This is a genomic window from Flavobacterium sinopsychrotolerans, assembly GCF_900110375.1.
Lineage (GTDB): Bacteria > Bacteroidota > Bacteroidia > Flavobacteriales > Flavobacteriaceae > Flavobacterium > Flavobacterium sinopsychrotolerans.
The window spans coordinates 115,344-173,014 of record NZ_FODN01000007.1 but is presented as its reverse complement, the minus strand read 5'-3'; the positions used below and the strand labels follow the sequence as shown (position 1 = coordinate 173,014).

The following is a 57,671-nucleotide window of genomic DNA, read 5'->3' as shown; positions in this document are numbered from 1 at the left end:
CCCAACCTCTGGAAATTCCATCAGCATAGCCAATAGGGATAGTGGCAATTTTTGTTGGTTTTTCGGCTACAAATCGACGGCCATACCCTACGCTTTCTCCAGCTGCAATCGTTCTTATTTGCGAAATCACTGATTTCAGCGTACCCACATTTTCGAGTTGTTTTTGTTCTTCGGCATCATTTGAAACACCGTACAATCCAATTCCCAATCGCACCATATCGTATTGCGAATCTGGGAAATTACTGATTCCCGATGTGTTTAAGATGTGTCGCAACGGTTTTATTTGCAGCTCAGACATCAATTTAGACGATAACTTTTCGAATAAAGCAATTTGAGCATGAGCAAAATCCATGTGTTCGAGATCATCACTGGTGGCCATGTGTGACAAAATACTCTTTATTTGAACAGTTGTATTTCCTTTCAGGGCGTCTATCAGTTCATCAATAGTATTTCCCTCAAAACCAAGTCGGTGCATTCCCGTATCAAATTTAATATGAATCGGAAAGTGCTCTAAATTTTTCTGTTTCGCTATTTTCAAAAACGCATAAAGTCCTTTCAAGCAGTAAATTTCCGGCTCTAATTGATGTTGGATGATGGCCGAAAAACTCGTATTCTCCGGATTCAGCACCATAATAGGCACCTGAATCCCTCCGTTTTTCAATGAAATACCTTCATCGGCAAAAGCCACTCCTAAATAATCAACCTTATGATACTCCAGTAATTTGGCTATTTCGAGTCCACCATTTCCATAACCAAATGCTTTTACCATCACCATAATTTTCACCTTTGGCTTAAGCTTGGATTTAAAAAAATTTAAGTTGTAACTAATCGCATTCAGGTTGATTTCCAAGACCGTTTCATGTGTTTTCTCTTCTAACAAATATACAATTTCTTCAAACTGGAACGATCTCGCCCCTTTTATCAAAATGGTTTCATTACCAAAATCCAGATTTTCAAAATCAGTGACAAAGGCAGCAGTATTTTCGAAAGTAATACAATTGGTAAATTTATTTTTGAAAGCCGAAATGGTTTGTCCAATGCCAATAACACGGTCAATTTTATTGGAAATAATCAACTCGGAAACTTTAGCGTAAAGCGCCTCCGTAGCCAAACCACTTTGGAAAATATCAGACAAAATCACCGTTTTTTTCTTGTATTGTTTTTGACTTTCGAGAAAATCCAATGCAATTTTCAACGACTGAAAATCCGAGCTGTAACTATCATCAATAATACTGCAATTATTGATTCCGTTTTTGACTTTCAAGCGCATTTCTACCGGATACAACAATTCCATACGGTTTTGAATGGTGATTGCATCGTATTCAAAATACAGCAAAACCATCAAACAGGAGATGGCATTTTCGACCGAAGCCTCGTCTTGAAACGGAATTTTTATCTCAAAATGGTCCTGCCCGAATTGAATATTCAAAATGGTCTTATCTAAAATACTTTTTTTGGAAACAAAAACAGACGCACTTTTATCATTCAAACTCCAAGAAAATGCTTTGATTTCCGGATTAATAAAAGTATCGATACTTTCATTTTTATTGTAAATTAAAACTTGAGCGTGCTCAAAAAGCTTTAATTTTTCGGTAATTTTTTCTGCTATACTTGCAAACCCTTCATCGTGTGCGGTTCCAATGTTGGTGAGAATTCCAATAGTTGGCTTGATAATTTCCTCTAATTTATCCATTTCAGAACGAGTGGAAATACCCGCTTCAAAAATCCCTAAATTGTGTTTTTCATTAATCGCAATCACAGACAGCGGAACACCTATTTGGGAATTATAACTCTTTGGACTTCGAATAACGTTATAATCAGGACTCAATAAAAAGTTGAGCCATTCCTTGACAATCGTTTTACCGTTACTTCCGGTCAGTCCGATAATAGGGAAATCAAAAAGACTGCGGTAGTTGGCGGCGAATTGTTGTAAGGCGGTAAGTGTATTTTCAACAACATAAAAATTAGCGTTCTCCTTACAATCATCCGGAATATGGGTCACAACAAAGTTTTGAACGCCATTATCAATTAAATCTTTGATATAAAAATGTGCATCACTATGAACGCCAATTAATGCAAAGAACACCGTATGAGGGCCGTTTTGCAACGAACGACTGTCTATAGAAACACTGTCTAAGGTTACATTTTCTTGATTACCAATACATTTTGCAGGGATTCTTTGAAGGCTATTTAGGATTTTTTGACTCATGGACTTAAAAGAGATTGAGGTGAATTTCTTTTCTAGAAAATATATTTCTTGCTGTTCTTTTTGTTCTAAAAACTTCTCCAAAAATACCACTTCTTTTCAAAACGATGACTTAGATATACTATAATTATACCCAATTCCATTTATTTAAGAAAAAGAAACAATAACAATAGCTTTACCAATTTTGACAGATTACTTACATTTGTTCTTAGATAAAATTAGCAGTTTTGAAAAAAATTCTTCCATTGTTTTCCTATCTTTTCCATCCGATATTCATCCCAGCAATGGCCACCTTATTTTATCTTTTTTTGAATGGATCTGATTTTGTGAGTCAAGAAAAACTACTTGTTTTTTTTCAAGTTGTGATTGTAACAGTATTTATTCCTGTGTTGGCCTTCTTACTTTTGCGCGCAACAGGAATTATAGATTCTATAATGGTTTCCCAAACATCCCAGCGCAAAATTCCATTAATTCTGCATTGTTTTTTGATTATCTTATTAGTGCGAAATAATATAACCATAGATCGCTATCCAGAGTTGCACTTTTTCTTTTTGGGAACACTATTAAGCACTTTATTGGCGCTCATTCTAGTGTTTACCAATGTAAAAGCGAGCCTTCACATGATTGCGATAAGTTCAATAACAGTATTTATTATTGGATTGAGCATGCATCTTCAAATTAAGATTACATTTACCATTGCAGTACTGATGCTTTTAAATGGTTTTGTGGCTTCTTCCCGCTTGGAGATGAAAGCACACACCTATCCAGAGCTGATTATAGGGTTTGCCTTGGGAGCAATTTCACAGTTACTGTTGTTAATTTTATGGCTATAAAATATAAAATATAACCCCAATATTCAATGCTTTCATGTTAATAGATTCATCATTAATTTTTGCAGATTTAAACAATGAATTCAACCCATAATAAACATACACATTCACCGTATTATAGCCTGATGATATATAAGCCCCATACTGTAATTTATTAAAATCTTTATTCCCAGAAACAATGACTTTGTCCTGACCGTTATTGTAAATAGATCTGTCATAAATTAAATAACTGAACTTCATTCCTCCATAAATTCTCCAGAATTTATGACTTTCATATGTGGATGTTCTCCATCTAAATTCAATAGGAACATCAACTAATAATTGAGAAAACTTATTTTTATCATACTCCGTTTCGGAATCAATGAAAGTATAAACAGGATTTTCAGCCGATGATGAAATAGCAAGATTCTGATTATAATTATTATAGGTTAAACCGATACCGGATGCTATTGCGATAGTTCTATTTTTATTGATGGGCATATCTCTTAAAAAGCCCAATGATAAACCAGAAGAAAATTTACTTTGGGACAACCCCGACGGCTTATGCATCAATGTATTATAGGTTATTGAAAAATAAAACTGATCTTCTCGATACAAGGAGTCAACTTTCATAACGAGAGTATCTTGAGTTGTTGTATTTTCTTGGGAAAAAACAGTAGCAACCATTAGAAACAGAAAACAACTAAGAAAAATTCGCATATTTTTTTGGATTTAAATTGTTTAATGGTCATTCAAAACACATTTCAGGTTTCAATTTTCATTATAAAGCTACAAATATACCATTTTGATACTTTTTTGATAAGTAATAACAACAAATAATACGTTTTGAAACTACAGCATTGAAACCCGTTACAGATTGCAATTAGTAAACTTTTTTACTTAACGATTCGTATTGGGTTACTACTATTTATTTACAAAAAGTAAATGCATTATTCCGCCACAGATTTACTGATTTTTTAATAGCCAAAACTCAGGATTAACTCCGTTAATCCCAAAAAAGGCGTTTCATAAAGAAAGTAATACTCGGCATTTCATTCCTGATCCTTTTTGTTCTAGCCGCTTAGACAAACCAAAAAGTTTGCCATGCTATAAAACAAAAAATGCCCCCTTTTCAGGAAGCATTAATTTTTTGCAGAGAGGATGGGATTCGAACCCACGATGCAGTTACCCACATACTAGCTTTCCAGGCTAGCTCCTTCAACCACTCGGACACCTCTCTATTTTATTTGAGGTTGCAAATAACAATAAAAAAAATGAGTTAGAAAAGTAAAATCCAACTATTATGCTATTTCACCGCGCAAAGAAGTTTCAAAAACCTCTTTAAAGTCCTTTAGAGCTATTTTTCGACCTAACAAATACATCAATTTTGTTATTGCGGCCTCGGTTGTGATATCCTTTCCGGAAATAACCCCAATTTTTTTCATGCCTGTGCTGGTTTCATATTGCCCCATACTCACACTTCCACCGGAGCATTGGGTAACATTGATAATGTGTAAACCTGCGGTAATTGCTTTTCTTAATAGGTTTAAAAACCAATCCTCAGTAGGTGCATTTCCTGCTCCGTACGTTTCTAAAACAATTCCTGTGAGATTTGGAATATTTAAAATAGCGGCTAAAACTGCTTCACTGATACCTGGAAACATTTTTATAATCGCTACGTTGTTATCCAAGTTTTTATGAACCTTGAATTCTTTATTTTCATTTTTAGACAGGAATAATTCGAAATTTAATTTTAAATGTACGCCAGACTCCACCAATTCAGGATAATTGGGGGATGTAAATGCTTTAAAATGTTCCGCATTAATCTTTGTAGTTCTATTCCCTCTATATAATTTATATTCAAAATAAAGACATACTTCGCTGATAACTGGTTCATCATTGTTTCGCAAAGATGCTATTTGAATAGCAGTAATTAAGTTTTCTTTGGCGTCCGTACGTAAATCTCCAATGGGTAATTGAGATCCGGTAAAAATCACGGGTTTCGATAAATTCTCAAGCATAAAACTCAAAGCCGATGCCGAATAGGACATTGTATCCGAACCGTGAAGCACCACAAATCCGTCGAATGAAGTGTAATTATCCTCAATAATGGTTGCAATTTTAACCCATTTTTCAGGATTCATATTCGAGGAATCAATTGGATTTTCGAAAGAAATAGTTTCGATTTCACAATCTAATTGTTTCAATTCTGGAATGCGTTGCAACAATTTACTAAAATTGAAAGCTTTGAGCGCTCCCGTCTCAAAATCTTTTCTCATACCGATGGTTCCTCCGGTATAGATTAAAAGTATTTTGGCTTTATACAACATCGTGGTATTTTAATTTATTCACAACCGGGTTGGCATACATGGCCAGAAAACCATCTAAAGCTACCGGATTATCATGATCAATTCGCATTTCTAGTCTGCGTTCGAATAATGATTTTTCATTTTCGGTGTATAAATGAGCAAAGCGATTAGTTTTGTTTACAATATCATACGCAATAAAATTAGTTGGCCACAATTTATAATTGCTCAATATGGCATCATCAATTACTTGTGCCAAAGCTACTATTTGCTTATTTGAACTGTCATTTTCAGTTTTGATGGCTTCAATTTCTGTATCTAAAACTTTGCCTACATGAATATGAATTCTTTTCTTTTGTCCCAATGCACCACTAAGAATTGTCATGAAATCTTCATTTTTTTCTTTAATATACACTTCATTATTGGCTTCAGCCATCAATTGCGGCATTTTTAAAGCATCAGTAGGATCGTATTCGTAGGAAATAGAAACCGGTACAATTTTTACTTTCTTGAAATAATCCATCAAATTCTTTTCATCAGAACCCATTCCAAGCATTTTCAGAACACCCGGATTGGTCTCATCATTGCCGTCTTTTGTTCTTCCTTCACGTTGTGCAATCCAAACCGAGCGGTTTTCATGCAGCAATAAATTTCCAATATACTCGGACAATAACTTTGAACTTTGCAGCATTTCCCTTGGCGTTAAGCCACGTTGTACCAGAAAGTTTCGGTTCAGTTTTGCTAACGTATTCAAAAATGCTTTTTTGACTAAATTATCTCCAATCGCTGAAGCAGTCATCACTAAACCATGCTCAAACAAAGCCGTGTTCAGCAACGTCGTGTCTAAAAGAATATCGCGATGATTGGATATAAATAAGTAAGAAGTATTGGGTTGTAAATTCTCGAAACCCGAAGTCGTCAATCCTTCAGAGCTTTTTTCCAACACTTTTTGGACCGATTGGTATATAAAATTACACTGAAAATCACGAATAGAATGCGTTTTGTGAAGTTGTTCTTTCCAAACTTCATCCGCAACATCCGGGAAAGTAAAATTCATCAATGCTTTCATCATGGGATGATTAACAACATTCTGAAGTGCTTCGTTTATTTCGGAATCATAAAATGGCCGAATAGCGTCAAATCTCTGCATTTTGGTTCTCAATTTTTGTGTGGGCAAATGAACAAAAAAAATATCAAAATAAGGTAAATTCTACTTTAAATCCCAAAAATAGCTTTAGAATTCTCCGTAGTTATCGCCGCAATTTCATTTGCCGAAAGGCTATAAATTTGCGCTAACTTATCTACTACATTAACAATATAACTACTTTCATTCCTTTTACCTCGAAAAGGAACTGGAGCTAAATAGGGAGAATCTGTTTCCAGAACTATATGTTTTAAATCAATTTGGTTCAGGAACTGGTCGATTTTTCCATTTTTAAAAGTCACCACACCGCCTATTCCCAACTTCATGTTATATGAAATCACTTGTAAAGCCTGTTCATAAGTTCCTGTGAAACAATGGAAAATACCAAATAATTCCGGTGATTTTTCCTCCTCCAAAATTTCAAAAATTTCATCAAAAGCTTCTCGACAATGAATCACAATTGGTAATTTGTACTGCTTTGCTAATTGTATTTGCCTTTTGAAAGCGATTTGTTGCTGTGGCAAATGGGTTTTGTCCCAATACAAATCGATTCCTATCTCACCAACCGCATAGAATTTCCTTTTGGCAAGCTCGTTTTCTACATGTTGTAATTCCTCCAGAAAATTGTCTTTTACATACGTTGGGTGCAAACCCATCATCAAAAAAACATTTTCAGGATGATTTTTCTCCAATTCATACATCGATTCTGTACAGGTAGAATCGATTGCGGGAATAAAAAAACGAGAAACACCGGCATCAATGGCACGCTGGATCATTTCGTTTCTATCTTGATCAAATTCCTCTGAATATAAATGAGTATGCGTATCGGTAATTGTACTATTTGTCTCCAAGTGTAAAGTTTAAGGGTACAAAATTACAAGAATAAAAGTTGTCGAAAAAATGGTTTTAAAAAGATTCGTAGGATTCCTTCAATAACTCCATGTATCTTTGTAAACAGAAATAAATTACTGAAATAAATTCAGCATAAATGAAAAACCTCCACGATATTCTCAAAAAAGAAAACTACAAAAAAGTAAAATTTAAAATTACTAAAACACAACATCTTTTGATAAAAGCAAAAATCAATGGTGTTTCAGGGAATTTTATTTTGGATACAGGCGCTTCAAATAGTTGTGTAGGATTTGAAAGCGTCGATTTGTTTTTATTGGAAGCAAAAAAATCAAAGACAAAAGCAGCTGGTGCAGGAGCCACCGGAATGTTTACCCAGCTGGCTTTAAAAAATCAATTGCAGCTTGGTTCTTGGAAAGATTATGATTTCGAACTCGTTATTTTTGATTTATCACATGTAAATGAAGCGCTAACACAGCATAAAGCAAAACCGGTTCATGGCATTATAGGCGCTGATATTTTAATGAAAGGAAAGGCGATTGTGGATTATTACAACCATTATCTGTATTTGCTGAAATAAAAAATCCTGTTTAGAAAACTAAACAGGACTCTTATATATTTCCAAAACCTTAAAACTATAGTTCTAACGCTTTTTTAGGATTGTTATCCATCAATAATTCCATTGGGTTTTCTAATGCTTCTTTTACAGCTACCAAGAATCCAACAGACTCACGACCATCAATAATTCTATGGTCATAAGAAAGTGCTACATACATCATTGGGTGAATTTCCACTTTTCCGTTTACAGCAATTGGACGCTCGATAATGTTGTGCATTCCAAGAATTCCTGATTGTGGAGGATTGATAATTGGTGTACTCAACATACTTCCAAAAACACCACCATTAGTAATCGTGAACGTTCCACCAGTCATATCGTCAACTGTGATTTGACCATCACGCGCTTTGATTGCTAATCTTTTAATATCAGCTTCAACTCCACGGAAAGTCAAGTTCTCCGCATTACGAACTACAGGAACCATTAATCCTTTTGGTCCTGAAACCGCAATTGAAATATCACAAAAATCGAAAGCAATCTTATGATCACCATCCATCATTGAGTTTACATCTGGGAATAATTTTAATGCTCTGGTTACTGCTTTAGTAAAGAAAGACATGTATCCTAAACCAATTCCGCCATGTTTTGCTTTAAAGGCATCTTTGTACTCATTACGCAAGGTGTTGATTGGCGTCATGTTTACTTCGTTGAAAGTAGTCAACATCGCTGTTTCGTTTTTAGCAGCAACTAATCTCTCAGCCACCTTACGACGCAACATCGATAATTTAGTACGCTCCGATCCACGAGAACCACCTGTAGGCGTTCCCATTGAAGGCACTGCATTTACGGCATCATCTTTAGTAATTCTTCCGTCTTTTCCAGTTCCTGTTATAGAAGCTGGCGCTATATTTTTTTCATCTAATATTTTTCTTGCTGCTGGAGATGGAGTTCCTGAAGCATAAGTCGCTGCTGGAGCTGCCGCTACCGGTGCCGCTTTTGGTCCCGAAGTTTCGGGATCTGCTTTAACTTCCGCTTTTGGTGCTTCAACTGTTTTTACAGCTTCAGCAACTGGTGCATCACCTGATGGTTTTACTCCGTCAGTATCAATGTGACAAACTACTGCTCCTACTGCAACTGCATCGCCTTCTTCTGCTTTTAAAGTAATGATTCCGCTAGCTTCTGCTGGCAATTCTAAGGTTGCTTTATCAGAATCAACTTCAGCAATTGCTTGGTCTTTTTCTACATAATCTCCGTCTTTTACCAACCAAGTTGCAATTTCAACTTCCTTTATAGATTCCCCTGGTGATGGGACTTTCATTTCTAAAATCATCTTTTTTTTGTTTAAGGTTTGAATTGTTTAAAGTTCAAAGTCACCTAAGAGCAACTTTAAACCTTAAACTTTAAACTATTTTTTTATCTGTATAAATTTTTATCAAAAACCATTCTTAAAGCATCAGCCTGACGACGTTTTGCTCTTGTATAACTTCCAGCCGCTGGAGCTGCATATGCTTTTAGTGAAGCCAATCTCCATTTTACTAAATCGAAATTCATCAACATAAAGCTGTACGCTCCCATGTTTTTTGGCTCTTCTTGTGCCCAAACATAATCATCAGCGTTTGGATATTTAGCAATAATTTCTTTTAATTGTTCCACTGGCAATGGGAATAATTGTTCTATTCTAACAACCGCAACATCATTTCTACCCAGATTTTCTCTTTCGGCAGTGATGTCATAATAGAATTTTCCGGTACAGAAAACTAGTGTTTTCACCTCATCCTTATTCACTGTTTCATCATCGAATGTTTCCTGGAAACTACCTGTTGCAAATTCTTCAACAGAAGAAACCACTCTTGGATCACGCAACAAACTCTTTGGCGTAAAAACAATAAGCGGTTTACGGAAGGTTGTTTTCATTTGTCTTCTCAACAAGTGAAAGAAGTTAGCTGGCGTTGTACAATCCGCAACATACATATTATGTCTGGCGCAAAGTTGTAAATAACGTTCCATTCTGGCTGATGAATGTTCAGCTCCTTGTCCTTCATATCCGTGAGGTAATAACAAAACAATTCCGTTCTGGTTATTCCATTTATCTTCTCCACAAGAGATGTATTGGTCAATCATAATTTGGGCTCCATTACTGAAATCTCCAAACTGTGCTTCCCAAATGGTTAGTGTATTTGGGTTTGCCAAAGCATATCCGTAATCAAATCCTAAAACTCCATATTCAGACAAAAGTGAATTGTAAATATTGAATTTTCCGGTTGCTCCTTCTAAATTACTCAATAAAGTAACTTCTTCTTCTGAATCTTCCACTTTTACAACGGCGTGACGGTGAGAGAATGTCCCACGCTCCACATCTTGTCCGGAAATACGAACATCGTATCCTTCTTTTAAAAGTGAACCATAAGCCAAATGTTCGGCCATAGCCCAATCCAGCTTATTCGTTTCGAAAAACATTGTTTTTCTATCGTTTATCAGTTTTTGAATTTTACTGATAAACTTTTTATCTGTTGGTAAGTTACAAATTATATTTGCTACCTCAGTAAGTCCTTCTTTTGGGAAAGTAGTGTCTACTTTTTTAAGCATTTCAACATCAGAAACCTGCTCAAAACCTTTCCACTCATTTTTCATGAACGGCGTAATAATAGTCAAATCTTTTTTACGGGATTCTTCTAAGTTTATTTCCAGATTTGATTTGTATTCTTGCTCCAAGCCTTTTACAAAAGTGTTGTCAATTACTCCGTCAGCAAGTAATTTCTCCATGTAAATATCTCTTGGATTTTTGTGCTTAGCAATAATTTTATACAATACGGGCTGTGTAAAACGAGGCTCATCACCTTCGTTATGTCCGTATTTTCTATATCCTAATAAATCAATAAATACATCTTTACCAAATTGCATTCTGAAATCCAAAGCAAATGACATTGCGTGAACGACAGCTTCAGCATCATCCGCATTAACGTGCAATACTGGCGAAAGCGTAACTTTAGCAACATCCGTACAATAAGTTGATGAACGTGCATCAAGGTAATTAGTTGTAAATCCTACTTGATTATTGATTACAATATGGATTGTTCCTCCGGTTTTATAACCGTCCAATTGCGCCATTTGCACAATTTCATACAAAATTCCCTGACCAGCAATTGCGGCATCCCCGTGAACGGCGATTGGCAATACTTTTGAGAAATCGTTAGGAAAATACTTGTCTTGTTTTGCTCTTGTAATTCCTTCGATTACTGCACCTACAGTTTCAAGGTGCGAAGGATTTGGCGCTAAATTGATATTGATTTTTTTACCAGTGCTAGTCACTTTATCAGCGGTAAGTCCCAAATGGTATTTTACGTCACCGTCAAAATATTCCTGGTCGTAATCCTTACCATCAAACTCTCCAAAAATGTCTTGGGTTGATTTGCCAAAAATATTTGCCAAAACATTCAAACGGCCACGGTGTGCCATTCCCATTACAAATTGTTCCACTCCTTTTTCGGCTGCTTTTTCAATTAAAGCATCCAAAGCTGGTATGATTGATTCTCCACCTTCAAGAGAAAAACGTTTTTGACCTACATATTTAGTATGCAAAAAGTTTTCAAAAGAAACAGCTTGATTTAATTTATTCAGAATTGATTTTTTTTCTTCTAAAGAAAATTTAGGTTGGTTATCATTATAACCCAATTTTTTCTGAATCCACTCTACCACTTCCGGTTTACGGATATACATATACTCCACCCCAATGTGCTGGCAATATATAGTATCTAGGTGTTTGATGATTTCCTGAAGCGTACAAGGCTGAATATTAATCACCTTAGCGGCATCAAAAACAGTATTTAAATCTGCGGAAGAAAGTCCGAAATTTGTGATTTCAAGTGTTGGCGATGTTGTACGTCTTTCTCGAACCGGATTTGTTTTAGTGAACAAATGACCGCGAGAACGATATCCATCTATTAGTTTTAATACGTTGAATTCTTTTTGAAGCTTTTCAGAGACCAAACTTACATCCGTATTATTAGAAGCAAAATTTGCTATTTGCTCCACCTTGTTCTCCTCATTGTAAGACGTCATTCCAAAGTCGAAACCTTGAAAAAAACTTCTCCAACTTGGCTCAACGCTATCTGGATTTTCTAAGTATTGATCGTATAATTGTGCAAAAAATTCTGTGTGTGCTGCGTTTAAAAATGAAAACCTATCCATAATATTTAGTGAATATACCTTTTTTGTTAAAATAGTTTGGCAAAAGTACGATAATACAATAAATTTATAATTTATTTTAAGATACTTTTACATTGAAAATTGTTAAAAATCTAGAAACTTATGATAAAGAATGGCTTTTTTAATATTCCCGAATCATTTTTGGTACTACTAACCGTATTTATTTCAAGTTGTCTGTTTGCGCAACAAAATGATTTGGAGCCAAAAATGCAAAATCAGTTTTGGAAGAACGTGCAATTTGGAGGTGGAATCGGATTAGGTTTTGGTTCCGGCTATACGGACATTTCTTTGGCACCAAGTGCTATTTATAATTTCAATGAATATGTAGCTTTGGGTGTTGGCGCGCAATATAAATATTTAAAACAAAAGGATTATTATGCTTCTCATTTGTATGGCGGTAGCGTTATAGGTCTTTTTAATCCGATACCTGAAATCCAACTTTCGGCTGAACTGGAACAACTAAGAGTCAATGTAAATCTGGATGGATCCAATAGCAATTCACAGGATTACTGGAATACCGGATTGTTTATAGGAGCCGGTTACCGGTCCGGAAACGCCACAATTGGCGGCCGCTACAATGTTATGACCGATAAGAATAACATTTACGGCAGTGCCTTTATGCCATTCATCCGAGTGTATTTTTAAATCCTCTTTCTTAAGGTTTAAGGAATCTAAACTGAAAAAAGATTAACGATATTTATTCCTGAACCAAACTTTCTGCCATTCTCTTTTTAGAATCAGGAAAGCGACTTGTTCGGCGAGAATTACTAAATCAGAACCATCGAGTTTTTTTATTTCTTCTTCGGAAACATCAATTATGTAAAGTAAATTGAGATATTCAGCAAATTTATACTGAATGAGTCGGTAGATTTTTTCATGAAGCTGTAACTTCAATTCATTAGGAGAAATACTCAAAGGAAAATCAATTGCTTCGTTAGCCAAATTGAAATCCTTATTCATTTGTTCGATTAATTTCAAATATAAGTTTTCACCTTCGGCTACAGAAAGTAGTAAATCGGTATTTTTTGGAACTATAAACATATCTTTTAAATTTCAATGGCAATATCAATAGCAATTTTCAATATTGTTGTTATGGTACAATTTACTTCTTGTTAATTTTAAAATCAACTTTCAAAATCATCGTTGTTATTGATTATTGAAATTGTTATTGAAATTGAATTACACTTTCCTTCCCATTAAGTTTTCACCAAAAGCCTTCAACATTTCTTTTTTATCTGTGCTGATATTCATTTTATCCAAGGTTTGAAAAGCCTTGAACGTAAAATCCTGAATTGCATCTTGCGTTGCTTTTGAAGCACCTGAATTGTTAAAAAGCTCTTTTACCGTTTTTATTTTTTCCGTATTGTCTTCTGGCTGAATGGAAAACAATCGTCTCAATTCTTTTGCTTCTGTTTCTTCTGAAAAAGCAACCGCTTTAAGATATAAATACGTTTTTTTATTTTCTATAATGTCTCCACCTACTTGTTTCCCAAAGGTTTCTGGGTCACCAAAAGCATCTAGAAAATCATCCTGTAATTGAAAAGCCAAACCTAAATTCAATCCAAAATCATAAATCAAATTTGCATTTTCTTCTGAAGTTTCCGCAATAATTGCTCCCATTTTCATGGCTGCAGCAACTAAAACAGCTGTCTTATATTGAATCATTTTCAGGTATTCCGGAATGGTTACGTCATTTCTTTCTTCAAAATCGACATCCCATTGCTGACCTTCACAAACTTCAAGAGCGGTTTTGCTAAATAGCTTCGCCAAATCTCGAAAAATAATTGGTTCGTACTGCTCGAAATATTGGTACGCTAAAATCAGCATGGCATCACCGGATAAGATTCCGGTGTTCAGACTCCATTTCTCGTGAACCGTTTCCTTTCCTCTTCGCAAAGGAGCATCATCCATAATATCATCATGTACCAACGAGAAATTATGAAAAACTTCAACAGCCAAAGCCGCCGGTAACGCTTTTATATAATCGGTATCAAAAACCTCAGCACTCATTAATGTAAGTACCGGACGCATTCTTTTACCTCCAAGATCTAATATATAATGTATGGGTTCGTATAGATTTCTCGGTTCTTTGTCTTCATATTGTGATTGCAAATAATCAGAAAGAAACTCTTGATACTGGTAAATAGAATGCATAAAATAAATTTTTCGGCTAATTTACAGTATTCAATTTGCATTACAAACTCCGTTTTACGATCAAATGTTAAATAAATCAAAATACAATGGAAACTATTTTGGTATTCAAAGTTTCCGTCTTACATTTGCACTCGAATTTAACAGTTCGAATACCTAACAATATCTTTTAAATGATTGTGAGATCAATTAAATTCTTAATACAACCGATGAATTATGAAAACAAAGTGGACAGTTGACTCTAGTCAATCAGATGTTCTGATAAAAATGAGACATTCAATAATCGCTTATCTGGCAGGTTCCATAAATAAATTTAACGGACACATAGACATTAAAAATAATGAAATCGAAGACGCTTCAATAGAGTTTTCCTTGGATGTAAACCACAAAGACACCAAACTGGAACAAATAGACACACATTTAAAAATGAATGATTTATTTGATGTAAATGAGTATCCAATTATCAGTTTTAAGTCAACTTCATTCGAAAAAGTAAATAAGAACATTAATTTTTTGAAGGGAAATTTAACCATTAAAAACATTACCAAAGCAGTTGAACTTGATGCGGAATTCATTGGAATCAATGCTTACAATGGGGATCAAAAGGCAGGATTTGAAATCACCGGGAAAATTAACCGTAAAGATTTTGGGCTAACCTTTAATTCCTTCAATCAAACTAGCGGATTAGCTCTGGGTCAAGATATTAAACTGATTGCTAATTTAGAATTTACCGTTTAAGACTTCAATCTTAGTTAAATGTTAAATAATTACAAAATTAATGGAAACTATTTCAGTGTTGATAGTTTCCTTTGTACATTTACACTCCATTTTCAACTTTAATTAGTTGATTTAAAGCATACAAAACTATTTCAGCTTAAAAAAATGAAAGAAAAAATTATAAACAAAGCAAAAGACATGTTTTTGAGACTGGGTTTCAAAAGCATCACTATGGATGATATTGCCGGTGAAATGTGTATTTCTAAAAAAACAATTTATAAATATTTTGCCAATAAAGAATTGTTGATACAGGAAAGCACACAGGTGCTTCATAAGGAAGTTCACGAAATTATTACCGAAATTATCTCTAGAGACTACAACGCTATAGAGGAAAACTTCCAGATTAGAAAAATGTTTGCTGATATGTTCAAATCTACAGACACCTCTCCTATTTATCAACTGAAGAAACATTATCCGGAAGTTTACGAAACGGTTTTAGAATATCAAGTTCAAGAATGTGAAAGTTGTTTTAAACAAAACATAGAAAAAGGAATTGATCAAGGTTTGTATAGGAAAGACATCAATATTGACGCCTATGTTAAACTTTATTACGCTTTAATTTTTACCATTAATGAAAATACCCGTTCCGAAAGAGAAGCTTTTGCATTAGAGATGGAAGCACTGGAATATCACACAAGAGCAATGGCTACAGAAAAAGGCATTGCCGAATTAGAAAAAAACTTACTTAATCCAATTACATAAAAATGAAAAAAACAGTTCTATTAATAATTTTGACATTTGCGCTTAGTGCCAATGCACAAGATGTAAAATCGCTCACGCTGAAAGAAGCCATCAACTACGCTTTAGAGAATAAAGCCGATGCCAAAAAAGCAAAACTGAAAGTGGAGAACAGCGAATACCAAATTCAGGAAGTCCGTTCCAGAGCTTTACCGCAAATTTCTGCCAACGGTAATTTGACTTACAATCCTGTGATTCAAACTACTGTAATTGACGGAGCTGGATTTGGACAACCAGGAACAACTATTCAGGCCGCTTTTGGTCAAAAATGGGTTTCAACAGCTGGTGTTTCTTTGACACAAGCGTTATTTGACCAAACGGTTTTTACCGGTTTGAAAGCGGCAAAATCTACTAGAGAATTTTACCAAATCAATGAACAACTAACCGAAGAACAAGTAATTGAGCGCGTAGCCAATAATTATTATCAGGTGTATGTTCAAAGACAAAAACTGACGGTTATTGATAGTACGTACAAAAATACGAATAAAGTAAAAGACATTATCAAAGGACAATTTGACAACGGATTAGCTAAGAAAATTGATTTGGATCGAATCTTAGTGAAGATTTCAAACATCAATACGCAACGTCAACAAGTGCTGAATGCCGTTCAAATTCAGGAAAATGCGTTGAAATTTTACATGGGAATGCCGATAGAAACTCAAATTGAGATTCCACAAACTGCATTTGAAGTGGGACCACAAGCACTCTCTGAAATTCCAAATACAGCTAACAGAACGGAATATTTGCTTTTGAAGAAACAAGAACAACTTTTATTTTATCAAAAAAAGGCTGTTGAAGCTTCTTATTACCCAACATTATCATTGAACGCCGGATACAATTATATTGGTCAAGGTCCAAAAATGCCTATTGGAGGAAAACCAGCTGACGGAGTTTATTGGTCAGATTTCTCATCAATTGGATTGAATTTGAAAGTGCCAATTTTTACTGGTTTTGGAACTCGTGCCAAAGTAAGACAAGCCGATATTGAAATTAGAACGGTTCAAGAAGATTTAGTTGACACCAAATTAGCGCTTGATCTGGCTTTCGCCAATGCAAAAACGCAAATTGACAACAGCTTAACTACCATCAACAATCAAAAAGAGAATGCACAATTAGCCAAAGAAGTTTTAGACAATACCAGAAATAATTATATTCAAGGATTAGCTTCTTTAACTGACTTATTGGATGCTGAAAATTCATTGACTGAAGCGCAAAACAACTACACATCGGCCGTACTGGAATACAAACTGGCAGAAATACAATTAATCAAATCAAAAGGCGAATTAAAAACACTTATAAATAATTAACAAAATGAAAAAAAGCATACTTACCATAGTACTAATTGTTGCCACTTTAGGGATTATTGCCTACGTTTTAACCAATAATAAAAAAGAAAATGAAGCAAAAACTGCTGTAGTAGCAGAGAAAAATGCTAGCATTTCAGTAAAAGTAGCAACGGTAAAAACCGAAGAAGTTTCCCTTGATTTTGTAGCCAATGGAAATTTTGCACCGCTACAAGAATTAAGCTTTTCAGCAGAAAAACCAGGAAGAGTAGTTCGAGTTTTAGTTGATGAAGGCGACAGAGTACGTATTGGTCAAACACTGGCAATTGTAAGAAGCGAACAAATTACAGCTGATTTACAAACTGCACAAGCATCATATCAAAATGCTTTGACAGACTACAGTCGTTTTGAAAATGCCTTCAAAACTGGCGGTGTGACTAAACAACAATTGGATCAGGCTAAATTGAGTTTAGTGACTTCAAAATCAAGATTGCAACAAGCAAAAGTGAATATTGGCGATACAAATATCAAAGCGACAATCAACGGAATTGTGAACAAAAAATACGTTGAACCAGGATCGGTTCTAGGTGCCGGAACACAATTGTTTGACATTGTTAATGTTTCTAAATTGAAACTAAAGGTCAATGTAAATGAAAATCAGGTTGCAGGTTTAAAAGTAGGAACTACACTATCTGTAAAAGCGAGTGTGTATCCAGATGCAACATTCTCAGGAAAAATCTCATTCATCGCCCCAAAAGCAGATGCAAGTTTGAACTTTCCTGTAGAAATAGAAATTGCTAATAATGCTGCAAATGATTTGAAAGCCGGAATGTACGGAACTGCTGAATTTTCTGCAAATCAAGGAAAACAATCGTTGATGGTTGTTCCTAGAAATGCATTCGTAGGAAGTGTGAGCAGCAATGAAATATTTGTAATCGAAAACGGAACTGCTAAACTGAAAACGGTTACTGCAGGAAGAATTCTTGGTGATAAAGTAGAAGTTTTAAACGGACTTTCAGAGGGTGAAACTGTAATTGTTACCGGTCAAATCAACCTTCAAGACGGATCTAAAGTGGATATTATTAAATAGTCGAAAATCATAAAGCCAAAGGTCGAAAGCAGAAAACTTTATGTCCTTACAACTTTAAGATACAAAAATATAAATATATGAAATTAGCAGAAATATCCATAAAACGTCCTTCCTTAGTCATCGTATTGTTTACGATACTAACTTTAGGAGGATTGTTCAGTTACAGCCAATTAGGCTACGAATTGATTCCAAAATTTGAAACTAACGTAATTTCGATTGCAACTGTATATCCTGGTGCATCACCTAGCGAAGTGGAGAACACCGTTACTAAAAAGATTGAAGACGCGATTTCCTCTTTAGAAAACATCAAGAAGATCGACTCTAAATCCTTTGAAAGTTTATCTTCGGTGTCTATAACGCTGACATCAAATGCTGATGTTAATATTTCGATGAACGATGCGCAGCGAAAGATAAATGCTATTATAAACGACTTACCGGATGATGCGGAAGCCCCTTCCCTAAACAAGTTTTCTTTGAGCGATTTACCAATTATGACCATTGGTGCCAACGGAAAAATGGACGAAGTTGAATTTTATGACTTAGTTGATAAAAAATTAGCGCCCGTATTATCTCGTGTACAAGGAGTCGCGCAAGTAAACATTACCGGTGGACAAGAAAGAGAAATTCAAGTCAATCTTGATGCTGTAAAAATGCAAGCCTACGGACTTTCGGTACCGCAAGTGCAACAGAACATTTTATCCTCCAACTTGGATTTCCCAACCGGAAATATTCAAACCCGTGAGCAAAAAATATTAATCCGTTTAGCCGGAAAATACAAGAATGTTGAAGAGTTAAGAAACTTAATTGTTTCTTCTAAAAACGGAATCCAAGTTCGTTTAGGCGAAATCGCTGATGTTCAAGACACACAAAAAATCACTGAAAAAGTAGCTCGTGTCAATCAGAAAAGTGCTATTATTTTGCAAATCATAAAACAGTCCGATGCTAATGCGGTTGCGGTGAGTGAAGAGTTGGTGAAAACAATTGCTAAACTAGAAGCGGAGTACAAAACGACCGAATTAAAACTAGAAATCGCAAAAGACAGTACTGTATTTACACTTGAAGCTGCTGATGCCGTGGTACATGATTTACTTATTGCAGTACTTTTAGTAGCGTTTGTAATGTTGTTTTTCTTACACAGTATTCGAAACTCATTGATTGTAATGGTTTCTATTCCAGCTTCGTTAATTGCTACTTTCATCGGAATTTATTTAATGGGATACACCTTGAACTTAATGAGTTTATTAGGACTGTCTCTCGTTGTTGGTATTCTTGTGGATGATGCTATTGTGGTTCTGGAAAACATTTACAGGCACATGGAAATGGGCAAAAACAAAGTTCGTGCTGCCTATGATGGTACGGCCGAAATTGGTGGAACTGTAGTATCGATTACGCTTGTAATTGTAGTTGTGTTTTTACCAATTGCATTGAGTTCTGGATTGGTTTCTAATATTATTACGCAGTTTTGCGTAACGGTAATTATATCCACTTTACTATCATTAGTGGCATCATTTACTATTATTCCTTGGTTATCCTCCCGATACGGAAAATTAGAGCATATTGAAGGTAAAAACCTTTTCGGAAGAATCATCCTTGGTTTTGAAAGTTATTTAACGCGTTTCATCAACTGGATTTCTGGATTATTGACATGGAGTTTAGATCATTACAAAACAACACTAGCTATTGTTTTAGTTATCTTTTTCAGCTCAATTGCATTGGTTCCTGCAGGGTTTATTGGAGGTGAATTCTTTGCAGCATCAGACAGTGGTGAGTTTTTAGTTCAAATCGAAATGCCAAAAGATGCCTCGCTAGAACAAACTAACTTCATGACACAAAAAGCTGAAGCTTTTTTAGAGAATGAAGCTTTTGTCGAAAGCCAGTTTACTATTGTGGGTCAAACCAGTGGTGGGCTTGGAGCTTCGCAAGCAACTGCATACAAATCAGAAATTAACGTGAAAATGGTCCAATTAGACCAACGCGATGAACCTGCAAATGTTTACGCTGCAAAAACCAAACGTAAATTAGAAAAATTATTAGTTGGTGCAAAAGTTAAAACCGTTCCGGTAGGTATTTTAGGAACGGCTGAAGATGCTACTTTAGGGCTTATTGTAACGGGTCCAGATGTAGCAAGTGCCATGAAATTTGCCATTGCTGCTGAAAAAGAATTGCGTACTATTCCGGGAGCAACAGAAATCGAATTATCTGTAGAAGATGGAAATCCTGAAGTAAACGTAAAAGTAGACAGAGATAAAATGGCCGCACTTGGTTTGAGTTTACAAACAGTTGGTATTACGATGCAAACGGCTTTTAGCGGGAATACCGACGGACGTTTTAGAGCTGGAGAATACGAATATGACATCAATATTAAATACAATGCATTCGATAGAAAAAGTATTGCTGATGTAAGCAACTTGATTTTCATCAATGATATGGGCCAACAAATCAAGTTAAATCAATTTGCAACCGTTACGGAAGGTTCTGGTCCAAGCCAATTGGAACGTAGGGACAAAACGGCATCGGTGACAGTAAAAGGGCAAAACGTGGGAGTTGCTTCTGGAACAATTGTTGCGCAATGGCAAGAAAAAATAGATCAACTAAAAAAACCTACCGGTGTCAACTACATTTGGGGTGGTGATCAAGAAAACCAGTCAGAAGGTTTTGGAACATTAGGAATTGCTTTATTGGCTGCCATTATCTTGGTCTACCTTGTAATGGTTTCCTTATACGACAGTTTTGTGCATCCATTCGTAGTATTATTTGCTATTCCACTTTCATTCATTGGAGCATTACTAGCATTAGCATTAACGAATAACACCTTGAACATCTTTACGATTCTTGGAGTCATCATGCTTATTGGTCTGGTATGTAAGAATGCGATCATGCTTGTGGATTACACCAACCAACGTAGAGCCGCTGGTGAAACCATTAGAACCGCATTAATTCAAGCGAATCATGCGCGTCTTCGTCCAATTTTAATGACAACAATTGCAATGGTTTTTGGTATGTTCCCAATTGCATTAGCTGCTGGAGCTGGAGCCGAATGGAAAAATGGTTTGGCATGGGTAATTATTGGTGGATTAATAAGTTCCTTATTCCTAACCTTGATTGTCGTTCCAGTAATTTATGAAATTATGGAGAAATTGATTGCTAAATTCAGTAAAGGAGAAAAAGTTGATTACGAAGCGGAAATGGTTGCTGATTATGACCACATCGAGTTAAGTGAAGATGGTTTTAATCCAAAACATACGTTATAAAACATCATTTTCTTTAAAATATAAAACCTGTTCATTAATTTGAACAGGTTTTTTTATTTATGATTAAAAAGATAAATCTTCAGGATAACTTGTTCAAGCAGAAATGCAATAAAAATTAATATCGCAGTTGAGTGTTCATTTAGAAGTATAATTATTTCCCCATTTATGGTTATTTACAAAGTGTTTTTAAAACATTGTATATTTTCGATTAGAAATATTGTTTCTTAATTTTCAATTAAAAACATATTCCATCAAGCCCAACTGAGGAAAATATCGATTACTATTTCAAGTATGTTTTACTAAAGTGTTATATGATTTAAATTCCCCGCCTGTTTACGAATCTTTTCTTATTGAATAATCAACTTTAAATTGCCAATTAACAAGCGCCTTAACCGCATCTGAATACTCTTTAATCCATCTCTAAAACAAAGTAACTAGCATTTCTGGTTCAAGCCAAATCGTATAAAATACCAGCGCTAACATGATTTAATTTTATCATAAAATCAAAGTTGGATTTTGATTAACTTGCTATTTGATGGATTAAGAATCTCTCTTAAATCCAAATAAAATAAGTTTGCACATCCAAAATTTAAGGTATATTGAGAATATTTTAGATTAAAATATAGCATCTTACTCTTAAAAATAAAGGCTTATCATAAAAAAACCATCAAAATTGCTCTTGATGGTTTTTTGTATATTTTTAAAATTTGGTTTATGCCAATAAATCTAACACTAAAGATGGGAACAACCCTAATGCGATATTCAACACAATTGCTATAACAGCAACAGCATAAATAATAACTGGAGTTCCTTTTCGTTCCTCGTTTGGCTCTTTGGTATACATCGCTAAAATTAATTTAAAGTAGTATCCAACGCTAATAATAGAGTTTACCACTGCTACTATTACTAAAGCCAAATAACCCTCTTGAATCGTTTGACTGAACAAAACCAACTTAGCAAAGAATCCCGCAAAAATTGGAATCCCAGCCATAGAAAGCAAAGCTGCTGTAAGAATGGCGGCTAACAATGGATTGGTTTTTCCCAATCCGTGGAAATTTACAATATCTTCGTTGTCTCTATTTTTACAAACGTATAAAATCACACTGAAAGCAGCGATTCCAGACAAAGAATACGCTGAGGCATAATACAACAAACTTCCTGCTGATGTAGACAAAGTCAACAAAGTCATCAACATAAAACCCGCATGAGAAACTCCTGAAAAAGCCAACATACGTTTTACATTCGTTTGTCTCAAGGCCATAATATTACCAACGGTCATCGAAGCCATTGAAATAATAACCACTACCATTTTGAATGACTCAGAAACATCAGCATTCATAACGGATAATAATTTGTACAAAGTTGCCATAGCAACTACTTTCGCCAAAGTACTCATCAGTGCCGTTGTCAATGCCGGAGAACCTTCGTAAACGTCCGGTGCCCAGAAATGAAATGGAACTGCAGCCACTTTAAACAACATTCCGATTGTTACCAATACAATTCCGATTGGAAACCAAACCGGCAACTCAGCTGATTGCGATAATTCACTGATTTCCGTAACATCAAAACTTCCCATGGCTCCGTAAATTAAACAGATACCAAAAAGAATGATTCCTGAGGCAAAAGATCCCATTAAGAAATACTTCATTCCCGCTTCGTTACTTTTTAAATTCATACGATCACTTGCCGCAAGAATATACAGCGCAATAGATAAAACTTCGATTCCCAAAAAGAACATCGCTAAGTTTCCAAAAGAAACCATCGCCACTGCTCCTGCCAATAAAAATATTTTTATGGCAATGTAATCAGAGATTTTAGATTGATGATTTTCGTAAAAGTTATGTCCTAATGCCACCAGAAAAATGGTAAGCACAATAAATAAAGACGAAAAAGTACTAGAAAATTTACTCACAACAATCATGTTGTTGTAGTAACTCTCCGTAGAATTAAATTCAGATATGGTTAAACCCAGCACTCCCAATAATCCAAGTATTGTTATTGGAACAATGGCTTTCCTTAAATTAAAAATTTCAAATAAAAGGCATAAAACACCTAATCCTATTATAGCTATTAATGTATTCATTTTCTTATTTGACTTAGTTAATTCGGTTTATTTGAGTTAAAATTTCTTCCAGACTTGGCGTAATCAAATCGGTAATTGGCTTTGGATACATCCCAAAAAAGAATAAAACACCAATTATAAGTACCAATGTTATTCCTTCATTGACAGTTACATCAGTAAAAGCCTTTGAATTGGTTTCTCCCAACATTGCATGTTGAAACATTTTCAACATATAATACGCTCCTAAAATAATGGTTGTTCCTCCTAAAATAGCAAACCAAATATTGATTTGTGAAAGACTGTATAAAACGGTGAATTCTCCAATAAAGTTAAAAGTAGTAGGCAAGGCAACAGATGCTAAAACCAAAATCATAAACATCGAAGTGAATTTTGGTGATTGCGTACGAATACCGCCCATTTCAGCAATGGCTCTGGTTTCGTATCTTCTGAAAATAATTTCAGCGGCATAAAACAATCCAACAACTACAAAACCATGAGCAATCATTTGTAAAACTGCACCACGCAATCCGTCTAAAGTCAATGTGTACGTTCCAGCTGCTATTAATCCAACGTGTGCCAAAGAAGAATACGCTAATAATTTCTTCAAATCTTTTTGTTTCAATGCAACGATAGATCCATAAATCACACCTGTAATTCCAAGTCCTATGAAAATATACATGTACTCTTTGGCAGCCAATGGCGCCAATGGCAATTGCCAACGAATAACACTGTATAATCCCATTTTTAGCATGATACCAGACAAAAGCATTGTCCCAACAGTTGGTGCTTTTTGGTACACATTTGCTTGCCAAGTATGGAAAGGAATTAATGGAATCTTAATGGCATATGCTAAGAAGAAAGCCAAGAATATCCATAATTGCTCGTTTGCTGTTAGATTCAATTTGTATAAATCTTCTAATAAAAGACTTCCTGCTTTTTGATACATATAAACAAAAGCCACTAACATAAATAAAGAACCTGCTAAGGTGTAGATAAAGAATTTAACTACTGCTTTTTTGCGTTCTTCTACATCTCCGTTACCCCATATTAAAGCGATGAAGTAAATTGGAATCAATGATAATTCCCAAAAAATATAATATAAAAGACCATCAGATGCCAAGAATGTTCCTGCCATTGCAAACGACATAAACAAGAGTAACGCATAAAATGATTTTGAATTTTTATAGTCATTTCCAAAAGAGGAAAATATAATTATTGGAGTCAAAACTGTGGTCAACAAAAGCATCGCCATTGATAATCCGTCTGCTCTTAGAGCAAAAGAAATATTAGGTTGTGTGATCCACTGGTTGATGAAACTGATGTTTTCACCTAAATTATAGTGATTTAATAATACAATAGAAGCGCCTGCAGCAGCTAACCCAAAGAACAAAGCCACTTTTGAAGCCAGTTTATCGCCTGCAAGAAAAGTTGCAAACGCACCAACCAAAAGTATAATTAATATTAGAGATACATTCATGATATATGATTATTGTTGAGCTAAAAATAAATAAGAAACAATGGCGCAAAGCCCTAATACGAAAGCAAAAAGATAAAGACCAATGCTTCCATTTTGTATTTTCTTTCCTTGGTAACTTATTTCGTTGGTAACTTTTCCGAATCCAAAAACTAAAGCTGATAAACCAGTTTCTACAGTGTCTCTGAAAAAACGAGACAAGAAATTAATCGGTTTAACAAAAATAGCATCATAAAATTCATCAACATAATATTTATTGTAAAGCACTTTAGAAAATCCTGTAATAGCAGCATCTTCAGTTGGAACTGTATTTTGTTTGATGTATTTGGCGTAAGCAATACCAATTCCTACTAATCCACCCACAACAGCAATAGCCATCAAGATATATTCAGTAGTTCCTAAATGGTGTTCAGCGGTTGCTAATTTTGGTAAAATTGGAATCAAATAATGATTCAACCAACTGTTTCCAGGCAAACTAATCACACCACCGATGGTAGCCAAAATTGCTAAAACAATTAAAGGAATGGTAATTAAAGAAGGGCTTTCGTGCAAATGGTGTTTTTGTTCTGCGGTTCCTCTGAATTCTTGAAAGAACGTTAAGAACATTAAGCGGAACATATAAAAAGCAGTCATTATAGAGGCAACCGAAGCCACAACCCATAACGGAATATTATGATGGAAAGCAACTAATAAGATTTCGTCTTTCGAGAAAAACCCAGAGAATAATGGAACTCCCGAAATCGCTAAAGAAGCAATAAACATCGTTGCAAAAGTAATTGGCATCGCTTTTTTCAAACCACCCATGTTGCGCATGTCTTGTTCTCCGTGCAAAGCGTGAATTACAGAACCTGAACCCAAGAACAAACAAGCTTTGAAGAAAGCGTGTGTGATTACATGGAAAACAGCCACTTCATAAGCGCCTAATCCTAAAGCCAAAAACATTAATCCCAATTGAGAAACGGTAGAATAAGCCAATACTTTCTTGATATCATTTTGAACCAATCCAATTGTTGCGGCTACCAAAGCAGTAACAGCTCCAACAATTGCAATTATAGATTGTACATCCGGAGTCAAATCAAATAAGAAATTCAATCTGGTAATCATAAAAATTCCTGCAGTTACCATCGTAGCTGCGTGAATTAATGCTGAAACTGGTGTTGGACCTGCCATCGCATCTGGTAACCAAGTGTACAACGGAATTTGTGCTGATTTACCACAAGCTCCAATAAATAAAGCGAAAGCAGCAACAGAAAGCCAATACATATCAAGATTCGTTGCACCAGCAATAGCCGTTTTTAAAGTAGCATAATCTAAAGTCGAGAATAAATTCCCTAGAATAAAAATCCCAACTAACAATCCTAAATCACCAATACGGTTCATGATGAATGCTTTCTTAGCAGCGTCATTGTACTCTTGGTTTTTATGCCAAAATCCAATTAACAGATACGAACAAAGACCTACGCCTTCCCAACCGATGAACAACACTAATAAGTTACTTCCTATTACTAATGTAATCATGAAGAATATAAACAGATTCAAATATGCGAAAAACTTGTGCATATTTTCATCATCGTGCATGTAACTGATCGAATACAAATGAATCAAAGACCCAATTCCAGTTACGAAAAGCAACCATAAAATTGATAATTGGTCCAATTGAAATCCAAAATCAACATTGAAATTACTGATTTGGATCCAATCAAAAAGTGAAATTCGAATTCCTTCCGGTTGCGCTGCAATTCCACCAAAGAAATAAGCAGTTGCAATAAAAGAAACCAAAACTGAAAGCGTTCCTATTATTCCAGAAAGGGATTTTCCAAGACTTTTGCCAAAGAAAACATTGATTAAAAATCCTAAAAAAGGAGCGAGAACTAAAACTAAAGCTATATTGGTATTCATTTCCATTTATCCTTTTAAGTTTTTTAAATTATCGATAGTAATTGAACCTAAATTTCTAAAAATAGAAACTAGAATTGCCAATCCTACCGCAACTTCTGCCGCAGCAACAGCCATCGAAAAGAACACAAAAACTTGTCCTTGCGCATCTTGATGATAGGTCGAAAATGCTACAAACAATAAGTTTACTGCATTCAGCATAATTTCAATTGACATAAATACGATAATGGCATTTCGTCTGTACAACACCCCAAAAACGCCAATACAAAAAAGTATTACGCTTAGGAATATATAATTTTCAATACCAATGTGGTTTAAAATATTGTTCATCTTATTTTTGCAATTTTTCTTTTTTAGACAATAACACAGTTCCAATCATAGCAACCAAAAGTAATATAGAGGCAAATTCAAACGGAACCATATATTCATTCAGCAAGATTTTACCCAATACTTTTATAGACTGATAATCCTCGCCGGTAGTTACGTATTCTCCAACAATAGGTTTTGAGTTGATAAAAATAGCTATCAAAACCAAACAGATTAAACAAAAAGAAACAATAGCTCCTAATCGTGTAATTCTAGGTCGGTGCACTTCTCTTTCCTCATTTAAATTCATCAACATGATGGTGAATAAAAACAAAATCATAATCGCTCCAGAATACACAATAATGTGAACTATCGCCAAGAATTGAGAATTCAATAATAGATAATGACCAGCAATCGAAAAGAAACAAATCACTAAATAAATAGCACTGTGAATCGGATTTTTGCTAAAAATTGTCAAAAATGCGGTTGCTAATGTGATAGCAGCCAATACACAAAAAATTATAAGTATCGTAGACATTAGTTAGCGTTTTTAAGTTGAGCGTTTTTCATTGCCATTTCAAGCGGCATGACCAATTTGTCTTTTCCAAAGATGAAATCTTCTCTTTCATAACTTGAAGGAACCAGAACTTTAGAAGTTGTCAAGTAAATGGCATCTTTCGGACAAGCCTCTTCACACAATCCACAAAAAATACAACGCAACATATTGATTTCATAAATCGATGCATATTTTTCTTCTCTGTACAAATGTTTTTCATCTGCTCTGCGTTCTTCAGCCTTCATCGTAATCGCTTCCGCAGGACAAGACAACGCACATAAACCACAAGCCGTACAATTTTCACGACCTTGCTCATCACGCTTCAACATATGCTGACCGCGATACACCGGACTCATTTCACGTACTTGCTCCGGATATTGAATCGTTACTTTTCTGGTGAACAAATGCTGAATCGTAATTATCAAACCTTTGACAATCGCAACAAGATACATTCTTTCCCAAAAAGTCATCTCTTTGTTAGAGACTTGCTTTTTTCTTCCCGATAAGGATATACTTTCTATTGACATTTTTTATTTTATTTGAAGCTTAATCCTGCTATTCGTTTCAATCTTTATTATTTTCAAAGAAAAAACAATAAAGGATTTTCACTGCTATCAGGGCTAGGGCTTTTTCTATATAAATTATATTTTATCCTAGTTATTCCCCCTTCGGGGGTTAGGGGGCTTAAAATCCTAAATAAGCAGCAATTTCTGCTCTCAAAATTACAATTCCTGTAATTATAATATTAATGATCGACAATGGAATTAATATTCTCCAACCCAAATGCATCAATTGATCGTATCTGAATCTTGGAATAGTCCAACGAACCCACATATAGAAAAATATGAATCCACATAATTTGATAAACAAAGCACCAAATCCTAAAATATTGGCAATATTTACACCCCAATTTTCAACTACCCAACTCATTCCAGGATAATTATATCCTCCAAAGAATAAAACCGCTAAAATCGTAGAAGAAATAAACATATTCGCATATTCAGCAAATAAATAGAATCCCATTTTCATCGATGAATATTCCGTGTGGTATCCTCCAATTAATTCACTTTCGCATTCCGCTAAGTCAAAAGGAGTTCTATTTGCTTCAGCAAAAGCACAAATTAAAAATATAATAAAAGATAACGGTTGGTAAAACACATTCCAGTTCATTCCGGCTTGTTGTGCCGAAATTTCTCTTAAACTCAACGTTCCGGTCATCATCAACAAAGCAATCATCGAAAGTCCCATGGCAACTTCATAAGATACCATTTGCGAAGCAGCACGAACCGCACCCATCAAAGAGAACTTATTATTAGATGCCCAACCACCAATCATGATTCCGTAAACACCCACTGAAACAACTCCGAAAAAGTATAATAATCCAATGTTCAAATCAGTTGCCTGCAATAAAATATCTCTTCCAAACAAATGCAGCTTGTCTCCCCAAGGAATTACGGCACTTGTCATTAATGCGGTACTCATTGCAATTGCCGGACCTACAAAAAACAAAAATCTGTTTGGCGTATTCGGTTCAAATTCTTCTTTCGAGAATAATTTTAAACCATCAGCAAGCGGTTGAAACAATCCAAAAGGACCGGCTCTATTTGGTCCAACACGATCTTGAAGCCAAGCGGCAACTTTTCGTTCAGCCCAAGTGGAATACATTGCCATCAGCATTGTCAGAGCAAAAACTGCAACAATAATGACACTTTTTTCTATGATAATAGTACTATCCATTATTACCCAAGCTTTTTTGATTAATAATGTCTTCTTCAGTCAATGGAATCTCGACCATACTTATTTTCTTACGGTCTTCTTCTCTACCTATAAGGATATGATCTTCGGTAGCGATTTCTACTTTTTGTAATTTTCTGTTGTATTTATTTTGGTTGATAACCGAATCTTTTTCAAATGCTCTTGGTCCCTCAATTGTCCAATCTGCAATGTCTTTGTGATCAAAACGACATCCATTACAAATAAATTCATCTACTTCATGGTACTCATCTTTTCTTCCGGTAACACGTTGGATTTCGTCACCAAACATCCAAACGGTAGTTTTTCCAGAGCAAGTAGGGCAATTTCTGTGTGCGTTATAAGGCTTGCTGAACCAAACTCTAGATTTAAATCTAAATGTTTTATCAGTTAAAGCTCCTACTGGGCAAACATCAATCATATTTCCGGAGAACTCATTATCAACCGCTTTTGAGATACAAGTTGATATATTAGAATGATCTCCTCTATCCATTACTCCGTGTACACGATCATCAGTCAATTGATCTGCAACCATTACGCAACGGTAACATAGAATACAACGATTCATGTGCAATTGAATATTTGGGCCAATATTTTCTGGCTCAAAAGTTCTTTTTTCTTCGATAAAACGAGTTTCTGATTTCCCGTGCTCAAAGCTTAAGTTTTGCAAATCACATTCTCCTGCCTGATCACAAACCGGACAATCTAACGGGTGATTAATCAATAAAAATTCCGTTACTGATTTTCTGGCTTCGGTTACTCTTGGCGAAGATTTACTGTTCACTTCCATTCCGTCCATACAACCGGTTACACAAGATGCCATTAATTTAGGCATTGGTCTTGGGTCGGCTTCACTTCCTTTGGAAACTTCCACTAAACAACAACGACATTTTCCACCGCTACCTTTTAGTTTAGAATAATAGCACATCGCTGGCGGAACTACTTCTCCACCTATCATACGTGCTGCCTGCAGGATTGTTGTTCCTGGTTCTACTTCTATGCTTTGACCGTCTATGGTTACTTTCATTTTCTGAAATTCTTGACTTTATACGATTACTTTAGAAACTAAATGCTTTACTTTTTCAAAAGGTTCCGCAACAAAATGATCTCTATTCTTTATTTTTTCCGGGAAACGAATATGGTATTCAAACTCTTCTCTAAAATGACGAATTGCTGCTGCCACTGGCCAAGCTGCTGCATCCCCTAATGGACAAATGGTATTTCCTTCAATTTTACTTTGAATACTCAATAGCAAATCGATATCTTCTTCACGACCGTGACCATTTTCTATTCTGTGTAATACTTTTTCCATCCATCCTGTACCTTCACGACAAGGAGAACATTGTCCACAACTTTCATGATGATAAAAACGAGAGAAATTCCAAGTATTGCGAACGATGCAAGATGTGTCATTGTAAACAATAAATCCACCTGATCCTAACATAGAACCTGTAGCAAATCCACCGTCACTTAATGATTCGTATGACATCAAACGATCTTCACCGTTTGCCGTTTTATAAATTAAATTCGCAGGTAAAACGGGAACAGAACTTCCTCCCGGTACAAATGCTTTCAAAGGTCTGTCAGAACTCATTCCGCCTAAATATTCATCAGAATTCATGAATTCGTAAACACTTAAACCCAATTCAATTTCATAAACACCCGGATTTTTGACATGTCCTGAAGCTGAAATTAATTTGGTTCCTGTAGAACGTCCGATACCGATTTTAGCATAATCCGCACCAGAATTATTGATAATCCATGGCACAGCGGCAATTGTTTCTACATTATTTACAACCGTTGGATTTGCCCAAAGTCCTGAAATAGCAGGAAATGGTGGTTTTATACGAGGATTTCCTCTTTTTCCTTCCAATGATTCAATCAATGCAGTTTCTTCACCACAAATGTAAGCTCCAGCACCACAATGAACATAAAGTTCTAAATCGTATCCTGAACCTAATATATTTTTACCCAAAAATCCAGCAGCTTTTGCTTCGTTAATGGCTCTTTCTAATATTTTATAAACCCACATGTATTCTCCACGAATGTAGATGTAAGATAGGTTTGCACCCAAAGCATAACTGGAAGTAATCATTCCTTCAATCAATAAATGAGGAATAAATTCCATCAAATAACGGTCTTTGAAAGTTCCCGGCTCAGATTCATCCGCATTACAAACTAAATGTCTTGGTTTTCCTGATTTTTTATCAATAAAACTCCATTTCATTCCTGCTGGGAATCCTGCTCCACCACGACCACGCAATCCTGAAGTTTTCACTTCTTCGACAACTTCGTCTGGCGTTAATGTTTTTAGGGCTTTTTCTACTGAAGCATAACCACCGTTTTGACGGTATACTTCGTACGTTTTAATTCCTGGAATATTTATTTTGTCTAATAATATTTTTTGTGACATATTATTTATCGTGTAATATTATTGTATCGTTTTTGCAATCATCAATTAACTGGTCGATTTTTGCTGCCGTCAAATGTTCTTTGTAAAAATCGCCTAATTGCATCATTGGAGCGTAACCACAAGCACCTAAACATTCAACTCCTCTAACTTCAAACAGACCGTCTGGAGTAGGCTCACCTACTTTTACACCTAGTTTTTCACAAGTATAATCCATTAAATCCTCTACTCCATTCAAACAACAAGGAGAAGTTTGACAAAATTCAAACATGTATTTTCCAACTGGTCTTTGGTTGTACATCGTATAAAACGATACTACTTCGTAAACTTCAATTGGTTTAATCAAAAGGATTTCGGCTACTTTATTCATTAATTCAATACTCAACCAATTCTCGTGAGCATCTTGAACTTCATGTAAAACAGGCAATAAAGCCGATTTTCTTTTGTCTTCAGGATAATGACTAATCAATTCATTGATGCGAGTCATCAATGCTTCAGTCATATTTATTTCTTGTTTGTGATACGTACGTTCCATTTTTTATTATTTCAAATTTTGAATTCTAAATTTTGAATGTTTTTTGACTTTCATTCCTAAATTTATAATTCATCATTTATAATTTTATTAAGCGTCTAATTCTCCGGCAATAACATTTAAACTTGACAAAATAACAATTGCATCCGATAGTAATGAACCTTTAATCATTTCTGGATACGCTTGATAGTAAATAAAACAAGGTCTTCGGAAATGTAATCTATATGGAGTTCGACTTCCGTCAGTAACCAAGTAAAAACCTAGTTCTCCATTTCCACCTTCAACAGGATGATAAATTTCAGCAACTGGAACAGGAACTTCTCCCATAACAATTTTGAAATGATAAATCAACGATTCCATACTCGTGTAAACGTCTTCTTTTGGAGGAAGGTAATAATCCGGAACATCAGCATGAAAGTCATTTCCTTCCGGCATTTTTGCTAATGCTTGACGAATGATACTCAAACTTTCCCAAACTTCGGCATTACGAACACAAAAACGATCGTAAGTATCTCCAGATTTTCCAACAGGAATAATAAAATCAAAATCTTCGTAAGAAGAATACGGTTGCGCTACACGAACATCATAATCGACACCTGCAGCACGTAAATTTGGACCTGTAAACCCATAAGCCATAGCTTGTTCAGCAGTTATAGCTCCAACATTTACCGTTCTATCAATAAAAATTCTATTTCTTTCGAATAAGTTTTCAAATTCTTTCCAAGCTGCTGGAAAGTCTTGCAAAAACACATCTAATTTTCTAAAAGCTTCTGGTGACCAATCTCTTTCGAAACCACCAATTCTTCCCATATTTGTCGTCAAACGAGCGCCACAAATTTCTTCGTAGATTTCGTAAACTTTTTCTCTAAATTGGAACACGTATAAAAATCCGGTATATGCTCCGGTATCAACACCAAGGATTGAATTACAGATGATATGATCCGTGATTCTTGCCAATTCCATTACAATAACTCTTAAATATTGCGCTCTTTTAGGAACTTCAATATCTAATAATTTTTCTAATGTCATCCACCAACCCATATTATTTATAGGCGATGAACAATAGTTCATTCTGTCGGTAAGAGGGGTGATTTGGTAAAAAGGACGATTTTCAGCGATTTTTTCGAAAGCTCTGTGAATGTAACCAATAGTTGGTTCCGCTTCCAGAATTCTTTCTCCATCCATCAACAAGATATTTTGAAAAATACCGTGTGTAGCTGGGTGAGTTGGCCCTAAATTCAGAATCGAAAGCTCGCTTCCGTCTTCGTTTAGCTGTTCTTTTATTCTTTTAGCATAGCGATGCTCTGGTGGTAATAATAGTTCTGACATTTATTTAATGTGAAAAATTATAATAGTGTGTGTTTTTAATAATTGTCGGTTGTTCTTCCAAAGAAACGGTCATCTTTATCAGTTCTTCCGCTGTCTTCCATTGGGAACTCCTTACGCATTGGAAAAGAAATCATTTCATCCATATTCAAAATACGTTTCAATTGTGGATGACCAATGAAGTTTATCCCATAAAAATCATACGTTTCTCTTTCCATCCAGTTAGAACTTAAGAAAATGTTTGATATCGTTTTTATTTCTGGGTTTTCACCATTGATAAAAGCTTTGATTTTAATTCTTTTGTTTTCGTACCAATTGTGCAAATGATAGACCACCGCAAATTGATGATCAACATCGTTGTCAGGATAGTGAATCCCGCACAAATCAGTTAAAAAATGAAAACGTAATGTTGGGTCATTTTTCAAAAAAAGAATAACCGCTGTAATTTTATCAGCAGCAACTTCAAATGAAAATATATCTTTTTCCTGATTGAATTCAAAAACAGCTGAATCAAATGTTTCAACTAATTTTTCTTGGATTTGTATCGTTTCTAGCGCCATTATTTATTTGATGTTATAGGAAGCTAATAATTCTTGGTATTCAGGTGAACTTCTTCTTCTTACCGATTCCGTTCTAACCAACTCTTGCAATTTCATAACACCGTCAACAATTTGCTCTGGTCTTGGCGGACAACCCGGAACATAAACATCAACCGGAATTACTTTATCAATCCCTTGCAAAACAGAATAGGTATCAAAAATTCCACCAGATGAAGCACAAGCCCCAACAGCGATAACCCAACGAGGTTCTGACATTTGCTCGTAAACCTGACGTAAAATTGGCGCCATTTTTTTCGAAATCGTACCCATTACCATTAACATATCCGCTTGACGAGGAGAAAAACTCACTCGCTCCGAACCAAATCGTGCCAAATCATAATGCGAAGCCATTGTTGCCATAAATTCAATACCACAACAAGACGTTGCAAAAGGCAAAGGCCACAATGAATTTGCACGAGCCAATCCCACAACATCATTCAGTTTTGTAGCGAAGAAACCCTCACCAACAACACCTTCCGGAGGGGCAACCATATTTATATTTGAATCACTCATTTTTTATTTTTTTGAATTATAAATTCTGAATCAATAGTAAACCTATTTTAAAATTCAAAATTCAGCATTTAAAATAAATCTTTATTCCCACTCTAATGCTTTCTTTTTGATGATGTAGAAAAAACCCACCAAAAGCAACATCATAAAAATCACCATTTTCACCATTCCTTCCATTCCCAATTCCTTGAAGTTGATTGCCCACGGATACAAGAAAATCACCTCAACGTCAAACAAAACAAACAAGATGGCTACAAGAAAATATTTTACTGAAAATGGAATTCTCGCATTTCCCACGGATTCAATACCGCATTCGAAGTTTTTATCTTTAATTTCAGAAGATCTTTTAGGTCCTAATTTTCCTGAAACTAATATAGTTCCTACAACAAATCCTACAGCTAAGATAAACTGCATTAAAATAGGAATATAATTTAATTGATCGGATTGCATATTACGTATTTTTTGAATGAGAATAAGCGACAAAGATAACTTTCAAATTACTAAATAACAATTAAAACTTAAAAATACATCTGTACTATAACGATGTAAATTTACAATTTTTATTAATTATAAATAAGGAAAGACTGTTATCTTAAGATGTGTTTAACGTTTGTAAAATTTAATAATGGCAAAAGCAAGGCTCATTTATTTTGGAAATGAGAAAAATTTCGGAATAAAAAAAAACGTTCCGAAATAAATCGGAACGTTTTTTAAACATTCGTAGGCAAAAAAAATTAATTTTTTTATGCTTAGATCACTGCTACTTTCGCAGCAACTTTTCCTTTTCTTCCTTCTTCTTCTTCATAGCTAACTCTGTCACCTTCGCGTAATTCTTCCGCGTTGATTCCTGATGCATGAACAAAAATGTCTTTTCCTGTTTCTTCGTCTGTAATGAATCCGTAACCTTTAGATTCATTGAAAAATTTAACTGTACCTGTACGCATTGTAATAGTAATAATAATTTATAATGGAGCAAATGTAATATTTAATATAATACGAAAGACGTTCTTCTCTTTTTATTTTGTAAAAATATTGATATTCAACGTTTTCTAACAAATTTAAACGATAAACTACAACTATACCAATTTTATATGCAGCTCTTTTAATTGCGAATCATCAATTTTAGATGGTGCATCAATCATAACATCTCTTCCAGAATTATTTTTTGGAAAAGCAATGAAGTCACGAATCGTTTCTTGGCCTCCAAGAATTGCTACTAATCTATCCAATCCAAAAGCCAAACCTCCGTGTGGTGGCGCGCCAAACTGGAATGCATCCATCAAGAATCCAAACTGTGCCTTGGCCTCATCTTCGGTGAAACCTAAATATTTGAACATCAATTGTTGTGTTGCTTTATCGTGAATACGAATTGAGCCTCCACCAATTTCATTTCCATTCAAAACCATATCGTAGGCATTTGCACGAACTTTTCCTGGATCCGTTTCCAATAAATGCATGTCTTCCGGTTTTGGAGATGTAAAAGGATGGTGCATCGCATGATAACGACCACTTTCTTCATCAAATTCTAATAATGGAAAATCAACTACCCAAAGCGGCGCAAATTCAGCTGGATTTCTTAATCCTAATCGTGTTGCTAATTCCATACGCAATGCGCTTAATTGTCCACGAGTTTTATCAGCAGGGCCAGAAAGCACAAAAATCATATCTCCAGGTTTTGCGCCAGTGATTTTTGCCCATTGGGTTAAATCGTCTTGATTGTAGAATTTGTCAACGGATGACTTATAGGTTCCGTCATCATTACATTTTACATACACCATTCCTGACGCACCTACTTGAGGACGTTTGACCCAGTCAATTAGTCCATCAATTTCTTTACGAGTATAGTTTCCAACTCCCGGAACTGCAATTCCAACCACTAATTCCACAGCATTAAAAACCGGGAATTCTTTATGTTGCGCTAATTCATTCAACTCACCAAATTCCATTCCGAAACGGATGTCAGGCTTATCATTTCCGTAGGTTTTCATGGCGTATTCGTAGGTAATTCTTGGGAATTTATCTACTTCGATACCTTTTATTTCTTTCAATAAATGTCTTGTCAAACCTTCAAATACATTTAAAATATCTTCTTGTTCCACAAAAGCCATTTCACAATCAATTTGTGTGAATTCCGGCTGTCTGTCTGCACGTAAATCTTCGTCACGGAAACATTTTACAATTTGAAAATATTTATCCATTCCACCCACCATCAATAATTGTTTAAACGTTTGTGGTGATTGTGGCAATGCATAAAACTGTCCTTCATTCATTCGAGAAGGCACAACAAAATCTCTGGCTCCTTCAGGAGTAGATTTAATCAAATAAGGTGTTTCTACTTCACAAAAGTCTAAATCCGAAAGATATTTACGCACTTCCATGGCTACTTTATGACGAAACATCAAACTGTTTTTCACAGGATTTCTTCGAATGTCAAGGTAACGATATTTCATTCTGATGTCTTCTCCACCATCCGTTTCATCTTCAATTGTAAAAGGAGGCGTAAGCGAAGCGTTAAGAATAGTAAGTTGAGTAACTAAAATTTCAATCTCGCCTGTTGCAATGTTTTTATTTTTAGCTTCACGCTCAATAACAGTTCCTTTTACCTGAATTACAAATTCACGACCAAGAGTTTTAGCCAGTTCAAAAACTGATTTTTCTGAACGGCCTTCGTCAAAAATTAATTGCGTAATTCCATAACGGTCGCGTAAATCAACCCAGTTCATAAATCCTTTATCACGTGATTTTTGAACCCATCCCGCAAGTGTAACTTCTGTATTAATATGTGAGGCATTCAACTCGCCACAATTATGACTTCTATACATTATTCTAATTTTAGATTGTTTCGCCCTTTAGGCTCGGATGCAAATTTAGGACTAATTATGAATAATGAATTGAGAAATACCATTTTTTAGTGCGAGATTATTATTGAAAATTTAATTTCCAATGTTAAGCTTTCATTCAATGTTACTAAATTGTTAATTTAAAGATCTATTAATGTAAAATCTTTTATATATTTGTTAAGCTAATATGAATTTAAAATCCAAACGATATGAAAAAATATATAATTTTAACCGCATTACTCTTCTCAGGAATAGCATTTGCTCAAGAGAACAATCCAAAATTAGAAGCTGTAGGTGAGTTAGTAAAAACAACTTACTACTTTGAAAACGGAAAAGTACAACAAGAAGGCTTCTTTAAAAATGGAAAATTGGAAGGAACTTGGACTTCATACGATACAAATGGAAACAAAAAATCTATTGGTAATTATGAAAATGGCACTAAAACTGGAAAATGGCTTTTTTGGAATGACAGTAACTTAAGCGAAGTAGATTATTCTAATAGCAGAATCGCTTCTGTTAAAACTTGGAAACAAGATGCTTTAGTAACTAGAGACTAAAAAAACATTGATCAAAACATAAAAGGCTTCCAATATTAGTATTTGGGAGCTTTTTTTATGCCCAACTCTTACTATTTTAAAGAAACACTAGCATTTGGAAACTCCGAAGACCAACCATTCTCCTTTCCTAATAAAAACCTAAAATAAAAACAGCTGAAATAACATTTGCTTAATTTTGCATCCTAACAACCCCTTTGGCCTAGCCAAAATAAAAGCAATATGGAAATGGGAAATGAATTAAAAATACAAATTTGGTCGGATGTAATGTGTCCTTTTTGCTACATTGGAAAAAGAAAATTAGAAGAAGCGTTATCTCAATTCGAGAATAAAGACTCTGTTGCTATAGAATGGAAAAGTTTTCAGCTGGACCCTAGTTTTACAGCAACACCAAATGAGAGCATTATTGACCATTTGGCCGAGAAATACCAAAAAAATACGGACTGGGCTAAAACTATGGTACAAAATATGACGCAAAATGCAAAAGCATCAGGATTAGATTTTCATTTTGAAAAAGCAATTCTTGCAAATTCATTACATGCGCATCGTTTGTTGCATTTAGCAAAAAAGCATCATCTTTCGAACCAGCTAGAGGAAGTACTATTCAAAGCATATTTAACCGACGGAAAAAATGTAAATGATTTAGTCACCCTGAAAGAATTAGGTCTGGAAGTGGGACTGGAAGCCGAAGCCATTGAAGAAGTTTTACATTCTAATATGTATGCCGATGCCGTACAGCAGGACCAGGAAGAAGCTCAAGGTATTGGCGTAACTGGCGTTCCATTTTTTGTAATTGATAATAAATATGCCATTTCAGGCGCACAACCTTCTGAGGTATTTCTGAAAACTTTAGAAAAAGCATGGGAAGAAGGTCAATTTCGTTCTAAAATCATCCTGCAAAACACAACTGACGGAAGTAGTTGTGGAATTGACGGCTGTGAATAGAACAAGTCTCGCTAAAGGATTTTTTTCTGTAAAAATATACTCCTCATTTAAACACTTTGAGTGATGACGATTTGTAAATTGCAAAAATTAGCCCTGATAGAAGCGGCATCCTTTTTAGAAGGCTATTTTTCCTGGCCTTCTAAAAAGATACAGCAGATAGCAGGAAATAGCTTCAAACAAAAATCCCGCTGATACGAATATCAACGGGATTTTTTAAACCAATCATATACAACAAACTAAAATCTTTTATTAATACTGATATCTACACTTCCTACTACCCTAGTATCTTGTTTTTTGACTTTTGGGTTATTCGTTTTATAGTAGTAGTCATCTTGATCGCCAGAATTTTGGCCATTTCCATATTCATAATCGTTGTTTTGACTGTATTCGTAGCTTCTACCGCCTTTTACAGCTCCTATTGTATCAACAATTTGACCACGACGGTTGTAGACAATCTGTAAACCACCTACTTGTTCTAATGCATAACGATTGTACGTCATATAAACAGACCCAATTCGTTTTACTCTGTCATTGGCATCATAGTTAATAAACACATTTCCAACTTGTCTAACTCGACCTCTATTATCGTGTTCTACCTTTACACCATAATTACCATTTCGGATATTGGCTGGCGCACCATACGTTTTGTTTACACCATTTTTTCTGTTTGATTTGTAATACACATCTCGACCAGTTGTAGGGCGAGTATTAAAATCCAATTGTCCATCAGGGAACACGAAGAACTCAATTCCTCTTTCTGTAAAAACAATTGGGTCGGCATTTCTAAAATCTACTGGAGATCTTCTTTCGACAGAAAAATCGATTTTTTCTGCTGCGTTTGCTACACTACCTCCAAATACGAAGATACTAGCTACTAAAAGGGTAATTTTTTTCATGATACATTTATTTTGAATTTTGCCTACTCTTGAGCTTTTCGGCTTTCGCTTTTTTACTTATTTGATTAAGTATATTCAAGTAGCATGCCAAAGATTTAAATCATGGCTTTATGGTTTTAAAGCATTAATCCACTTATAGAATTTAAAATACTGAAATACAATTGTTTATTTATTTTAAAAAACAACAATAAATACTATTTCATCGAAAAATATTAAGTTTTTTTTAATACAAATCCCATCTCATTGCCTATTTTTTCTTGTTGTTTTGGCTAAAAAAACACTTCAAAAAAGAAAACCAACCTAGTTTTTAGCTTCATTTTTATATAAAACTACTTATCAACATTGCTTTAAAATTAACTTTTGTTACTTAGACGCATCCATGGATATTGAGTAATTTTGCATCATGTATGCTTTAGTCGATTGTAACAATTTTTATGCTTCCTGCGAACGTGTTTTTCAACCGAAATTCAACGGAAAACCGGTTGCGATATTGTCAAATAACGATGGCTGCGTGATTTCCAGAAGCAATGAAGCCAAATCCGTTGGAGTTGCTATGGGCGTGCCAGCATTCCAGATTAAAGAATTGGCAAAAGAAAAAAATATACAGATCTTTTCGTCAAATTATGCATTGTACGGCGATTTAAGCAATCGCGTAATGGCAATTTTAGCTCAGTTTACACCTAATGTAGAAATTTATAGTATCGACGAAGCTTTCCTAAATTTTGATGGTTTGACTATTTCTGACTATCATGATTATGGAATCCAAATGAAAACCCGCGTACAAAAATGGGTTGGAATTCCCGTTTGTATTGGTTTTGCTCCCACAAAAGCATTGTCAAAAGTAGCCAATAAAATCGCTAAGAAATTCCAAGACAGAACACAAGGCGTTTATGTCATTGATACCGATGAAAAACGCATCAAAGCCCTAAAATGGACTAAGATTGAAGATGTTTGGGGCATTGGCTATCGGATGAATAAAAAGATGAAAGCCAAAAACATTGTAACTGCTTTAGATTTTATTGCACCACAACATGAAGCTTGGATCAAAAAAGAAATGGGTGTGATTGGTTTACGTTTAAAATACGAACTCGAAGGAAAATCAGTTTTAGATTTAGAACCTATTGCTGACCAAAAGAAAAGCATAGCAACCACCCGAAGTTTTCCAAAACAAATTGCTGATTTTGATTTGCTGCGCGAACGTGTAGCGACTTTTGCAGCAGTTTGCGCAGAGAAATTGCGAAAACAAAACTCCTGCTGCCATACTATTATCGTGATGTTAGTGGTTGATAAACATACGGTTAAAACCTCAAAATACTATTTTAACATGGCGATTACATTGCCTTATGCATCAAATTCTACCTTGACGATTTCGAATGCAGCCATAGATATCTTGAAAAAACTGCACAAAGGAAATGAAACTACAAAATTCAAGAAAGCAGGTGTAATCGTTACTGCACTTATTGATGAAGACAAAAAACAACTACAATTATTTGACGAAGAGAATCCAAAACATTTAGCGCTAATGAAAGTGATGGATCGTCTCAACAATAAAATTGGAGATAAAAAAATAAAATTAGCCACACAAAACTTAGGCTTAACATGGAATATGAATCAAAATCATTTGTCGTCTAAATACACCACTAATTTCAATGAGATACTCGAAATCAAATGTCAATAAATAAAGATCAAAAACTAACATTTTTCAATCCCAATTTTGATAGTAAAATCAAAATTCCATTCATGAAAGGTGGCGTTTCGGCAGGATTCCCGTCACCGGCAGCTGATTTTATGGAAAACAACATTGACTTAAATAAAGAGTTAAGCGAAAATCCTCTGGCTACTTTTTACATCAAAGTCAAAGGCAACTCGATGATTAATGCCGGAATAAACGACAAAGATGTCTTGGTCGTTGACAGAAGCATAGAACCAAGAAATAATGCTATTGCCATTTGTTTCATAGACGGAGAATTTACCGTAAAACGGATACAAGTAGCACAAGACTGTTTGTACTTGATGCCTGAAAATCCCAATTACCAACCCATAAAAGTAACAGAGGAAAACCAATTAATCATCTGGGGAATGGTTACTTATGTGATTAAAAAAGTATAAAACCAAAAAAAGTAACCACAAAAGTAATTACATTTGTTAGATGATAAAAGTCCGCCAAACACAAATTATAAAAATAGGCAATTCTAACGGGATTAGAATTCCTAAAGACTTCCTAAATGCATTAGGAACCAAAGACGTTGTCTTAGAACTATCAGACAACACTTTAATTATTAAGCCCATAAAAACTACCACACCACCACGAAGCGAATGGGAAAGCATCCTAGCTAAAATGAAAATAGAACCCGAAGACGATTTCAACGATTTTGATACCACCCTCACAGATGGCATTGATGATTTATAAAAAGTGGGATATTGTATTGGTCGATTTGAACCCAACTAAAGGAAGTGAAATATCAAAAATAAGACCGTGTTTAGTAGTTTCTCCGAATAGTGTCAATACCTACATGAACACCATTGTCGTTGTACCGTTTACCTCAAAACCCAAAGGATATCCGTTTAGAATACTCACAAATCACAAAAACATTGAAGGCGAACTGTGTTTTGATCATATTAAAAGTATTGACAAAAGCCGTGTTGTGAAAACTGACGGCAGCATTGCAAAAACGTTGCGAACAGCTATAAATAATTTGTTGTTTGAGTTTTTTAATGAATAGAAATTATTTATAAAATCTATGCCCTTTAAGGTTTCCCGTAAAGCAGATCGTTTTTAATGGGTTATATTTGAGTTTCTTATACAATTTAATCCTTAGGAAACGGATAGGTTAAATGCAATTTCAGACACCGAAAAAATTAAAGCTAATAATTTAGAAATACCGCAGTTTTTCAGGTCTAAATCAGAACTCATTGAGTCTATTTCATTTAATCCTATAAAAAAAAAGAAGAATTCAAAAAAAAAAACGATAAAATTAACTCAATTTATAATAATATGAACTTTTTAGAATTTAAAGAACTCCGTATAAAAAAGGGTTATACACAAGACAAAATGGGTATTTTATTGGGAGTAGACAAAATGACTATTACTCAGTTTGAAAAGAACGGCGATATTCCAACATTAGCTCAAAATGTAATAAACGCAGTTTTGGAAAGTGAATTTATTAATAAGGAAGGGAAATTAAAGGGATTTCGTAAATTAAAAACAGGACCAATTGAACCAGATTTATTTAATTTTAAAGACAAGAAAAATGTAGGAGAAAAAAATACTAAAATTAAAAAAGAGATTAGTAGGCTTGGCGCCGAATTAAAGAGTTACAGAAAACTAATGGGCTTCACCCATCAATCTTTAGGAGATTCACTCGGAATAGACAGAAGAACTATTCTTAATTGGGAGAATGGCAGTACAATCCCTAAATCAAGACTTTCATTTTTAGATAAATTGATAGCAGGGTGGAAAATAGAATTATCAAAGTTAGAGGGTTTAGGTAAAGCAATTGAAACACAAGTAGCACAAGAGTTATTCGATAACGAAAAACCAATTGAACTGGAAGAAACCAATCCGACTTTAGAATCGAAATACATCGCTTTGTTAGAGGAGCAAATAAAATCGTTAAAAGCAAGACTTTCTAAATATGAATAAATCAAATATCACTCGGTAGTTTAAATCTGAATCCCTAGCCAAATGGCACGAAAAAGTAAATCAATCAGGATTTAAGTCTTTCAATACAATATCTAGAACCATAATCAATCATTATCAAAACATATTAAACTATTTTGACAACAGAAGTACTAATGCATCAGCAGAATCCTTTAACGCCAAAATAAAAGCTTTTAGATCTCAATTTAGAGGGGTGAGAAATATTGAGTTTTTCCTTTTTAGGCTAACTAATATTTATGCCTAATTTTTACTAGTCCACAGGTTTTAGGATTGATCCTTGATCCCTAGTTTGATTGCAAAGAATTAAATTCCTTACCCAAAAACAATAGTAAACCAAAAAAACCGCTTCTTTCGAAGCGGTTTTTGTACCCGGAGCCGGAGTCGAACCGGCACGGTTTCCCACAGGTGTTTGAGACCAGCGCGTCTACCAATTCCGCCATCCGGGCTTAGCAGACATGAAATAACAACAGTTATCTCAACGCAATAAAAGATGTGATTGTGTTTAAATCAACCATCAATTCCTTTAACACGGTGCAAATGTAAAAAATAATATTAAATGTTCAACTAAAAATACTTAATTTTTTCCTTTCAGAGTTGAATAAATTTTATAAATTTGCACCTCGTTAAAAACACAACACACAACTAACTACACCCGAGGCAAATACACACATAAGGCTTTAAATAAAAGACAAAGCCAAACTGTATGGAGCGCAGCGGAATAAAAACAACAAATTAAATGTCACACCTAGAACCAGAAGCTAAAATTTTTGCTTGTTCACAAAGTGTATATCTTGCTGAGAAAATAGCAGAGCAATACGGAATCCCTTTAGGGAAAATCACCATGTCAAAATACAGCGACGGTGAATTTCAACCTTCTTATGAAGAATCTATCAGAGGATTACGTGTTTTTATCGTTTGTTCGACTTTTCCAACAGCAGATAATCTGATGGAATTATTATTGATGATTGATGCTGCAAAGCGTGCTTCGGCAAGACACATCACCGCAGTAATTCCTTATTTTGGATGGGCAAGACAAGACAGAAAAGATAAGCCAAGAGTTCCGATAGGAGCTAAATTAGTGGCTAAATTATTAGAAAGTGCTGGTGCAACAAGAGTAATGACTATGGATTTGCACGCAGATCAAATTCAAGGATTCTTTGAAAAACCAGTTGATCACCTTTTTGCATCGACAATATTTTTGCCATATGTAAAGAGTTTAGGATTAGACAATTTAACAATTGCTTCTCCGGACATGGGTGGTTCTAAAAGAGCTTACGCCTATTCTAAATTTTTAGAATCTGACGTAGTTATATGTTACAAACAAAGAAAAGAGGCCAACATTATCGACACCATGGAATTGATTGGTGAAGTAAAAGGTAAAAATGTAATCTTAGTAGATGACATGATTGATACCGGAGGCACTTTGGCGAAAGCCGCTGATTTAATGATGGAAAAAGGAGCATTGAGCGTAAGAGCAATTTGTACTCACGCCATTTTATCCGGTGAGGCTTACGAAAAAATAGAGAATTCTAAATTATTAGAACTGATAGTTACCGATTCTATTCCGTTGAAGAAAGAATCAAACAAAATAAGAGTGTTGAGTTGTGCGCCACTTTTTGCTGAAGTTATGCACATGGTACATCATAACAATTCCATTAGTGGAAAGTTCATAATGTAACCCCAAACAAGTAATATTATTTAATAACTATATTTTTTTTACAATGAAATCGATTACAATTAAAGGATCAGAAAGAGAAAGCGTGGGTAAAGTTGCGACTAAAGCCCTACGTAATGCTGGATTGGTTCCTTGCGTATTATACGGAGGAAATCAGGCAGTTCATTTCTCAGCAGAAGTTATGGCTTTCAAAAACTTGGTTTACACTCCAAACGCTCACACAGTTGAGATCGATCTTGGAAAAGGAAAATCATTTAACGCTATTTTACAAGATATCCAGGTTCACCCGGTATCTGACAAGATTTTACACATTGACTTCTTTCAATTATTTGATGACAAAGAAATCACTATGGAAGTTCCTGTAAAAGTAGTTGGAACATCTAAAGGAGTTCTTGCTGGTGGTGTTTTACGTTTGAACACTCGTAAACTTAAAGTAAAAGCTTTACCAAAAAATCTTCCAGATTTTATTGAAGCTGACATTACTCCACTTGAAATGGGGAACAAATTGTACGTTACTAAATTAGTAAACGAAAACTACAAATTGATTCACCCAGACAACACTGTTGTTGCTCAAGTAAGAATCTCTCGCGCAGCTATGAAAGCAGCTCAAGAAGCAGCAAAAGCAGCGAAAGCTCCTGCAAAAGGAAAGAAAAAATAATATTTTTTCAATCATTCAAGAAAGCATCAGTTGTAAAACTGGTGCTTTTTTTATGCTTTATATTTTGCTATTTCGAGAAACGAGAAATCTCATTATCCTATTTTAAATTATTAGAAGCACCACTACCCATTTTCACAACAACTCTGCTCCTGCTGTCCGTTGTATCCACGCCAAAAAGCGTGGGATGCCACTTCCATCAGGGCTATTCAGAACTATTTTGCCCTCAATAACGATTTTCTAAAAATCTAATAGTCCAATATTCTAATTAAGTCTATTTTTGCAGTATGATAAAATGGATTTCAAATTTATTCTCATCAACAAAAAAAGAGAACAATACAGATTGTATAAAACCAGAGGTTCACGAACACCAAAAAAACAATATAGAAAGCGTGAGTAATAAATTTTTAATAGTAGGACTCGGCAACATTGGCGCCGAATACGTAAACACAAGACACAACATTGGTTTTAAAATTGTGGATTTCCTAGCTCGCAAAGAAGCAGTTTCTTTCGAAACCGTAAAACTGGGCGCACTGGCCCAATACAAATTCAAAGGAAGAACTTTTCTGCTTTTGAAACCCAACACTTATATGAATTTGAGCGGGAAAGCAGTTCAATACTGGATGGATAAGGAAAATATTCCGCTTGATAACATTCTGGTTATTACAGATGATTTGAATCTGCCGTTTGGAACCATTCGCATCCGCCAAAAAGGAAGCGACGGCGGACATAATGGACTTAAAAACATCAACCTTGTGCTCAATACACAAAACTACGCGCGATTCCGTTTTGGTATCAGCGATGAATTCAAAAAAGGAAAACAAGTTGATTATGTTCTTGGCGACTGGGATGATGCTGAAAAAAATACACTTCCGGAACGACTCGAATTGGCTTCGGAAATCATAAAATCTTTTGGAACAGCGGGATTGGAAAATACCATGACTGCATTTAACGGGAAATAAAAGATTCATAATGTCAATCAAAAAGAAAAATTATTTAATTTTATCCAAACGCATTACTTTTTAAGTTTCAATAAAGTACTATGCTAAAACCATAATTAGATTCAAAAACAACTCATTACAAAAAGCAGATTCATTTACGTCCCAAAAACCGACATTATGAAAAAAATTACTTTTCTATTACTACTCTCATTATTTTCAATCAACTGCACTTTTGCGCAGGCGACTACTACTAATGAGATCCTGCTTTTTGGCAAAAAGAAAATCACAAAACAAGGTTCCGTAATTCGCTGTGCATCTACGGAATATGAAGAATACTTGAAATCCAAAAATCCAAATAGATTATCAACTAATGAATTTGAACAATGGATAACGCCCAAAATCATACTTGAAAAAAACAAAAAACAGAGTACCACAAAAGGACTCAAAACAAATGCTATCATAACCATACCTGTTGTGGTCCATGTAATTCATAGTGGCGACATTTTAGGCGTTGATGAAAACATATTTGATGAACAAGTAATTTCGCAAATCCAAGTCCTTAACGACGATTTCAGAAAGAAATCAGGCACTCCTGGTTTTAATACCAATCCAGTTGGAGCTGATGTAGAAATTGAATTTGCACTTGCAAAACGAGATCCGGCAGGCGTATTATCAAATGGAATAAACCATGTCAACTTAGGACAAGAAAGCTGGTCAACTACTGATATAAATGATATTGTAAAACCCCAAACACAATGGGATCCTGAAAAATACCTGAATATTTGGGTAGTGAATTTTAGTAGAACCGATTTATTAGGATATGCTCAATTCCCAAGTGAATCGGGGTTGCGAGGAATAAATACAGATGAAGGCCCAGCAAATACTGATGGCGTAGTGATTGGTTATAAATATTTTGGTTCTTCAGTGTATTTTACAAACGGCACCTACACCACTAATTACGACAAAGGAAGAACAACTTCCCATGAAGTTGGGCACTGGTTAGGGCTACGACATATCTGGGGAGATGGAGGCTGTGATGTAGACGATTTTTGTGAAGATACGCCTAATGCAGGACAAGAAAACGAAGGTTGCCCAACAGGAGTAGACTCTTGTCCAACTTCGCCAGGAATGGATATGGTTGAGAACTACATGGACTATACTTATGATGCTTGTATGAACATTTTTACAGCAGATCAAAAAACACGTATGATTACCGTTATGAACAACTCCATCAGAAGAGTTTCATTACAAACTTCTGACGCACTTACTCCCGGAGTAATTTTTGACAATGATGCTTCCACTATGATTGTAAACTTAAACATTAATTCATGCAGCTATACGTTCTCGCCAATAATAAAAATTGTAAACAAAGGGAATGCCACATTGACTAAAGCATCATTTACTTATGGAATAGACAACAACAATTTACAAACATTCAATTGGACCGGTAATCTTGCGAACAACGAATCACAAAATATCACACTAAACAGTTTGACTACAAGTGGCGGTAATCATAATTTTAGCACTAACATGAACAGCGTGAATGGAACAACAGATCAAAACAATGCCAATAACACTGAAACCTTAAATTTTGATATTGTAAAGAATTACGCAAACAATACCGTGAACTTCACAATACAAATAGATCGCTACGGAACTGAAACCACATGGAAACTAACAAATTCAGCCGGATTGACATTGTATGAAGGAGGTCCATATACCAACACTGCTAAAGACATCGCACTTCCAGCACCATTCAAAACAAGTTTTAATATTGCTAGTAACGACTGCTATACTTTTACAATAATTGACAAGGAGGGAGACGGAATCTGTTGTGATTACGGAAATGGATCTTATACAATAACAACCCCTACAGGAGAAATAATTGCAACTGGAGGGGAATTTGGAGAGAGTGAATCAAAAAGCTTTAGAATTGGATCATTATCAACCGCTAATGTAGAAAACTTAAATTCGGTTTATCTTTATCCAAATCCCACCTCAAATATATTGAACGTAGTTGTTGAAAATAAATTAGAAACTCCGGAAGCCTATACTATTATCAATACTTTAGGTCAAATTATGAAATCTAAAAAAATCGAATCAACTGATAATCTTCAAATAAACGTCTCCAATTTATCTCAAGGTATTTATTTTTTAAAATTATCAAAAAGTCAATCCGAAACCAAAACAATTCGATTTATTAAAAAATAAAAATTATTTTATAACTAAAAAAGGATCGAACTTTTCGATCCTTTTTTAGTTATATCAATTAGATACCTTAAATTTGCGCTTTTATAAAACACTTGCTTTGAAGATTTTTCATTCTATAAACGATTTCACTTCCACAAAAAAAACAATCCTAACGTTAGGAACCTTTGATGGAGTTCACATTGGTCACAAAAAAATTCTGAATAAACTAACCCAAAACACGGAGAACGAGAAATACGAAAGTCTGGTACTTACGTTTTTTCCTCATCCCAGGATGGTTTTACAGGAACATTCTGATATAAAATTACTCAACACTATAGCTGAAAAAATAGATTTGTTGAAAAAAATTGGTATTGAAAACCTAGTGATTCATCCTTTTGACGAAACTTTTTCAAGATTGACTGCCGAAGAATTTGTAAGCTCTATTCTCGTTGATCGATTTCATATCCAAAAGATAATTATTGGTCACGACCACCGCTTTGGAAGAAACCGAACTGCGGATATTGATGATCTTATCGCTTTTGGAAAACAGTATGATTTTGAAGTAGAACAAATATCAGTTCAGGAAATTAATGAAATATCAGTAAGCTCAACAAAAATCAGAAATGCATTATTAGAAGGAAACATGGCTTTGGCCAATGAATATTTGGGATACGAATACGTTCTGACCGGAATTATCATCAAAGGAAAACAATTGGGAAGAACCATCGGTTTTCCAACTGCTAATTTAAAAATCGAAGAAAACTACAAACTGATTCCGCAAAACGGAGTTTATATTGTAAAAAGTATGATTAATGAACAAGCCGTTTTTGGAATGATGAACATTGGGTTCAATCCTACTGTTGACGGACAAAAACAATCCATTGAAATTCATTATTTTGATTTTAATGCTGATTTATACAATCAAAGAATCAGCGTTTCAATACTGCATAGAATTCGTTCCGAACAAAAATTTGAATCGGTTGAGTTACTGAAAGAACAACTTGAAAAAGACAAAAAAACTACACTCAACTACTTGAATAAATTTTAATTTTTTCATAAAACATTACTATTTTTTCTGTAAATTTGAAGGTAATATTCTATTTATCATTTAGATATGCTTTCTAACTTTTAAAAATAGTCGTATGAAACTTCCAAAAGAATTAGTAAACGGATTCATTATTTTCATCGGCATTGGCCTTTATTTCTTATTAATGGAACTTTTAGGACTAGCAGACATGTATTTTCTGCGTCTGTTTAATGTCCTATTTGTATTTTACGGAACTAATAAAACGCTAAGAAGTAATTTCGCCGAAGGCAAAACCATACTGGTTTCCAATGCAGTTTCTGCTCTATTTACATCGCTTTCGGGAGTGTTTTTGAGCATTGCTGGGTTAATTATTTATAGCTACATAAAAGGAGGTGACATTTATATTGAATCGTTATCAAAAACATTTTTATTTGGCGGAGAGCCTTCAGTAATGACCTATTCCATCTCTCTGTTATTTGAAGGAATCGTATCTGCCGTAATTGTAACCTTTATGCTTATGTTATACTGGGACACTCGCTATTCTTCGGACAAGCACGGAACCGAATCCTAAATTCATTTGTAATTTATTTATTCAAATAAACGTCGCAAAGCAGCATTAAAACCTGTCTTTACGACATTTCTTTTTTTGCTTTTTGGCAATTCTGTATTCCTCTTATTTAATAAATACCAATATCTCAATGACAGGAAACCGAATTTATAAAATGCTGAAACACCTATTTGCAACTGTGTAACTTTAACTATAAATAAATTTACAACTGCCTTTTCAATAGTATTGCATTGGTTCTTTAGAACAATTTAACTACTTTTGACGCATCAAAAAATCGTATCGATGAGCATTACAAAACACAACTGGACCAAAGACGAAATTATCGCAATATATAATAAACCTATGATGGACCTGCTTTATGAAGCGGCTTCTATTCACAGGGAACATCATGATCCTAATGTGGTTCAGGTTTCTACTTTACTGTCTATAAAAACAGGTGGATGTCCGGAGGATTGTGGATATTGTCCACAAGCTGCAAGATATCATACTGAAATTGAAGGGAATGATTTAATGTCCGTTAGCCAAGTAAAAGCGCAAGCTTTACGTGCAAAATCAAGCGGATCTTCACGTGTATGCATGGGAGCGGCTTGGAGAAATGTAAAAGATGGCCCTGAGTTTGACCAAGTTCTTGAAATGGTTCGCACCATAAACAAACTGGATATGGAAGTATGCTGTACCCTTGGGATGATCACTGAAAATCAAGCACATCGTTTAGCAGAAGCCGGTTTATATGCCTACAACCACAATTTAGACACCTCTGAAGAATATTACAAAGAAGTAATCTCAACCCGTGGATTTGAAGACCGTTTGCAAACCATTGAAAATGTTCGTAAAACGAATGTTACTGTTTGTAGCGGTGGAATAATTGGGATGGGAGAAAGCATCGAAGACCGAGCTGGAATGCTTGTAGCACTTTCTACCTTAAATCCTCAACCGGAATCAGTACCAATAAATGCCCTGGTAGCTGTTGAAGGAACTCCGATGGAAGAAGAAAAACCAGTTGAAATATGGGAAATGATACGAATGGTAGCAACAACCAGAATCATCATGCCGGAAACCCAAGTACGTCTTTCTGCAGGTAGAATGAACATGAGCCGTGAAGGTCAAGCCATGTGCTTCTTTGCCGGTGCCAATTCAATTTTTGCGGGAGATAAGTTACTGACTACTCCAAATCCTGATGTAAATGAAGACATGAAAATGTTTGAGATGTTAGGTTTAAATCCACAAAAACCATTTACAAAAGTTTCTCAACCTCAAACCGTTGAGGCTGAAGATTCTCAATTTGCTCCATTGGGTGAAAAACCAAAATGGTCAAGACCAGGACATACTATCGAGAGAAATCTTGAAGCATCCGGTAAAGAGAAATAACCTTTGTTTTTAATAAATACTCAAAACCATCTTGCTCTTATAAGATGGTTTTTTTATGCTCCAATTTTAATACATTATTTTCTTGGTAACAGATTGACCATTCTGCAAAAGTATTTTTACCAACAAGACTTGATGCCCAACAAGCAAATTCAACACTGATAAATCCGTAGCGTTTATTTCATTTTTTTGATATATTTTTCTTCCTGCCAAATTGTATATTACAACCTCATCAATGGATTCCTTAGTTGAATTAATTTGCAACATTTTGTTTTTACTTGATACAAACACGAATTCTTTATTATTTGCAAACTCCACCGAAGTCAAGGTTTTATCTATATAACGCAATATAAAACGATCATCAAATGTTCCTATAGTTGTATTAAAAGCATAACTCCCATTTGTTATATCAACAAAACTATTATTCAATTTATCCTCTATAAAAACATTTTGATTTGCTAGAAGACCATCCACATGATCAATTTTAATCTTAAAATCCCCTGCTATCTTAACTTTGAAGCCTAATTTTATTTCGTCGGTTTCACTAAATGGCAATAATCTTCCTTGAATTACTAAATTCTTATGTTGATTAATACTATAAAAATCTAAATACTCATTCCCATCAAAACTCTCTCCGTCAAAGGAACTATCAAAATCATTAGTCGCTCCGGATGCATATCCTATCAAAACCTGTTTGAAAGCACCTTCCTCATTAGTCAAATTCAACCACATACGGTGTTTCTCAATCTCATTTAATTTCAATTTTTTAGGTGAACTTGATTTAAAAAAGCTCGAATTTTGCCCAACCACTCGCATACTGTTGTTAAAAACGGCTGCTCCTCCACCATTAATACTGGTAACAAAAAAGGATTGTCCGGCGGCTATTTCACCATCAGGAATTGTATTATTAATACCCGAATTTGTGGCTTTTGTTCCTGCTCCTCCCAATAAATTATAGGAAGCATAATCATTTGATGCATATTCATTATTTATAATTGGTGTATTATGTGTCCAAAAATATAGTGTCCCATCAATGATTTTTTCATTTAATTTCAAAAAGAGGTTCGCATCTATAGCCGATGGATAGGGATTTCCTATGAGATTTGAAGTATCTGTTATACTTATAGGAACTGAGACCATCCCATTATTAGGAATGCCTGAAAAAAACCCTTCATAAATAGCTGGAACTGTTGCTGAAAAACTTTGAGGACCTCTTATGATATATCCTTTACCGGACTCCATTACGTTCGTAGGCAATTCATTAATCCATGAGTCAGAAGCTGCATTAAAAGAAAAGAACTTATCCGATAGTGTATCAGGAGAGACATCAATCAATCTTTGTCCAGAAACGGGAGAAGACCAATAGGTATAATCAAATTTGACTATTGGAGTTGTTTCGCGTTTATAGACAACTAGCCCTGTATTTGTTATTTGATCCTCGGATTGAAAAAGTGAGGCATTATTTTCCAAAATTAATGTTCCCAAACCCGAATAATGAAAAACTAAACCCAACGTATTTCCATTTGGAACACCAACACTAATTCCTGAACTGATAGCACATGAACAAGCATTCACAGAATTTAAAACAGGATAATTTCCATTGAAAACTATTCTTTTTTCTGAAGAAGGCGAACCATTATTCCAAGATAAACCATCCCAAACAGTAGTATCCAAACACAAAAGTAACCGAGCAATCCTGTGTTTTGTCACACCCGAAACAGAATTGAAATTGCCTGCTATCATCACTTTATTGTCCGGAGTAAAACACATGCTATAGAGCGGACTATTTAAATTAGCAGAGAAAGTACCATCAAAAGCACCAGCGGGCAAAAGTCGAATCATCCGTTTTACAGAAGTTCCGTTATAAGTCCCAGAGAAAGTTCCACCTACCAAAATCCGTTTATCCGGCTGAATTAAAATAGCTCTGACATCTCCGTTACTAAAGCCAGTTCCAGCAGCAAAACCCGTATCTAAACTTCCGTCAGGATTCAATCTCAGCAGTCGTTTTGCAGCAGATCCATTGTAATTTAAAAAAGAGCCTCCTAATACCAACTTTCCGTCTGATTGCTTCTCTATACAATACACATTTTTGTCAAAACCCAATCCTGTAAAAAATCCTGTATCCACACTACCGTCGCTATTTAATCGCACAATACGATTGTGGACAATCCCATTAAAAGTCAAAAAACGACCGCCTAATACTATTTTTCCATCGGGCTGAACAATGACGGACTCGACGATTTCATCAGCCCCTAAACCAGTTGTAAAGCTTGCATCAAGAGTTCCGTCTGATAACAAACGTGCTATCCTATTTACCGACACTCCGTTACACTTTGTAAAATTGCCTCCAACGATGATTTTACCATCTGCTTGTAAGGCTATTCCATAAATTTGACTATTAAAACCCAAACCCGTATTAAAAGAAACATCAATAGAACCATCTGATAAAATTCTGGTAATCCTATTTACTAAAACCCCATTATAATTCAAAAAATTACCCGCTAATATGATTTTATTGTCTGGCTGGACAATCGCATTTTTGATTAATCCATCAGCGCCAGAACCAGAAACATTAAATGAAGGATCAATTGAACCGTTATTTAATAAACGTGCTATTTTTGGAGCGCTCAACCCATTAAATTTAGAAAAATTACCAACCACAATAGTTTTAGTATCGGACAAAGAAATAACCTTATAAACGGAATTATCAAAACCAACACCAGCAGTTAAATACCCAATATCTAAAGCCCCAAAAGCATCAATTTTTGCTAGCCTGCCTTGATTTTGGGAATCAAAAATAGAAAAAGAACCTCCAACATACCAGGAACCACTTAATTCTGGCGCAATAGTGAGAATAGTTCCCGAAGATGGCCCTGAGCTACTATCAAATGTTAGATTTATAACACCATTGGGCTCTAACAGTACCAATCGGTTTACGGCGATTCCATCATAGGTCCCGGTAAACGAACCACCTAAAACAATTGAACCAATAGTACTGATTTTGATAACTGAAACACCTCCATTACTAAAACCTAATCCAGCAATGAAACTGACATCAATAGAACCGTCATCATTTAAACGAAGTATTCTGTTATTTGGAAGATTATCGTATTTTGTGAAATCACCTCCAATCAAGATTCTTCCATCCGTTTGAATGGCCAGAGTTTTAACATCATCATCGAAACCAATTCCGGTAACAAAAGTTATATCATTACTACCGTCCCCATTTAATCTAATTATTTTATTTGAAAGGATTCCATTGAACAAAGTAAATGATCCACCAAGAATTATTTTACCATTAGATTGAATTTGTATGGCATAAATAATACCATTGGCACCAGTTCCGGTTACAAAGGTGGTGTCCAAATTTCCATTGGCTAAAATTCGTGCAATTCGAGTTACATTATTTCCGTTATAATTAGTAAAACTACCGCCTATAACAATACTCCCATCAGATTGCAGCGCAAGACTATAGATTACTCCGGAACTAGAAGCAATACTGGTATTAAAAGTCATATCAAGAGATCCATCAGTATTTAACCGAAGTAGTCTGTTAGTAGTTTGACTATTAAAGAGTGTAAATGAACCGCCAAGGAGAATTTTCCCATCAGGCTGAATCAAAGAACAATATACTTTTCCATTAATTCCAGTGCCTAAATTAAAACTAGAATCTTTAGTACCGTCCGGAAGCAATCTACATAAGTAAGGAGTGGCGGCACCATTAAAATTTAAGAAATCGCCTCCTACAATTAATTTCCCGTTAGATTGAATCGAAACAGTTCTGACGGTATTATCAAAACCATCTCCTAATAACCCATCATCATAGGTGTTAAAAGTGGCATCAACTCGCCCTTCTTGACAAGAAGCTGGATTAAAAATGGAAAGACTAAACACAACAACGAAGCAAAGAAGTTTTGATTTCAAATTTACAATGGATTTAAGATTTTGCTAACTACACTAATACGCACTACTACAATCATTTACTAATTGCACATAAAAATATAGACAATCCTAATTCTACGCAATACCCACATTTAGTGATATTTAGCTTAAATAACCAAATTATTTATATTTCTCATTTTTGACTCTATTTTAAAAAAAATCCCATTCTGTTTTCATCAGAATGGGATTTAATAAAAAAATTAAAAATACTATTTATTGCTAATAGCTAACTTTTTTAGCTACTACCTGGCCATTAGTTAAGACAACTTTTACGATTACAATTTGATTCTTCAATGTAATATTTGAAGTGCGAAATTCATTTACATCCTTAAGTGTTTCTTCAAATACTTTTTTACCCAATAAATCAAATACTGTGACCCGTTTCATCGTTTCAAATTCAGATTTAATTTTTAATTCGTTCTTCTCTTTAAAGACTACAATTGTTTTTTCTTGGCTTTCAAAATCACCCGTTCCAAGTGTTTTATCAGTGTAACGCAACACAAAACGCTCATTAAAAGTTCCTTTTTGAGTAGTAAATCCATAAGGTGATTCTTTTAAATTATGTATAATATCCAGCATTTTATCTTCAAGAAATACATTTTGAGTTGTCAAGAATCCATCTGTTTGAAAAATAGTAATAGTGAATGCTCCTGCAATAGTTGTTTTATAACCCAACGGTACCTGATCACTTTGTAGAAATGGCAGAGCCCTCCCTTGAATTACAAAGTTTTTATCCTCAAGTACACTATAGAAATCAACAAATGTATTCCCATCAAAACTTATTCCGTCAAATGTTCTCTCATACTCATTTGTTGCTCCCGTTACGTAGCCTATGAGTGTTTGTTTAAATGCACCTTCTGTATTTGAAAAATTCAACCACAGCCTGTTTTTATCAAAACTCGCATTCTTTTTTGATTTTGAGTTAGACCTAAAAAATTGTGAATTAACGTTTCCTATCAATCGCATCGTATTAGTAAAATTAACCGTTCCAGGTGCAATACTAGTTGCAAAAAAACCTTGACCAGAAGCGATTTCTCCTGTAGGAATTGTAGGCATTGGATTAACATCACTAGCTGCAGGAATACCATTACCGGTACCAACTCCTCCTGTTAAATTGTATGATGCATAATCATCTGAATCATAAATATAATGAGAACCACTTGGAGCTATATCTGTATTATGGGTCCAAAAATATAGCGTCCCGTCTAATACGTCTTTGTTAGTAAATAAAAACAAGTCTGCATCCAGCGCAGACGGATAAGGATTCCCAAGAAGATAAGAAGCTTCGCCTGTTGCCGTTATAGAAACTGGAATAGTTCCATTGTGTGGTACGCCAATAAAATTAGCACGATAAGTCCCTATTGGATTAGGCGCATAATGATTTTGTGGTCCACGAATAATGTACCCAACACCTCTATCCATCTCTTTAGATGAATTTTCCTGTATCCAGTTGTTGTTAACAGCATCAAAAGACATATACTTATCCCATAAAGTATTTGGAGATGCATTGTATAAAGTTTGTGCAGAAACAGGTGAAGACCAATAGGTATAATCGAATTTATCTACAGCTGTCACTGTTTCTCTTTGATAGGTTATATTTCCCGAGTTTATAGTAGGGTCTTC

Annotated in this window: 50 protein-coding genes, 2 tRNA genes and 1 pseudogene (2 of these 53 cut by a window edge); 23 read left to right on the top strand and 30 right to left on the bottom strand. The window is 34.9% G+C overall.

From position 1 onward, the window contains the following. On the bottom strand, positions 1 to 2,209 hold the 5' portion of the coding sequence (locus tag BMX64_RS12865) for a bifunctional UDP-N-acetylmuramoyl-tripeptide:D-alanyl-D-alanine ligase/alanine racemase (protein WP_091172855.1). Its footprint begins 233 nt before the window's first position; the window shows 2,209 of its 2,442 coding nt (coding positions 1–2,209); it begins with the start codon at positions 2,207 to 2,209; its stop codon lies beyond the left edge, outside the window. 224 nt (positions 2,210 to 2,433) lie between these two features. Here BMX64_RS12865 and BMX64_RS12860 point away from each other — a divergent pair, with 224 nt between their 5' ends. Further along, positions 2,434 to 3,039, top strand: a complete 606-nt coding sequence (locus BMX64_RS12860; protein WP_091172686.1) for a hypothetical protein — start codon at positions 2,434 to 2,436, stop codon at positions 3,037 to 3,039. On the opposite strand, the gene BMX64_RS12855 is transcribed toward BMX64_RS12860, so the two are convergent. The 5 genes from BMX64_RS12855 to BMX64_RS12835 all read right to left on the bottom strand — a co-directional run bounded on the left by BMX64_RS12855 (position 3,034) and on the right by BMX64_RS12835 (position 7,316). Next, positions 3,034 to 3,648, bottom strand: coding sequence for a porin family protein (locus BMX64_RS12855; protein ID WP_244273297.1), 615 nt, complete (start codon positions 3,646 to 3,648; stop codon positions 3,034 to 3,036). The genes BMX64_RS12860 and BMX64_RS12855 overlap by 6 nt on opposite strands. 520 nt (positions 3,649 to 4,168) lie before the next feature. Beyond that, positions 4,169 to 4,255: transfer RNA gene (locus tag BMX64_RS12850), tRNA-Ser, on the bottom strand. 61 nt (positions 4,256 to 4,316) lie between these two features. After that, positions 4,317 to 5,345, bottom strand: a complete 1,029-nt coding sequence (locus tag BMX64_RS12845) for an asparaginase (protein WP_091172513.1) — start codon at positions 5,343 to 5,345, stop codon at positions 4,317 to 4,319. After that, entirely contained in the window at positions 5,335 to 6,471 is a 1,137-nt protein-coding gene (locus BMX64_RS12840; protein WP_091172510.1) for a 1-acyl-sn-glycerol-3-phosphate acyltransferase, read from the bottom strand. The genes BMX64_RS12845 and BMX64_RS12840 overlap by 11 nt, the downstream gene beginning before the upstream one ends. 65 nt (positions 6,472 to 6,536) lie before the next feature. Next, entirely contained in the window at positions 6,537 to 7,316 is a 780-nt protein-coding gene (locus BMX64_RS12835; protein WP_091172504.1) for a TatD family hydrolase, read from the bottom strand. A 137-nt stretch (positions 7,317 to 7,453) separates the two neighbouring features. Here BMX64_RS12835 and BMX64_RS12830 point away from each other — a divergent pair, with 137 nt between their 5' ends. Next, complete coding sequence (locus BMX64_RS12830) at positions 7,454 to 7,894, top strand: retropepsin-like aspartic protease (RefSeq protein ID WP_091172501.1); 441 nt, start codon at positions 7,454 to 7,456, stop codon at positions 7,892 to 7,894. Between the two features lie 55 nt (positions 7,895 to 7,949). Here BMX64_RS12830 and odhB read toward each other — a convergent pair whose 3' ends face one another. Together odhB and BMX64_RS12820 are read right to left on the bottom strand one after the other, a co-directional pair. Further along, positions 7,950 to 9,200, bottom strand: a complete 1,251-nt coding sequence (gene odhB / locus BMX64_RS12825; RefSeq protein ID WP_091172498.1) for a 2-oxoglutarate dehydrogenase complex dihydrolipoyllysine-residue succinyltransferase — start codon at positions 9,198 to 9,200, stop codon at positions 7,950 to 7,952. Between the two features lie 83 nt (positions 9,201 to 9,283). Further along, complete coding sequence (locus BMX64_RS12820) at positions 9,284 to 12,058, bottom strand: 2-oxoglutarate dehydrogenase E1 component (RefSeq protein WP_091172495.1); 2,775 nt, start codon at positions 12,056 to 12,058, stop codon at positions 9,284 to 9,286. 120 nt (positions 12,059 to 12,178) lie between these two features. Between BMX64_RS12820 and BMX64_RS12815 the strand changes: the two genes are divergently transcribed. Then, on the top strand, positions 12,179 to 12,721 hold the full coding sequence (locus tag BMX64_RS12815) for a hypothetical protein (protein ID WP_091172491.1): 543 nt from the start codon (positions 12,179 to 12,181) through the stop codon (positions 12,719 to 12,721). Positions 12,722 to 12,763: 42 nt separating this feature from the next. Here the strand turns inward: BMX64_RS12815 and BMX64_RS12810 are convergent, their stop codons facing one another. Both BMX64_RS12810 and BMX64_RS12805 read right to left on the bottom strand, forming a co-directional pair. Then, on the bottom strand, positions 12,764 to 13,117 hold the full coding sequence (locus BMX64_RS12810) for a hypothetical protein (RefSeq protein ID WP_091172488.1): 354 nt from the start codon (positions 13,115 to 13,117) through the stop codon (positions 12,764 to 12,766). 138 nt (positions 13,118 to 13,255) lie between these two features. Then, complete coding sequence (locus tag BMX64_RS12805) at positions 13,256 to 14,230, bottom strand: polyprenyl synthetase family protein (RefSeq protein ID WP_091172484.1); 975 nt, start codon at positions 14,228 to 14,230, stop codon at positions 13,256 to 13,258. A 213-nt stretch (positions 14,231 to 14,443) separates the two neighbouring features. Between BMX64_RS12805 and BMX64_RS12800 the strand changes: the two genes are divergently transcribed. From BMX64_RS12800 to BMX64_RS12780, 5 genes are all read left to right on the top strand, one after another. Continuing rightward, positions 14,444 to 14,965 carry a YceI family protein gene (locus tag BMX64_RS12800; protein WP_091172480.1) on the top strand — a complete coding sequence of 174 codons (522 nt, stop codon included), beginning with the start codon at positions 14,444 to 14,446 and terminating at the stop codon, positions 14,963 to 14,965. 144 nt (positions 14,966 to 15,109) lie between these two features. After that, positions 15,110 to 15,706 (top strand): TetR/AcrR family transcriptional regulator, encoded by a 597-nt coding sequence (locus tag BMX64_RS12795; RefSeq protein ID WP_091172476.1) that lies wholly within the window; start codon positions 15,110 to 15,112, stop codon positions 15,704 to 15,706. Positions 15,707 to 15,708: 2 nt separating this feature from the next. Then, entirely contained in the window at positions 15,709 to 17,049 is a 1,341-nt protein-coding gene (locus BMX64_RS12790) for a TolC family protein (RefSeq protein ID WP_091172473.1), read from the top strand. Positions 17,050 to 17,053: 4 nt separating this feature from the next. Further along, positions 17,054 to 18,115 carry an efflux RND transporter periplasmic adaptor subunit gene (locus BMX64_RS12785; RefSeq protein ID WP_091172469.1) on the top strand — a complete coding sequence of 354 codons (1,062 nt, stop codon included), beginning with the start codon at positions 17,054 to 17,056 and terminating at the stop codon, positions 18,113 to 18,115. Between the two features lie 77 nt (positions 18,116 to 18,192). Beyond that, on the top strand, positions 18,193 to 21,366 hold the full coding sequence (locus BMX64_RS12780) for an efflux RND transporter permease subunit (RefSeq protein WP_091172465.1): 3,174 nt from the start codon (positions 18,193 to 18,195) through the stop codon (positions 21,364 to 21,366). 712 nt (positions 21,367 to 22,078) lie between these two features. Here BMX64_RS12780 and BMX64_RS12775 read toward each other — a convergent pair. The 16 genes from BMX64_RS12775 to aspS all read right to left on the bottom strand — a co-directional run bounded on the left by BMX64_RS12775 (position 22,079) and on the right by aspS (position 37,611). After that, complete coding sequence (locus tag BMX64_RS12775; protein WP_091172462.1) at positions 22,079 to 23,449, bottom strand: NADH-quinone oxidoreductase subunit N; 1,371 nt, start codon at positions 23,447 to 23,449, stop codon at positions 22,079 to 22,081. A 13-nt stretch (positions 23,450 to 23,462) separates the two neighbouring features. Then, entirely contained in the window at positions 23,463 to 24,905 is a 1,443-nt protein-coding gene (locus BMX64_RS12770; protein WP_091172459.1) for a complex I subunit 4 family protein, read from the bottom strand. Positions 24,906 to 24,914: 9 nt separating this feature from the next. Beyond that, positions 24,915 to 26,801: an NADH-quinone oxidoreductase subunit L gene (nuoL, locus tag BMX64_RS12765; RefSeq protein ID WP_091172851.1), complete on the bottom strand. Its 1,887-nt coding sequence runs from the start codon at positions 26,799 to 26,801 to the stop codon at positions 24,915 to 24,917. Between the two features lie 6 nt (positions 26,802 to 26,807). Beyond that, on the bottom strand, positions 26,808 to 27,128 hold the full coding sequence (gene nuoK / locus BMX64_RS12760; protein WP_066079401.1) for an NADH-quinone oxidoreductase subunit NuoK: 321 nt from the start codon (positions 27,126 to 27,128) through the stop codon (positions 26,808 to 26,810). Between the two features lies 1 nt (position 27,129). Beyond that, entirely contained in the window at positions 27,130 to 27,642 is a 513-nt protein-coding gene (locus BMX64_RS12755) for an NADH-quinone oxidoreductase subunit J family protein (protein WP_091172454.1), read from the bottom strand. Then, positions 27,642 to 28,187 (bottom strand): NuoI/complex I 23 kDa subunit family protein, encoded by a 546-nt coding sequence (locus tag BMX64_RS12750; protein ID WP_091172451.1) that lies wholly within the window; start codon positions 28,185 to 28,187, stop codon positions 27,642 to 27,644. Before BMX64_RS12750 ends, BMX64_RS12755 begins: the two co-directional genes overlap by 1 nt. Before the next feature lie 157 nt (positions 28,188 to 28,344). Next, complete coding sequence (gene nuoH, locus BMX64_RS12745; RefSeq protein WP_091172448.1) at positions 28,345 to 29,397, bottom strand: NADH-quinone oxidoreductase subunit NuoH; 1,053 nt, start codon at positions 29,395 to 29,397, stop codon at positions 28,345 to 28,347. Further along, a complete protein-coding gene (locus tag BMX64_RS12740) occupies positions 29,390 to 30,439 on the bottom strand; it encodes an NADH-quinone oxidoreductase subunit G (protein WP_091172445.1) in 1,050 nt (349 codons plus the stop codon). Before BMX64_RS12740 ends, nuoH begins: the two co-directional genes overlap by 8 nt. An 18-nt stretch (positions 30,440 to 30,457) precedes the next feature. After that, a complete protein-coding gene (nuoF, locus tag BMX64_RS12735; protein WP_091172442.1) occupies positions 30,458 to 31,825 on the bottom strand; it encodes an NADH-quinone oxidoreductase subunit NuoF in 1,368 nt (455 codons plus the stop codon). Between the two features lies 1 nt (position 31,826). Then, entirely contained in the window at positions 31,827 to 32,357 is a 531-nt protein-coding gene (locus tag BMX64_RS12730; RefSeq protein WP_073205034.1) for a complex I 24 kDa subunit family protein, read from the bottom strand. An 87-nt stretch (positions 32,358 to 32,444) separates the two neighbouring features. Beyond that, positions 32,445 to 33,683, bottom strand: coding sequence for an NADH-quinone oxidoreductase subunit D (locus tag BMX64_RS12725; RefSeq protein ID WP_091172439.1), 1,239 nt, complete (start codon positions 33,681 to 33,683; stop codon positions 32,445 to 32,447). A 35-nt stretch (positions 33,684 to 33,718) separates the two neighbouring features. Beyond that, entirely contained in the window at positions 33,719 to 34,240 is a 522-nt protein-coding gene (locus BMX64_RS12720; protein ID WP_091172435.1) for an NADH-quinone oxidoreductase subunit C, read from the bottom strand. Positions 34,241 to 34,243: 3 nt separating this feature from the next. Continuing rightward, on the bottom strand, positions 34,244 to 34,792 hold the full coding sequence (locus BMX64_RS12715) for an NADH-quinone oxidoreductase subunit B (RefSeq protein WP_091172432.1): 549 nt from the start codon (positions 34,790 to 34,792) through the stop codon (positions 34,244 to 34,246). An 81-nt stretch (positions 34,793 to 34,873) separates the two neighbouring features. Further along, complete coding sequence (locus BMX64_RS12710) at positions 34,874 to 35,239, bottom strand: NADH-quinone oxidoreductase subunit A (protein ID WP_091172430.1); 366 nt, start codon at positions 35,237 to 35,239, stop codon at positions 34,874 to 34,876. A gap of 299 nt (positions 35,240 to 35,538) precedes the next feature. Continuing rightward, positions 35,539 to 35,733 (bottom strand): cold-shock protein, encoded by a 195-nt coding sequence (locus BMX64_RS12705; RefSeq protein ID WP_007137066.1) that lies wholly within the window; start codon positions 35,731 to 35,733, stop codon positions 35,539 to 35,541. A gap of 132 nt (positions 35,734 to 35,865) precedes the next feature. Further along, entirely contained in the window at positions 35,866 to 37,611 is a 1,746-nt protein-coding gene (gene aspS / locus BMX64_RS12700) for an aspartate--tRNA ligase (RefSeq protein WP_091172428.1), read from the bottom strand. A 227-nt stretch (positions 37,612 to 37,838) separates the two neighbouring features. Here aspS and BMX64_RS12695 point away from each other — a divergent pair, with 227 nt between their 5' ends. Further along, entirely contained in the window at positions 37,839 to 38,186 is a 348-nt protein-coding gene (locus BMX64_RS12695; RefSeq protein ID WP_091172426.1) for a toxin-antitoxin system YwqK family antitoxin, read from the top strand. A 225-nt stretch (positions 38,187 to 38,411) separates the two neighbouring features. Beyond that, positions 38,412 to 39,128 carry a DsbA family oxidoreductase gene (locus BMX64_RS12690; protein WP_091172848.1) on the top strand — a complete coding sequence of 239 codons (717 nt, stop codon included), beginning with the start codon at positions 38,412 to 38,414 and terminating at the stop codon, positions 39,126 to 39,128. Positions 39,129 to 39,364: 236 nt separating this feature from the next. Here the strand turns inward: BMX64_RS12690 and BMX64_RS12685 are convergent, their stop codons facing one another. Next, positions 39,365 to 40,024: a hypothetical protein gene (locus BMX64_RS12685; protein ID WP_167543066.1), complete on the bottom strand. Its 660-nt coding sequence runs from the start codon at positions 40,022 to 40,024 to the stop codon at positions 39,365 to 39,367. A 403-nt stretch (positions 40,025 to 40,427) separates the two neighbouring features. On the opposite strand from BMX64_RS12685, the gene BMX64_RS12680 reads away from it, so the two are divergent. The 6 genes and pseudogenes from BMX64_RS12680 to BMX64_RS12655 all read left to right on the top strand — a co-directional run. Continuing rightward, positions 40,428 to 41,702, top strand: a complete 1,275-nt coding sequence (locus tag BMX64_RS12680) for a Y-family DNA polymerase (protein ID WP_091172424.1) — start codon at positions 40,428 to 40,430, stop codon at positions 41,700 to 41,702. Then, positions 41,693 to 42,133, top strand: coding sequence for a LexA family protein (locus tag BMX64_RS12675; RefSeq protein ID WP_091172423.1), 441 nt, complete (start codon positions 41,693 to 41,695; stop codon positions 42,131 to 42,133). Before BMX64_RS12680 ends, BMX64_RS12675 begins: the two co-directional genes overlap by 10 nt. 40 nt (positions 42,134 to 42,173) lie before the next feature. Next, positions 42,174 to 42,434 (top strand): AbrB/MazE/SpoVT family DNA-binding domain-containing protein, encoded by a 261-nt coding sequence (locus tag BMX64_RS12670; protein WP_091172421.1) that lies wholly within the window; start codon positions 42,174 to 42,176, stop codon positions 42,432 to 42,434. Beyond that, positions 42,424 to 42,747: a type II toxin-antitoxin system PemK/MazF family toxin gene (locus tag BMX64_RS12665; protein ID WP_121363917.1), complete on the top strand. Its 324-nt coding sequence runs from the start codon at positions 42,424 to 42,426 to the stop codon at positions 42,745 to 42,747. Before BMX64_RS12670 ends, BMX64_RS12665 begins: the two co-directional genes overlap by 11 nt. Positions 42,748 to 43,019: 272 nt before the next feature. Next, positions 43,020 to 43,667, top strand: a complete 648-nt coding sequence (locus BMX64_RS12660) for a helix-turn-helix domain-containing protein (RefSeq protein WP_091172418.1) — start codon at positions 43,020 to 43,022, stop codon at positions 43,665 to 43,667. A gap of 43 nt (positions 43,668 to 43,710) precedes the next feature. Continuing rightward, positions 43,711 to 43,929 (top strand): annotated as a pseudogene (locus BMX64_RS12655) (transposase); the annotation flags it as partial. A 122-nt stretch (positions 43,930 to 44,051) separates the two neighbouring features. Here the strand turns inward: BMX64_RS12655 and BMX64_RS12650 are convergent. Beyond that, positions 44,052 to 44,131 (bottom strand) — tRNA-Leu (locus tag BMX64_RS12650). 290 nt (positions 44,132 to 44,421) lie between these two features. Here BMX64_RS12650 and BMX64_RS12645 point away from each other — a divergent pair. The 7 genes from BMX64_RS12645 (at position 44,422) to bioB (ending at position 52,109) form a co-directional block, all read left to right on the top strand. Then, the gene (locus tag BMX64_RS12645) at positions 44,422 to 45,363 is read left to right on the top strand and encodes a ribose-phosphate pyrophosphokinase (RefSeq protein WP_091172416.1); all 942 of its coding nucleotides are present in this window, start codon (positions 44,422 to 44,424) and stop codon (positions 45,361 to 45,363) included. Between the two features lie 43 nt (positions 45,364 to 45,406). Beyond that, positions 45,407 to 46,018: a 50S ribosomal protein L25/general stress protein Ctc gene (locus BMX64_RS12640; RefSeq protein WP_073205004.1), complete on the top strand. Its 612-nt coding sequence runs from the start codon at positions 45,407 to 45,409 to the stop codon at positions 46,016 to 46,018. A gap of 284 nt (positions 46,019 to 46,302) precedes the next feature. Then, a complete protein-coding gene (gene pth / locus BMX64_RS12635) occupies positions 46,303 to 46,977 on the top strand; it encodes an aminoacyl-tRNA hydrolase (protein WP_091172414.1) in 675 nt (224 codons plus the stop codon). Between the two features lie 156 nt (positions 46,978 to 47,133). Further along, positions 47,134 to 49,167: a M43 family zinc metalloprotease gene (locus BMX64_RS12630; RefSeq protein ID WP_091172412.1), complete on the top strand. Its 2,034-nt coding sequence runs from the start codon at positions 47,134 to 47,136 to the stop codon at positions 49,165 to 49,167. A gap of 97 nt (positions 49,168 to 49,264) precedes the next feature. After that, on the top strand, positions 49,265 to 50,194 hold the full coding sequence (locus BMX64_RS12625; RefSeq protein ID WP_091172844.1) for a bifunctional riboflavin kinase/FAD synthetase: 930 nt from the start codon (positions 49,265 to 49,267) through the stop codon (positions 50,192 to 50,194). A gap of 94 nt (positions 50,195 to 50,288) precedes the next feature. Then, positions 50,289 to 50,744: a hypothetical protein gene (locus BMX64_RS12620; protein WP_091172410.1), complete on the top strand. Its 456-nt coding sequence runs from the start codon at positions 50,289 to 50,291 to the stop codon at positions 50,742 to 50,744. A 279-nt stretch (positions 50,745 to 51,023) separates the two neighbouring features. Further along, positions 51,024 to 52,109 (top strand): biotin synthase BioB, encoded by a 1,086-nt coding sequence (gene bioB, locus BMX64_RS12615; protein WP_091172407.1) that lies wholly within the window; start codon positions 51,024 to 51,026, stop codon positions 52,107 to 52,109. Between the two features lie 66 nt (positions 52,110 to 52,175). Here bioB and BMX64_RS12610 read toward each other — a convergent pair whose 3' ends face one another. Together BMX64_RS12610 and BMX64_RS12605 are read right to left on the bottom strand one after the other, a co-directional pair. After that, positions 52,176 to 56,030, bottom strand: coding sequence for a T9SS sorting signal type C domain-containing protein (locus BMX64_RS12610; RefSeq protein WP_244273295.1), 3,855 nt, complete (start codon positions 56,028 to 56,030; stop codon positions 52,176 to 52,178). Positions 56,031 to 56,267: 237 nt separating this feature from the next. Beyond that, on the bottom strand, positions 56,268 to 57,671 hold the final stretch of the coding sequence (locus BMX64_RS12605) for a T9SS sorting signal type C domain-containing protein (RefSeq protein ID WP_091172402.1). It continues 4,074 nt past the right edge of the window; 1,404 of the gene's 5,478 nt are visible here — the last part of the coding sequence; its start codon lies beyond the right edge, outside the window — the gene reads right to left on this strand; the stop codon is at positions 56,268 to 56,270.

Bases quoted from the DNA above. Each gene is read 5' to 3' on its own strand.
- BMX64_RS12855 (WP_244273297.1), bottom strand. From the start codon at position 3,648: ATGAAAGTTGACTCCTTGTATCGAGAAGATCAGTTTTATTTTTCAATA.
- BMX64_RS12845 (WP_091172513.1), bottom strand. From the start codon at position 5,345: ATGTTGTATAAAGCCAAAATACTTTTAATCTATACCGGAGGAACCATC.
- BMX64_RS12840 (WP_091172510.1), bottom strand. From the start codon at position 6,471: ATGCAGAGATTTGACGCTATTCGGCCATTTTATGATTCCGAAATAAAC.
- BMX64_RS12830 (WP_091172501.1), top strand. From the start codon at position 7,454: ATGAAAAACCTCCACGATATTCTCAAAAAAGAAAACTACAAAAAAGTA.
- odhB (WP_091172498.1), bottom strand. From the start codon at position 9,200: ATGATTTTAGAAATGAAAGTCCCATCACCAGGGGAATCTATAAAGGAA.
- BMX64_RS12820 (WP_091172495.1), bottom strand. From the start codon at position 12,058: ATGGATAGGTTTTCATTTTTAAACGCAGCACACACAGAATTTTTTGCA.
- BMX64_RS12815 (WP_091172491.1), top strand. From the start codon at position 12,179: ATGATAAAGAATGGCTTTTTTAATATTCCCGAATCATTTTTGGTACTA.
- BMX64_RS12810 (WP_091172488.1), bottom strand. From the start codon at position 13,117: ATGTTTATAGTTCCAAAAAATACCGATTTACTACTTTCTGTAGCCGAA.
- BMX64_RS12805 (WP_091172484.1), bottom strand. From the start codon at position 14,230: ATGCATTCTATTTACCAGTATCAAGAGTTTCTTTCTGATTATTTGCAA.
- BMX64_RS12800 (WP_091172480.1), top strand. From the start codon at position 14,444: ATGAAAACAAAGTGGACAGTTGACTCTAGTCAATCAGATGTTCTGATA.
- BMX64_RS12795 (WP_091172476.1), top strand. From the start codon at position 15,110: ATGAAAGAAAAAATTATAAACAAAGCAAAAGACATGTTTTTGAGACTG.
- BMX64_RS12790 (WP_091172473.1), top strand. From the start codon at position 15,709: ATGAAAAAAACAGTTCTATTAATAATTTTGACATTTGCGCTTAGTGCC.
- BMX64_RS12785 (WP_091172469.1), top strand. From the start codon at position 17,054: ATGAAAAAAAGCATACTTACCATAGTACTAATTGTTGCCACTTTAGGG.
- BMX64_RS12780 (WP_091172465.1), top strand. From the start codon at position 18,193: ATGAAATTAGCAGAAATATCCATAAAACGTCCTTCCTTAGTCATCGTA.
- BMX64_RS12775 (WP_091172462.1), bottom strand. From the start codon at position 23,449: ATGAATACATTAATAGCTATAATAGGATTAGGTGTTTTATGCCTTTTA.
- BMX64_RS12770 (WP_091172459.1), bottom strand. From the start codon at position 24,905: ATGAATGTATCTCTAATATTAATTATACTTTTGGTTGGTGCGTTTGCA.
- nuoL (WP_091172851.1), bottom strand. From the start codon at position 26,801: ATGAATACCAATATAGCTTTAGTTTTAGTTCTCGCTCCTTTTTTAGGA.
- nuoK (WP_066079401.1), bottom strand. From the start codon at position 27,128: ATGAACAATATTTTAAACCACATTGGTATTGAAAATTATATATTCCTA.
- BMX64_RS12755 (WP_091172454.1), bottom strand. From the start codon at position 27,642: ATGTCTACGATACTTATAATTTTTTGTGTATTGGCTGCTATCACATTA.
- BMX64_RS12750 (WP_091172451.1), bottom strand. From the start codon at position 28,187: ATGTCAATAGAAAGTATATCCTTATCGGGAAGAAAAAAGCAAGTCTCT.
- nuoH (WP_091172448.1), bottom strand. From the start codon at position 29,397: ATGGATAGTACTATTATCATAGAAAAAAGTGTCATTATTGTTGCAGTT.
- BMX64_RS12740 (WP_091172445.1), bottom strand. From the start codon at position 30,439: ATGAAAGTAACCATAGACGGTCAAAGCATAGAAGTAGAACCAGGAACA.
- nuoF (WP_091172442.1), bottom strand. From the start codon at position 31,825: ATGTCACAAAAAATATTATTAGACAAAATAAATATTCCAGGAATTAAA.
- BMX64_RS12730 (WP_073205034.1), bottom strand. From the start codon at position 32,357: ATGGAACGTACGTATCACAAACAAGAAATAAATATGACTGAAGCATTG.
- BMX64_RS12725 (WP_091172439.1), bottom strand. From the start codon at position 33,683: ATGTCAGAACTATTATTACCACCAGAGCATCGCTATGCTAAAAGAATA.
- BMX64_RS12720 (WP_091172435.1), bottom strand. From the start codon at position 34,240: ATGGCGCTAGAAACGATACAAATCCAAGAAAAATTAGTTGAAACATTT.
- BMX64_RS12715 (WP_091172432.1), bottom strand. From the start codon at position 34,792: ATGAGTGATTCAAATATAAATATGGTTGCCCCTCCGGAAGGTGTTGTT.
- BMX64_RS12710 (WP_091172430.1), bottom strand. From the start codon at position 35,239: ATGCAATCCGATCAATTAAATTATATTCCTATTTTAATGCAGTTTATC.
- BMX64_RS12705 (WP_007137066.1), bottom strand. From the start codon at position 35,733: ATGCGTACAGGTACAGTTAAATTTTTCAATGAATCTAAAGGTTACGGA.
- aspS (WP_091172428.1), bottom strand. From the start codon at position 37,611: ATGTATAGAAGTCATAATTGTGGCGAGTTGAATGCCTCACATATTAAT.
- BMX64_RS12695 (WP_091172426.1), top strand. From the start codon at position 37,839: ATGAAAAAATATATAATTTTAACCGCATTACTCTTCTCAGGAATAGCA.
- BMX64_RS12690 (WP_091172848.1), top strand. From the start codon at position 38,412: ATGGGAAATGAATTAAAAATACAAATTTGGTCGGATGTAATGTGTCCT.
- BMX64_RS12685 (WP_167543066.1), bottom strand. From the start codon at position 40,024: ATGAAAAAAATTACCCTTTTAGTAGCTAGTATCTTCGTATTTGGAGGT.
- BMX64_RS12680 (WP_091172424.1), top strand. From the start codon at position 40,428: ATGTATGCTTTAGTCGATTGTAACAATTTTTATGCTTCCTGCGAACGT.
- BMX64_RS12675 (WP_091172423.1), top strand. From the start codon at position 41,693: ATGTCAATAAATAAAGATCAAAAACTAACATTTTTCAATCCCAATTTT.
- BMX64_RS12670 (WP_091172421.1), top strand. From the start codon at position 42,174: ATGATAAAAGTCCGCCAAACACAAATTATAAAAATAGGCAATTCTAAC.
- BMX64_RS12665 (WP_121363917.1), top strand. From the start codon at position 42,424: ATGATTTATAAAAAGTGGGATATTGTATTGGTCGATTTGAACCCAACT.
- BMX64_RS12660 (WP_091172418.1), top strand. From the start codon at position 43,020: ATGAACTTTTTAGAATTTAAAGAACTCCGTATAAAAAAGGGTTATACA.
- BMX64_RS12645 (WP_091172416.1), top strand. From the start codon at position 44,422: ATGTCACACCTAGAACCAGAAGCTAAAATTTTTGCTTGTTCACAAAGT.
- BMX64_RS12640 (WP_073205004.1), top strand. From the start codon at position 45,407: ATGAAATCGATTACAATTAAAGGATCAGAAAGAGAAAGCGTGGGTAAA.
- pth (WP_091172414.1), top strand. From the start codon at position 46,303: ATGATAAAATGGATTTCAAATTTATTCTCATCAACAAAAAAAGAGAAC.
- BMX64_RS12630 (WP_091172412.1), top strand. From the start codon at position 47,134: ATGAAAAAAATTACTTTTCTATTACTACTCTCATTATTTTCAATCAAC.
- BMX64_RS12620 (WP_091172410.1), top strand. From the start codon at position 50,289: ATGAAACTTCCAAAAGAATTAGTAAACGGATTCATTATTTTCATCGGC.
- bioB (WP_091172407.1), top strand. From the start codon at position 51,024: ATGAGCATTACAAAACACAACTGGACCAAAGACGAAATTATCGCAATA.